This window comes from Leptospira sp. B5-022, assembly GCF_000347035.1.
GTDB classification, from domain to species: Bacteria; Spirochaetota; Leptospiria; order Leptospirales; family Leptospiraceae; genus Leptospira_B; species Leptospira_B cinconiae.
In genome coordinates this window covers 113869-171539 of sequence record NZ_ANIJ01000010.1, presented here as the reverse complement: position 1 = coordinate 171539, position 57671 = coordinate 113869, and the positions used below count along the sequence as shown (strand labels likewise).

Annotated in this window: 51 protein-coding genes and 1 pseudogene (1 of these 52 running past the window's edge); 23 read left to right on the top strand and 29 right to left on the bottom strand. The window is 41.9% G+C overall.

The annotated features are described in order from the left end of the window. Window positions 1-250: 250 nt before the first annotated feature. Window positions 251-1414 carry a YheT family hydrolase gene (locus tag LEP1GSC192_RS04190; RefSeq protein ID WP_020768540.1) on the top strand — a complete coding sequence of 388 codons (1164 nt, stop codon included), beginning with the start codon at window positions 251-253 and terminating at the stop codon, window positions 1412-1414. A gap of 31 nt (window positions 1415-1445) precedes the next feature. On the opposite strand, the gene LEP1GSC192_RS04185 is transcribed toward LEP1GSC192_RS04190, so the two are convergent. Next, window positions 1446-2219 carry a LamG domain-containing protein gene (locus LEP1GSC192_RS04185; RefSeq protein WP_020768661.1) on the bottom strand — a complete coding sequence of 258 codons (774 nt, stop codon included), beginning with the start codon at window positions 2217-2219 and terminating at the stop codon, window positions 1446-1448. 204 nt (window positions 2220-2423) lie between these two features. Between LEP1GSC192_RS04185 and LEP1GSC192_RS04180 the strand changes: the two genes are divergently transcribed. The 3 genes from LEP1GSC192_RS04180 to LEP1GSC192_RS04170 are packed head-to-tail and all read left to right on the top strand — an operon-like array spanning window position 2424 to window position 4771. Beyond that, window positions 2424-3122 (top strand): alpha/beta hydrolase, encoded by a 699-nt coding sequence (locus LEP1GSC192_RS04180; RefSeq protein ID WP_020768534.1) that lies wholly within the window; start codon window positions 2424-2426, stop codon window positions 3120-3122. Continuing rightward, the gene (locus LEP1GSC192_RS04175; protein WP_020768655.1) at window positions 3119-3829 is read left to right on the top strand and encodes a hypothetical protein; all 711 of its coding nucleotides are present in this window, start codon (window positions 3119-3121) and stop codon (window positions 3827-3829) included. The genes LEP1GSC192_RS04180 and LEP1GSC192_RS04175 overlap by 4 nt, the downstream gene beginning before the upstream one ends. 6 nt (window positions 3830-3835) lie before the next feature. After that, window positions 3836-4771: a DUF1554 domain-containing protein gene (locus tag LEP1GSC192_RS04170; protein ID WP_020768612.1), complete on the top strand. Its 936-nt coding sequence runs from the start codon at window positions 3836-3838 to the stop codon at window positions 4769-4771. A gap of 20 nt (window positions 4772-4791) precedes the next feature. Here the strand turns inward: LEP1GSC192_RS04170 and LEP1GSC192_RS04165 are convergent, their stop codons facing one another. From LEP1GSC192_RS04165 to LEP1GSC192_RS04130, 6 genes and pseudogenes are all read right to left on the bottom strand, one after another. Continuing rightward, window positions 4792-5511, bottom strand: a complete 720-nt coding sequence (locus LEP1GSC192_RS04165) for a PhoU domain-containing protein (protein ID WP_020768570.1) — start codon at window positions 5509-5511, stop codon at window positions 4792-4794. A 197-nt stretch (window positions 5512-5708) separates the two neighbouring features. Continuing rightward, window positions 5709-6125: an MAPEG family protein gene (locus tag LEP1GSC192_RS04155; protein WP_020768589.1), complete on the bottom strand. Its 417-nt coding sequence runs from the start codon at window positions 6123-6125 to the stop codon at window positions 5709-5711. Window positions 6126-6251: 126 nt separating this feature from the next. Further along, entirely contained in the window at window positions 6252-7508 is a 1257-nt protein-coding gene (locus tag LEP1GSC192_RS04150; protein WP_052005201.1) for an imelysin family protein, read from the bottom strand. A gap of 11 nt (window positions 7509-7519) precedes the next feature. Continuing rightward, window positions 7520-8911, bottom strand: a pseudogene (locus LEP1GSC192_RS04145) (di-heme oxidoredictase family protein). Between the two features lie 249 nt (window positions 8912-9160). Next, window positions 9161-10474, bottom strand: coding sequence for an imelysin family protein (locus LEP1GSC192_RS04140; protein ID WP_020768541.1), 1314 nt, complete (start codon window positions 10472-10474; stop codon window positions 9161-9163). A 337-nt stretch (window positions 10475-10811) separates the two neighbouring features. Beyond that, window positions 10812-11813 (bottom strand): hypothetical protein, encoded by a 1002-nt coding sequence (locus tag LEP1GSC192_RS04130; protein WP_020768591.1) that lies wholly within the window; start codon window positions 11811-11813, stop codon window positions 10812-10814. A gap of 142 nt (window positions 11814-11955) precedes the next feature. On the opposite strand from LEP1GSC192_RS04130, the gene LEP1GSC192_RS04125 reads away from it, so the two are divergent. After that, window positions 11956-12603 (top strand): hypothetical protein, encoded by a 648-nt coding sequence (locus tag LEP1GSC192_RS04125; protein WP_020768666.1) that lies wholly within the window; start codon window positions 11956-11958, stop codon window positions 12601-12603. 1 nt (window position 12604) lies between these two features. Here the strand turns inward: LEP1GSC192_RS04125 and LEP1GSC192_RS04120 are convergent, their stop codons facing one another. Next, complete coding sequence (locus LEP1GSC192_RS04120; protein ID WP_020768596.1) at window positions 12605-13846, bottom strand: tetracycline resistance MFS efflux pump; 1242 nt, start codon at window positions 13844-13846, stop codon at window positions 12605-12607. Between the two features lie 127 nt (window positions 13847-13973). Between LEP1GSC192_RS04120 and LEP1GSC192_RS04115 the strand changes: the two genes are divergently transcribed. Next, the gene (locus LEP1GSC192_RS04115) at window positions 13974-14435 is read left to right on the top strand and encodes a GNAT family N-acetyltransferase (RefSeq protein ID WP_020768693.1); all 462 of its coding nucleotides are present in this window, start codon (window positions 13974-13976) and stop codon (window positions 14433-14435) included. Here LEP1GSC192_RS04115 and LEP1GSC192_RS04110 read toward each other — a convergent pair whose 3' ends face one another. From LEP1GSC192_RS04110 to LEP1GSC192_RS04090, 5 genes are all read right to left on the bottom strand, one after another. After that, the gene (locus tag LEP1GSC192_RS04110; RefSeq protein ID WP_020768635.1) at window positions 14436-16475 is read right to left on the bottom strand and encodes a PP2C family protein-serine/threonine phosphatase; all 2040 of its coding nucleotides are present in this window, start codon (window positions 16473-16475) and stop codon (window positions 14436-14438) included. A gap of 33 nt (window positions 16476-16508) precedes the next feature. Further along, the gene (locus LEP1GSC192_RS04105) at window positions 16509-17465 is read right to left on the bottom strand and encodes a glycerophosphodiester phosphodiesterase (RefSeq protein WP_020768544.1); all 957 of its coding nucleotides are present in this window, start codon (window positions 17463-17465) and stop codon (window positions 16509-16511) included. A gap of 101 nt (window positions 17466-17566) precedes the next feature. Further along, on the bottom strand, window positions 17567-18286 hold the full coding sequence (locus LEP1GSC192_RS04100) for an MIP/aquaporin family protein (RefSeq protein WP_020768605.1): 720 nt from the start codon (window positions 18284-18286) through the stop codon (window positions 17567-17569). Between the two features lie 8 nt (window positions 18287-18294). Beyond that, window positions 18295-19035, bottom strand: a complete 741-nt coding sequence (locus LEP1GSC192_RS04095) for an SDR family oxidoreductase (RefSeq protein ID WP_020768531.1) — start codon at window positions 19033-19035, stop codon at window positions 18295-18297. 174 nt (window positions 19036-19209) lie between these two features. After that, on the bottom strand, window positions 19210-19653 hold the full coding sequence (locus tag LEP1GSC192_RS04090; RefSeq protein ID WP_232420951.1) for a MarR family winged helix-turn-helix transcriptional regulator: 444 nt from the start codon (window positions 19651-19653) through the stop codon (window positions 19210-19212). A gap of 210 nt (window positions 19654-19863) precedes the next feature. On the opposite strand from LEP1GSC192_RS04090, the gene LEP1GSC192_RS04085 reads away from it, so the two are divergent. After that, window positions 19864-21069 carry an NAD(P)/FAD-dependent oxidoreductase gene (locus LEP1GSC192_RS04085; protein WP_020768557.1) on the top strand — a complete coding sequence of 402 codons (1206 nt, stop codon included), beginning with the start codon at window positions 19864-19866 and terminating at the stop codon, window positions 21067-21069. An 18-nt stretch (window positions 21070-21087) separates the two neighbouring features. On the opposite strand, the gene LEP1GSC192_RS04080 is transcribed toward LEP1GSC192_RS04085, so the two are convergent. Continuing rightward, on the bottom strand, window positions 21088-23019 hold the full coding sequence (locus LEP1GSC192_RS04080) for a ricin-type beta-trefoil lectin domain protein (protein WP_020768699.1): 1932 nt from the start codon (window positions 23017-23019) through the stop codon (window positions 21088-21090). A gap of 357 nt (window positions 23020-23376) precedes the next feature. On the opposite strand from LEP1GSC192_RS04080, the gene LEP1GSC192_RS04075 reads away from it, so the two are divergent. After that, window positions 23377-23916: a DUF4442 domain-containing protein gene (locus LEP1GSC192_RS04075; protein ID WP_020768538.1), complete on the top strand. Its 540-nt coding sequence runs from the start codon at window positions 23377-23379 to the stop codon at window positions 23914-23916. Between the two features lies 1 nt (window position 23917). Here the strand turns inward: LEP1GSC192_RS04075 and LEP1GSC192_RS04070 are convergent, their stop codons facing one another. Beyond that, entirely contained in the window at window positions 23918-24763 is an 846-nt protein-coding gene (locus LEP1GSC192_RS04070) for a GGDEF domain-containing protein (protein ID WP_020768640.1), read from the bottom strand. Window positions 24764-24851: 88 nt separating this feature from the next. Beyond that, window positions 24852-25802, bottom strand: coding sequence for a YafY family protein (locus tag LEP1GSC192_RS04065; protein ID WP_020768598.1), 951 nt, complete (start codon window positions 25800-25802; stop codon window positions 24852-24854). 64 nt (window positions 25803-25866) lie between these two features. Between LEP1GSC192_RS04065 and LEP1GSC192_RS04060 the strand changes: the two genes are divergently transcribed. Beyond that, the gene (locus LEP1GSC192_RS04060) at window positions 25867-26688 is read left to right on the top strand and encodes an alpha/beta fold hydrolase (RefSeq protein WP_020768562.1); all 822 of its coding nucleotides are present in this window, start codon (window positions 25867-25869) and stop codon (window positions 26686-26688) included. Window positions 26689-26930: 242 nt separating this feature from the next. Beyond that, window positions 26931-28838, top strand: coding sequence for an adenylate/guanylate cyclase domain-containing protein (locus tag LEP1GSC192_RS04055; RefSeq protein ID WP_020768556.1), 1908 nt, complete (start codon window positions 26931-26933; stop codon window positions 28836-28838). 2 nt (window positions 28839-28840) lie between these two features. Here LEP1GSC192_RS04055 and LEP1GSC192_RS04050 read toward each other — a convergent pair whose 3' ends face one another. Further along, a complete protein-coding gene (locus LEP1GSC192_RS04050; protein WP_036089002.1) occupies window positions 28841-29377 on the bottom strand; it encodes an inorganic diphosphatase in 537 nt (178 codons plus the stop codon). Between the two features lie 336 nt (window positions 29378-29713). Here LEP1GSC192_RS04050 and LEP1GSC192_RS04045 point away from each other — a divergent pair, with 336 nt between their 5' ends. The 3 genes from LEP1GSC192_RS04045 (at window position 29714) to LEP1GSC192_RS04035 (ending at window position 32869) form a co-directional block, all read left to right on the top strand. Further along, window positions 29714-31303, top strand: a complete 1590-nt coding sequence (locus LEP1GSC192_RS04045) for a hypothetical protein (RefSeq protein ID WP_020768583.1) — start codon at window positions 29714-29716, stop codon at window positions 31301-31303. A 178-nt stretch (window positions 31304-31481) separates the two neighbouring features. Continuing rightward, window positions 31482-32012: a TetR/AcrR family transcriptional regulator gene (locus LEP1GSC192_RS04040; protein ID WP_232420950.1), complete on the top strand. Its 531-nt coding sequence runs from the start codon at window positions 31482-31484 to the stop codon at window positions 32010-32012. 2 nt (window positions 32013-32014) lie between these two features. Further along, on the top strand, window positions 32015-32869 hold the full coding sequence (locus LEP1GSC192_RS04035; RefSeq protein WP_020768653.1) for an MBL fold metallo-hydrolase: 855 nt from the start codon (window positions 32015-32017) through the stop codon (window positions 32867-32869). 114 nt (window positions 32870-32983) lie between these two features. On the opposite strand, the gene LEP1GSC192_RS04030 is transcribed toward LEP1GSC192_RS04035, so the two are convergent. Both LEP1GSC192_RS04030 and LEP1GSC192_RS04025 read right to left on the bottom strand, forming a co-directional pair. Then, a complete protein-coding gene (locus LEP1GSC192_RS04030; RefSeq protein ID WP_020768545.1) occupies window positions 32984-33793 on the bottom strand; it encodes an SDR family oxidoreductase in 810 nt (269 codons plus the stop codon). An 8-nt stretch (window positions 33794-33801) separates the two neighbouring features. Continuing rightward, window positions 33802-34617 (bottom strand): carbon-nitrogen hydrolase family protein, encoded by an 816-nt coding sequence (locus LEP1GSC192_RS04025; RefSeq protein ID WP_020768621.1) that lies wholly within the window; start codon window positions 34615-34617, stop codon window positions 33802-33804. A gap of 94 nt (window positions 34618-34711) precedes the next feature. Here LEP1GSC192_RS04025 and LEP1GSC192_RS04020 point away from each other — a divergent pair, with 94 nt between their 5' ends. Continuing rightward, window positions 34712-35311 carry a hypothetical protein gene (locus LEP1GSC192_RS04020; RefSeq protein WP_020768613.1) on the top strand — a complete coding sequence of 200 codons (600 nt, stop codon included), beginning with the start codon at window positions 34712-34714 and terminating at the stop codon, window positions 35309-35311. A 481-nt stretch (window positions 35312-35792) separates the two neighbouring features. After that, window positions 35793-36422 carry a hypothetical protein gene (locus LEP1GSC192_RS04015; RefSeq protein WP_157186886.1) on the top strand — a complete coding sequence of 210 codons (630 nt, stop codon included), beginning with the start codon at window positions 35793-35795 and terminating at the stop codon, window positions 36420-36422. Window positions 36423-36575: 153 nt separating this feature from the next. Here LEP1GSC192_RS04015 and LEP1GSC192_RS04010 read toward each other — a convergent pair whose 3' ends face one another. Beyond that, a complete protein-coding gene (locus LEP1GSC192_RS04010) occupies window positions 36576-37772 on the bottom strand; it encodes a DegT/DnrJ/EryC1/StrS aminotransferase family protein (protein ID WP_020768566.1) in 1197 nt (398 codons plus the stop codon). Between the two features lie 119 nt (window positions 37773-37891). Here LEP1GSC192_RS04010 and add point away from each other — a divergent pair, with 119 nt between their 5' ends. From add to LEP1GSC192_RS03990, 4 genes are all read left to right on the top strand, one after another. Continuing rightward, window positions 37892-39226: an adenosine deaminase gene (gene add / locus LEP1GSC192_RS04005; RefSeq protein ID WP_036088954.1), complete on the top strand. Its 1335-nt coding sequence runs from the start codon at window positions 37892-37894 to the stop codon at window positions 39224-39226. A gap of 105 nt (window positions 39227-39331) precedes the next feature. Further along, complete coding sequence (locus LEP1GSC192_RS04000) at window positions 39332-39883, top strand: GyrI-like domain-containing protein (protein WP_020768668.1); 552 nt, start codon at window positions 39332-39334, stop codon at window positions 39881-39883. A 19-nt stretch (window positions 39884-39902) separates the two neighbouring features. After that, entirely contained in the window at window positions 39903-41279 is a 1377-nt protein-coding gene (locus tag LEP1GSC192_RS03995) for a membrane protein (protein WP_020768582.1), read from the top strand. Window positions 41280-41367: 88 nt separating this feature from the next. Continuing rightward, window positions 41368-42726 carry an adenylate/guanylate cyclase domain-containing protein gene (locus tag LEP1GSC192_RS03990; protein WP_020768580.1) on the top strand — a complete coding sequence of 453 codons (1359 nt, stop codon included), beginning with the start codon at window positions 41368-41370 and terminating at the stop codon, window positions 42724-42726. 400 nt (window positions 42727-43126) lie between these two features. Here LEP1GSC192_RS03990 and LEP1GSC192_RS03985 read toward each other — a convergent pair whose 3' ends face one another. Continuing rightward, complete coding sequence (locus tag LEP1GSC192_RS03985) at window positions 43127-43498, bottom strand: DoxX family protein (RefSeq protein ID WP_020768630.1); 372 nt, start codon at window positions 43496-43498, stop codon at window positions 43127-43129. Window positions 43499-43754: 256 nt separating this feature from the next. On the opposite strand from LEP1GSC192_RS03985, the gene LEP1GSC192_RS03980 reads away from it, so the two are divergent. Genes LEP1GSC192_RS03980 through LEP1GSC192_RS03965 form a run of 4 tightly spaced genes read left to right on the top strand, consistent with a single transcriptional unit; the run spans window position 43755 to window position 47055 of the window. Then, the gene (locus LEP1GSC192_RS03980) at window positions 43755-44573 is read left to right on the top strand and encodes an efflux RND transporter periplasmic adaptor subunit (protein WP_020768530.1); all 819 of its coding nucleotides are present in this window, start codon (window positions 43755-43757) and stop codon (window positions 44571-44573) included. Then, a complete protein-coding gene (locus LEP1GSC192_RS03975; RefSeq protein ID WP_020768610.1) occupies window positions 44574-45821 on the top strand; it encodes an FtsX-like permease family protein in 1248 nt (415 codons plus the stop codon). Beyond that, on the top strand, window positions 45821-46495 hold the full coding sequence (locus LEP1GSC192_RS03970; protein ID WP_020768549.1) for an ABC transporter ATP-binding protein: 675 nt from the start codon (window positions 45821-45823) through the stop codon (window positions 46493-46495). Before LEP1GSC192_RS03975 ends, LEP1GSC192_RS03970 begins: the two co-directional genes overlap by 1 nt. Further along, window positions 46492-47055: a TetR/AcrR family transcriptional regulator gene (locus tag LEP1GSC192_RS03965; protein WP_020768647.1), complete on the top strand. Its 564-nt coding sequence runs from the start codon at window positions 46492-46494 to the stop codon at window positions 47053-47055. Before LEP1GSC192_RS03970 ends, LEP1GSC192_RS03965 begins: the two co-directional genes overlap by 4 nt. On the opposite strand, the gene prfB is transcribed toward LEP1GSC192_RS03965, so the two are convergent. The 8 genes from prfB to LEP1GSC192_RS03925 all read right to left on the bottom strand — a co-directional run. Further along, window positions 47052-48155 (bottom strand): peptide chain release factor 2, encoded by a 1104-nt coding sequence (gene prfB / locus LEP1GSC192_RS03960; RefSeq protein WP_020768639.1) that lies wholly within the window; start codon window positions 48153-48155, stop codon window positions 47052-47054. The genes LEP1GSC192_RS03965 and prfB overlap by 4 nt on opposite strands. 82 nt (window positions 48156-48237) lie before the next feature. Further along, a complete protein-coding gene (locus LEP1GSC192_RS03955; RefSeq protein ID WP_020768587.1) occupies window positions 48238-49083 on the bottom strand; it encodes a hypothetical protein in 846 nt (281 codons plus the stop codon). 2 nt (window positions 49084-49085) lie between these two features. Then, a complete protein-coding gene (gene purD, locus LEP1GSC192_RS03950) occupies window positions 49086-50357 on the bottom strand; it encodes a phosphoribosylamine--glycine ligase (protein ID WP_020768638.1) in 1272 nt (423 codons plus the stop codon). A gap of 31 nt (window positions 50358-50388) precedes the next feature. Continuing rightward, the gene (locus tag LEP1GSC192_RS03945; protein ID WP_020768576.1) at window positions 50389-53037 is read right to left on the bottom strand and encodes a valine--tRNA ligase; all 2649 of its coding nucleotides are present in this window, start codon (window positions 53035-53037) and stop codon (window positions 50389-50391) included. Window positions 53038-53345: 308 nt separating this feature from the next. Beyond that, window positions 53346-53726, bottom strand: a complete 381-nt coding sequence (locus tag LEP1GSC192_RS03940; RefSeq protein ID WP_020768674.1) for an iron chaperone — start codon at window positions 53724-53726, stop codon at window positions 53346-53348. A 31-nt stretch (window positions 53727-53757) separates the two neighbouring features. Then, a complete protein-coding gene (locus LEP1GSC192_RS03935; protein ID WP_020768625.1) occupies window positions 53758-54495 on the bottom strand; it encodes a TetR/AcrR family transcriptional regulator in 738 nt (245 codons plus the stop codon). 512 nt (window positions 54496-55007) lie between these two features. Then, window positions 55008-56585 (bottom strand): cytidylyltransferase domain-containing protein, encoded by a 1578-nt coding sequence (locus LEP1GSC192_RS03930; protein WP_020768659.1) that lies wholly within the window; start codon window positions 56583-56585, stop codon window positions 55008-55010. Further along, window positions 56560-57671, bottom strand: partial view of a spiro-SPASM protein gene (locus LEP1GSC192_RS03925; RefSeq protein WP_020768636.1) — the 3' portion only. 448 nt of this gene lie beyond the right edge of the window; 1112 of the gene's 1560 nt are visible here — the last part of the coding sequence; the start codon falls outside the window, past its right edge — the gene reads right to left on this strand; it ends in the stop codon at window positions 56560-56562. The genes LEP1GSC192_RS03930 and LEP1GSC192_RS03925 overlap by 26 nt, the downstream gene beginning before the upstream one ends.

Below are 57671 nucleotides of genomic sequence, written 5' to 3'. Positions count from 1 at the left end.
TCCGGGGTTCCAAAGCAGTGAACTCCCGGAGATATTGGAGTTGATACCATTGCAACTTATTTGATTATTTAGTTGACTTCATTTCGTTCAGTAGCTCGGTTTCACAACCCATAGCAATTGGAATTACATACCAAATAGTCCTTGGGAATTTTGCTCTCTATTGATCACTCGATTGGGTAAATAATAAAGTAATAGACTCAAATCTTTCTCCATTCAATCTTTCCCAAAGTATTTTCATTTGGATAATTGAATGCTACCGCCCCTCGTCTTTGTTTATCTTGTTTTATTTCTTATTCTCGCATTTCTATTTTATTATTTTCTGGAAGTAGTGGAAAAACCTGTTCTGCAGTTCAGTGAAGGAGAGTTTGTAAAGAGTGTACTTGCAAATTGCCCCCGTTTAACTCGGAAATATTTCCCTACATTCTGGTGTTTTAATAATCATCTAATGTTGGCTCTCTTACTTTTTAGAGAACATCGTTCCAAATTTTTTCATTACGATAAGCTGGAACATCTTAAAATGAAAGATGGTGGTGTCACTGGACTTGCTTGGTCCAATATTAAGGAAAAGAAAAAGACCGATTCCGATCCGATCGCGATTGTCTTCCATACAATCAGCGGGGATGAGCAAGATGTTAAATCTATCGTGAAAGCGATCGGGTCTCAATTGAAATGGGCTTCCGTGGTTTGTATTAGGAGAGGACATGGGAATCTTCCTCTTCCGAAACCGCAAATAAACACGATGGGGTCTAGTTCGGATTTAAAAGAACAACTCCTCTACATTAAGAAAAAATTTCCGAATAGTCCTTTGTTTGGAGTGGGGATTTCCGCGGGTTCCGGATTGCTTGCTCGTTACCTGGGTGAATCGGGAGCGAAAAGTTTATTGGATGCTGCGGTTGCAATTTCACCCGCCTATGATATCGAAAAAGCGTTTCATAGGGTTCATCCGGTTTATAGTAAGATCATGGGCCAAAGACTCATAAATTACTTTTTGAAACGCCATTATGAAACCTTATCTTCCCTTGGAGGATTTCAGGAAGTCATGGAATCCAAAACCTTGGGTGAATTCCAGGATCGTTTGCACACGCTCTCCGGTTTTGACGACAAGGAAGAATATTACCGGTATTCGAACCCAGCTTTGGTAATGAAAAATATCCGAACTCCAATTATGATTTTGAATGCAAAGGACGATCCCATCTGCGTAAACCAGAATGTTTTAGAAAATTTGCATTGGTTGGAAAATCTTTCTAATTCGATCCATGTTTATACAAAAAGAGGAAGCCATATCGCTTATTTTGAAGGATGGAAAGCGATATCCTGGTCGGATCATCTTGTCTGCGAATATTTTAAAGCTGTCCAAGACCGATTACCTAAAAAGAAAAAGAAACCAAAAACAAAACCGGCGAAAAAGCGTTAGTCGCTTTTGTGTGTTTTATGAGGCGGGGCTTCTACAAACTCGAAACCGGAAAGATCACCCGATTATATATCCTCACATCATCCACACTGCCTTCGAAAAGTTGAGAAGATATATCGGAGCGGCCCAATTGGAAAAAACTATTTGTAGCCCAAGGGCGATTGGTTCCAAAAGTTCCGGAAGAAACCAAAACGTTATTCACATATAAGGATCCGGTCAGCGATTGGATATCCCAAGTAAAGACCATATGATACCAGATGTCTTCCGGATACTGTCCACAGGCAGTTCCTACGTCCACATCTCCCGAGCCTCCATTGTTCGTGAATGCCCTGAGCCTTCCGCTACAAGAAATTGCCGAGAGCGCATATAATTGGAGGCCTATCCCGGGGCCCTGACTTACATAGATAAATTCGCTTCCGTTGCTCCCGGGAGGAAAATTTCCTTTTACCCAGGCGCTGATCGTAAATGAGGAAATATTTCCGTTTAAAAAAGAGGGACCGTTAGTCGAAGATTGGTGATAAGCTCCCCCGCCGCTATAATAGTAAGCTCTCCCTGGAAACCCGAATCGATCCGCAGTCAATATAGGGGCTCCACCTGTTGCCGTTAGATCCAAGCCGCCAACTATATCCTTTGTGTCTCCGTCCAAGGGCCAATAATGCACCAACCCTATGGCGGAATCCAATAGTGTGAGTTGAACAAAATTTAAGAACGCAGGATTGTCGTTTTGTTCTTGGTTTTTTAAAAGAAGATAAGTCCCACAATTGATAAAATAGAAGGGAAGAAGAATGGCAAAAATTAGAATTCGCATCGAGATTTCGTATTATATATAACCGGCCAATCCCGGGTCTTTTTCATTTAACTCAATGGACCAGATTGGAGTTGTAGGGAAAACGTTTTTTATTCTCACTACATTATAAATTAGAGATCGATCTTCGAGGAAAACGGCTTTAAAGTTGGATCACGTTTAAATTATAACATTGCCAATTCACTTCGATTTCCTTACAAGGAAATCATGTATGATATCCCTCTCGTCCAACTAGGTCCTGTCAAAGCTGCTTGTATCCAAGGTGATCCGGAAGGACCCTATGTGATTTTACTGCACGGTTATGGTGCAAATGCTTTCGACCTTCTTCCCTTATATTCCTATATGGACGTTCCGGAAGGAACAAACTTCATTTTTCCGGAAGGGATTTTGGATATTCCGATTATGCCTGGTTATAACGGCAAGGCTTGGTTCCCGATCGATATGGAGGCTTTGCAAAGAGCGATGGTCGCAGGAGGTTCTCGGGAACTTTTCGAACGTTATCCCGCGGGTCTAGCCGAGGCCAAACAAAAGATAGAAGAAATGATCCAAACCTTAAATGTTCCTATGGACCGGATTATCTTGGGAGGTTTCTCTCAAGGGTCCATGCTTGCAACGGAGATCACTCTTAAAGCGGAAAAAAAGCCCAAAGGTCTTGTCATTCTGTCGGGGACTTTGCTGGACGAAACGAATTGGTCCAGGTATGCGAAACAAACTCCGGGCTATAAATTTTTTCAAAGTCATGGTAGAATGGACCCTGTGCTCGGTTATCCTGCCGCGAAAAGATTAGAAACGGTCTTAAAAGACGCAGGCTGGGTAGGTGAGTTACTGGCATTTCCGGGTGGACATGAAATCCCGGAGATAGTATTAAACGGTATGAACCGCTATTTGCGAGAACTTTTCGAATGACCTACTTGATTGAAAAATACGTAGCCCTAAAAAACAAATACCGTAACTACGATACGAAAGAAGCTTTAAGAAGAATGCAAGCATGTCGTATTGCTTTAAAGGAATTGGAGGATAAAGGTTTTCGCACAGGGGTAGAAATTTTAGGTTCGATCAATTTCGGGATCGTTGAACCTTCCTCCGATATCGATTGTATTCTATTGCATTATTGTGATTTGCATAAGGACCAAGAATGTCCCGAGTATTGTCCAAATTTTTTATACGAATCCGAAGAGATCAAGGCAAGTCTACGCAGAAGATTGAAAAATGAAAATCTGAAGATCGAATTCTTGGATTGTATCAATCTTAGAATGGTGGAAAGAGCCCTTGAGACCGGAAATTGGAAGGATCACGAGGTCCTCCGAAGACTTTTATTTTATAGAACTATAGGTCGTCCTGTGAATCGACCTCTCTTCATCCCATACGCGGAGAAGTTGGAAGAGAACGAAGAATATATTCGTGACATTTTAGAATGGGGGTCCGAAGCTTTGAGTGTGTATCTGGGAACTTCTAGACACAGATTTTCTTTCAGTAAATACAACGAAAGGATAGAAAGTTCGGGACTTCAACTTCCTCACGGTTTAAAAGAAGAATTGGAAAGTTATCTAGATCAAGGAGAAGGTCTCGAAACGAACGGTGCGGAAACCTCTCATTACAAGGACCCGGTCTAAGTTTTTATGAGTTTTTCATGGATTTCTTTATTCTTACTCTTCTACTTTTCGCTCTTACTCCAATCTTGTGCGATCAAATCCGAGAATTCGGGAGATCCGAATACGAAAGAATATTATGAAAATGCGATCATCAATTGTTTGATCAGCGGATGTGATAAGGAAATCATCATCACTGGAGGTAATAATTTACCGGAAGGAGGTTCTTTGCTGCTATCTATTTCCTTAGTGCATGAGCCGGATTCTTCTTCCGTGACATATAATTTTTCCAGCAGCAATCCAACGATCGCTTCCGTTTCTCCGTCAGCTTTAATTTTTACTCCTTCCGATTATAATGTTCCACAGACCTTAACCGTAACTGGTCTGTCCGACGATTCCGATTCCACGGATAATTCCGTCGTGATCTCTATTCTTACTCCGGATTCGGAAACGATCCCTTATTCTATATTACAGAAAGATAATGATAAGTTCTTATTTGCTACAAGCGCCTCCTTTGCCGGGAACTTCGGATCGGGTGGTTTTGCGGATTTTGTTTGTCAGAATGCAGCGGACTCTTTGGTCGGGCTTCCGTCCGGAACTTACAAAACGTTTGCAGTAGCCGGAACTTGGCGAAGAGCAATGCCTTCTAAGATCGACTGGGTATTAAAACCTAACAAAGAATATATAGACTTTAACAGCGGCGCTTTTACGAAAGCATTCGATACGGATGCGAACGCTTTATTTGTTTTTGGAACGGGAAGCGGGATTGTTGCTACTGGTGCCGGGTATTGGACCGGTTTACAAACGGATTGGACTACAGGAAATGTATGCCAAGGATGGGCTTCCAACTCCGGTTTAGAGCAAGGTAATTTTGCAAGCTCCGGAGATCCGAACGTCGGCGGCATATCCGCCGGTACTCCGGACTTCTGTAATGTGGCGAAGTCGGTCGTATGCGTTCAGCAATAATTCAAATATTCTAATATAATTCAGGAGATTTTAGTTTTTTCGGTGACTTGTACCGGATCCGAAAGATGACGAATGTCCATGCCTGTGTTCAATCGCACTAATTCTTCTGCGATATTTACCGCATAGTCTCCCGCTCTTTCTATTCCCAATATAATTCTGTATAAGTCGGCGAACTGGTTTTTATCCAATCGCGGGTCCATTACGAATTTCAAAAATGCCGCATGACATAGATTGTTGAGTTCTTCTTCCACCGTATGGACCGAGCCGTAAAATCTGTTTTTTTCTTCCACCAAGGATTCAACTGCCATTCCTACAAGGGTTACGACCCTAGAGAGCATCTTGTCCAAAATTTCTTCCTGTCTGAAAAATCCTTTAGGAAGAAGCCCTCTTCTATAGCAGGTAGCGCAGTTTACGATCTGGTCTCCCATTCTTTCCAAACTTCTGTTGATACGAATGGAAGACAGTGCGAATCGTAACGGATCTTTTTTGAGTACAACTTCTCCATCGATTTGATCCATGCCGAGTAAGTTTCGGTTTGCGATCGCTTCTAAGATTGCGTTTTGGGATAAGTTATCGTTTTGTTTTTCCAAACTGTCGATCAGATCGTCTCTTTCGATAACTTGTTTGGCAAGGTCCGGGTTTTCCTGTTCGATTGCGTCGTCCAGGATCAGGATTTGTTCTAAACATAGCTCCGCCATCGCGTACAGATTTTTGCGGAGATAATCGAACTTGGATGCCATGTATCTCCGAAGGTTAACCTTGAATATACACAACGGTCAAGAGGTTTTTAAAATTGGTTATGGCGACTTCCCGCTTCGCGGGAACCGCGCTGCTCCGACTTCGCGCATTCGCGCTCATCCGGGCAAGGCCCGGACTAAAGGTCTGCACATCGCTGTCGCGTTCAGACCGGGAAGAAGGCTTCCCGGTTGTTTGTAGATTAAAGAATAGTACGTACTAATATCACTAACATCGCAGTGAAACAAATATATTGGATTATAAACCCGGTAAATCGGATGTTCACGTTCCAAACTCCTCCGCCACTTAGATGTGCTCCGGTTTGCAGGATCCTGGCTCCGAATACGATCCAAGCGAGCAGATCAAAAGTGTCGTTTTGGTATCCTGAAAGAATGAACGTCAAAACTAAAACTCCGAAAACAGGAAGACCTTCCACACAGTTTAAATGAGCACGATGGATCCTCCAATACAGATCGGAGCCATGTTGTATCCAAGCAGGGAACTCGTTGGATTTTTTGGCTCCGGATAATACCTGAACTGTTCGAAAGGATACCACTATAAGTACTAGTAGAATGGTCCAGGCAGTAAAAGCGATCAATGGGAATAGGGAATTAAACATAGTCCGATAGAGAAAAGTCTATCGGCGATGTTTGGCAAGACAAATTTAACGGATTGTAAAAAGAACGGAACGCTAATACATATCGTTTTTATCTCAAACAATATATATTAGCATTTTATAAAAGAATTAATCCCCGTCGTTGGAAGAAGGAAGATTCGGGACCCCTAAAACGGAGAAGGCGTCGATTGTCATCAGGTTCTTTAAGATCTTTGCCTGATCCCAGATCGGTTTTACATTCGTCATAACGCTTGTCCCGTTCATAGTGGTCCCATCCGCGTCTATCTCAGCATATAGATCCGCGCCACCGCCGATCTTAACATCGATCATATTTTTGAAGTTTGTGATCTCGGCTTGGATTTCGTCATCCAAGGAAGAATTTTGGGCCCTGACTAATTTGGACATGGAGCTGATTTTCGTATCTGCAGGATCACCTAAGTAAGCGAATTCGATCCCTAATAGATTATCTCTTAGATCTTTATACGCAACTCTGGAATAGATCGCTTCCAAAAAGACCGGATCCGGCTCTTGTCTTTTCCCTGCCCCGGAACAAGAAACACTTAAACATGCAGCGTTCCCTAATTTAATATCTTGGATTTGATTCACTAAATTTCCTAGGGATTGGATATAGGTATCGAAAGCTTCTCCTTGAGAACGGAAATGGATCCCGGTTCCGTTAGTGTATTCATTCAGGAAATTTCCTCCCGTAGGAAGCCATTTATTATATAAATCTAATGCATCTTGGTTGATCACCTGGGCAAGAGCTAAGATATAATCCGTTCTTCTCGTATTTCCCAAGTTTGCGGTATTGATGCTGGAGTTCGAATCTATCGTGGTCCTGCTCAGATCGGAATCGAAAAGTAGGATCTCCAAAGACTCGATTCCTTTGTATTTAGGAGGGCAAGCGGATAAGTTGGTCTTATTGAGAATGGTATTCGTCGCTGTACAAACGGTAACCGAGCTTGTTAGGATCTGATTTACTAAGTTACTGCTTGGCCTTGCGCCTGATTTGATAAAACCGTCCATTTTTGTATAATACTCGTTCGGATTCGTGGCCGGTCCGAAATAATACGGCTCCGTTTTTTTTAAGGAAACACGCACTTGGTCCCAAGCTACTTGCAGAGCTGCAAGATTTGTCACATTCGTGCTTCCCGAAGTGGTATAAGTGACTGCAGCTGCTTCTAATGCCGCTGTATCCGTAGTCAATTGTTCCAAACTCGGAATGATCACGAATTTACCGGTATGTTCTAAAAAAGCGGAACTTCCAGGCCCGGCAGTTAAAAAAAGCAATGGATCTTTGCCGCCGCCGCCACAGTAAACAAAGGACGATGCCAGAATAAAGTATAAAGTTTTTTTAATTAAAGAATAAGGTGATATGGATCTCATCGTAGATCCTCCTATAAAGATTCCAAAAATTTGATCAGCTTTTGTCTGTCTGTGAGAGATAGATTTTGGAAACCTGTACGCGCTGCGTCGGCTTCTCCTCCATGCCATAGGATTGCTTCTTCTATCCCATTGGCTCTTCCATCATGCATAAGTTTTAAATGTCCGTTTACTTGTTGGATCAAGCCTAGTCCCCAAAGAGGAGGAGTTCTCCATTCTTGTCCGTCCGCATCGAAGTCTGGTCTTCCGTCCGCAAGTTCAGGACCCATATCGTGTAGTAGTAGGTCCGTATAAGGTTTGATGTATTGGTAAGAAAGTTCCGGAAGCCCCGGAACATTCCCGGTAAGAACGAGAGGTTTATGACATGCGTCACATTTGATGGACAAAAATATTGATTTTCCGTCGATCACATCCTGATCCGATAAATTCCTTCTGGCAGGAACTGCGACTAATTTGGTGTAAAAATTCACCGACTCTGCAATGGACGCAGTGATTTCCGGATCTACAGTTCCGGAAGCAGCAGCCGAACATTGTGTTTGATTCGTTGGACAATTATCCGTAGGGAATAACGGACTTGTGATCCCTATATCCCCTAAAAAAGCTCCTTGGTTTTGTTGGAACAAATTAGGCTCGTTTGCCTTCCAGCCGAAACGTCCAAGAACCTTCTTCTGATTTTTTGCGTCCCAAACCATATTCACTTTTCCTGATATTCCATCCGCATTCGAATCGGTCGGATCGGCCCAGCCCAGGATAGTTGATTCGGGAATTGCTTCTAATAGACCCTAACCGGGGATTATAGGAGCGGTTCGGGGGGAAAAATGAAAGGAAGAAGGGGCTCCTCCGAAGTTCACATTCCAGTTAAAAGAATATATAGGAGTGTTTAAAGTTACTGTTCCGCCTGATGTATAATTTCGGACGACAGTTGTGCCTGTATAAGAAACGGAAACGTTCCCCTCCGGTGGAGTAAAATTCGGTCCTGTCGAACCGATACAATTAAAATTGGAATCGTAAGATAAAGGAGAAGTGCATCCGATCCCTTTATGATTCAGCTGTAGGCCGAAAGAATCCAAACCGACAGGCCCGCCTGTAGTCGGATCGGAAACCCCTACTTTTGAAAGTCGTATCAGAATCCCGACGGAGCCGAATAATGACCCGCTATCGGGCGGAGCTCCTCTTCCGTCTCCTGCATGACAGTTCTGGCAGGAACTCGTATTAAAAGTCGGTCCTAAACCGGCGGAAGCACTGTTACCTTCCGCCACCCAAGCCCTATTAAAAAAGTTATTTCCCGTATTGAATTGGATCCCGTCCGAACTCAAGTTTACGACAGGAGTATCGAAAGAGGTCGGGTTGGAAATAAATCGGGTACCGTATCCTCCGGAGAAGGCTTCGCCTGGATCGGGCGCGATACTTGTTTGGCTCGCGATGACCGCTGCGATTCCAAGAGGATCCGTTCCTTCTTTTCCGCCGCAGAATTGAACGTTAAGTAAAATATAGGTTAAGATCGGGATCGTTTTGGTCCAACGTCCCCGAGAGAGATTCGATTCCGGATTTGCGGATCCGGAATCGAAGTTTAAATTTTTATCACAGTTCATATTTTTATATTTTTCGGAAGTTTTCACAGGGACCGAACCTGTAGTTTAACTAAAGACCTTTCATCATTCTGGAACTACTGAGAACCCGATGGCTGCGGCAGCCGCCACAAAATCCCTGTTCAATGTAGAACCGATTAATCTCTGAACATTTACCAAAATTCCGTGTTGGCTATCCGCAGAAGAGATCGCTTGGTCGAATCTATGAGTTAAACTTCCGGAAGGACAGCTTGTTCTAAAGTTAGGATCTTCGGATTCCGTATCGGAAAGATTGATACAGAAAATATTTCTGGAACTTTCGATCTCGGATTGGATTGCACCTTGTTGCCTAAAACTTAATATATTGGAAAGTCCCGGTCCAGTGCTGATGTTTACGCCTTTTTGGATGGTATAATTTCCGGTCCAGATATTCAATACACCTTGTGCGTCATAATAGAAGTCCGCTTTAGTAGTGTCGCTGAAACAAGAGTGTTCTTCTTCTTGGGTCTCTCCGATGACTCCAGTAAGGCGTTCGCCTCCCCATTCTCCTGCCATAAAAGAACCTAATCCTTGGAAAATATTCCCAACGGAAGTATTCACATTCGCTGAGTCTAAAAAAGTCTCCCTATAATTTCCGGTATTCGCAGGATCCCACTGGTCCTTGATCAAGCCAAGATGAACTACTAATCTGTCGGTGATCGTTTTAAGATAATGTCTGCGTCTAGCGCCGTCAGTGGTAGCATCGGCAAAATCGCTCGCAGCTCTGTTCCCTGCGCCGGTACTACTTGTATCTTTTCCCCAAAGTAAATATTCGATCGGATGATATCCTGTTAATACGATCTTATCTTCTTGAGGCTCCGGTTCTCCACCCAAGTTAGTATCGCCGATCTCCCCGTAGATAGAGGCAAAACTTGTGACGCTGTTTCCACCATCGTTAATATACGAATCAACCGCGTCCTCATCCAAAGGCCATGCATTCAACAGACCTTCACAGTCATGAGGCTGAGATACGGAACCTGTAGGCTCGCAATCGAGCACTGTATCGGTGTCAATAGGGCCTTGGCTAAAACGAAAAGCTTCGGTGACCAAATAGCTTGCACGAGCTTTTACCCAGAGATTTCTAAGGTTGGTCAGATCGGAGGCGCTTGGATTTGTGTTAGAATCGAAAGTAGTGACCGCAGCCGCTAAAGTCGATGCATCCAATTCTGCTTGGGTGTAGGACTCGAAGGCAAGATCCGCATATCGATTTAGAAATTGGGATTTGGTTGCGCTAGCCGGGATATCTAAACCTAAAAGTGCCGCGGCGGAATTATCGCTACCCGGACCCTCGCAAGAAATCAGGGAACCGAATAGAAGAATACTAAACAGAACTGATAATATTTTTGTATGGATGTTTCGCATCGAAATCTCCTTTAAATTTGGGAAAAATCCCCGGTCCGGAAAAAAATCCGGCCGGGGCCAGAGATGAACTGTGGGGATGACTCCCTCCGGCTCCTGGGATAGGCACCGGCTTGATTTTGCAAGTGAGAATAAGTCTCAAGAAAAGTCAAGAAGGAATTTTTCCTAGTTCATCATTCCATCTCAGGCCACCTTGGAATTTTTTTGCATAAAATCCCGTTTTGACTTCGTTCATCCAGAGAAACTAATCCTTTGGGACTACACGAAACTGAGGTTGAATCTCAAAATTTTTGAGAAAGGGAACCCGGTCAATCGGAAAAAGGTCGGGAGAGAAAGATTCTTAAACTTCAGGGAGTAAACCATGAGAAGGATCTTCAGTAAGTATTTCGAATGCTGCACTTCTGGCAGATCTTAAACGAAGGGGAGAAGTTTCTCCTTTTCTCTGGACTAAAACTTCGGCTCTCGCTATTTTACTATTCAAACAAAACTTCCAGCCACCGGGAGGATTCGCATAACGTAGGCAGGCGAAGTCCTTTTTATCCGCGTGAATTCTGCCCTCAATTTTTATCTCAGCGGAAGAAGCATGAAACTTCCAATCGAAATACCGATAGCTTGCCCTTCCGAAAGAGGAGAATAGCCCGTTCAGTGCGTATTCTTGTCCATGAAAACGTAAAACGATTGGAGTGATTGCAGGGGTCCATATAGGGCCTATTTTTATCTTTGCAGTAGCCAACTCCAAAAAGGATCCTTCTTCTCCGTCAAAACCCGATACTTGTCCCCAAGCATATTGGTCCGTATGTTTGGAGCCCCAGTTGTGATTTTGGCTCCCTTTCCAGTCTCTTAATTCTATTTTAATATTTTCTAATTTTATAAATCCATTAAGTAATAAGGAAGGTTTTCCGACTAAAACTTTCGCTTTGGGAAAGCCCCCGGAATAAAGATCTTTTGGAAAAAGGAAAAGAGGTTTATCCCCGCCGGAAAAGCTAAGCTCCCATTCTATATTCGTAGAACCGTGTTTGTTTCCTGATTTTCCTTGGAGTCCTTTATGATCCTGGACAGAAGAACCGATCCTGACTTGGAACGGCTCTCCTGAAAATTTGCATTCTGAGATAGGATATTCCGACTTGGAAACATAATGTTTTCCGTTCTCGCCGTCAAAATAGATCGCCCATAATTCTCCTATGGAATTTTGGGGAGAATGTTTCGGAGAAAAAATAGTATAGCGGATCCAAATTGCAAGCGGACGGAGCGGGTGATTTCCTCTTACGAACCAGCTTTCATAATGACCTAGATTCGAATCGGAACTGAATCTCGGAAAATCATAATCTTCATCAATGCTCATAAGGAAATATTCGATCCTTTTTAAGAAGGGGCAACTAGAATCTAAGAGTAAAGTAAAGACCCTACCGAAATTTCTTCTTAAAAAATAGAACGAAAAGATTTATAGTGTCGACGAGTTTGGAGTAAAACTAGAGTATTTGAATATGGAGATCCCTTCCTATTCCCTTTCCGATTGGAGAACCTCGGTCGCAAGATATGCGGAGGAAATTCTTCGCATAGGACACCAAAAGTCCCCGTTCTGGATCGCTGTCCGCACATTCGTTTCCGCATCATGTGAGACTGATGATCCCGAACCTTTTTACGATGATCTAGACTCCGGGTTCAAAAGGGAATTAACGGAAGAAGATGAGGCACGTTTGGACGAAGCTTTGTCTTATTTTTGGGACCAAGCCACTGCGGTGCTTATCGCAATTTCGGAGGCTTACAGCGACGAAGACGAGGAAAGAAGCGAGGAGATTACTGACGAGGCGATTTCTGGGCTTCTTTCCGGATTAAATGACGCAGGCGTAAAAACGATGTCCGACGCGGAACTTCTGGAGATAGCTGTTCTTGTCATAAACAGTCGTTTAAATTTTCATAATGTTCCTGTTGAGAAGGAATTTTCCGTCAAAAGTTTGAATTCTATTCCGGATCTTGAGGAGAGAAGGATCCTAGAACCTTTTGTTACCTTCCTGATCGAGGACTTCAAGAACGTAGAAGACAGGGAGGAAAGATTTGCGTTGTTAATGCAGATCCTTTTTGATACCCTTTGGGCGTTATTTTATTTGGGTCTCGAGGAAGACGAAGAATAGATCATTCTCCCACTTTTTCTCCTACTCTGATTTTTTCCTTTTTAAAAGAAATAATTGCGATCATTAAGCTGAGGATCGCAAGAAAAGAACTCACGATAAAGGGTGCTCCCGGAAAATAAGGCTGCATACCTTCTCTAGTAAAATAAGAAAAAACGAAACTCATAAGCAAAGGGCCTAAGATGGAACTAAGGCTCATCATGCTGCTCATAATTCCCTGAAATTCTCCTTGTTGTGTGGGAGAAACATGATTGGAAATATAACCTTGGATCGCAGGAGTCGCGATAAAACAAAAGGAAAAGGGTACGAGTAACGCATACAGCATCCATTCTTCCCAAGCAAATGCGAATAACGCACTCATTACAACTCTTGCAAAAATCCCCAGATAGGCCGAATTTTTTTGTCCAAGTTTAGGGATGATAATCCTGAGTAGTCCGCCTTGCACAACCGCAAGCGAGGCTCCGACTACGGCGAGAGAGAATCCGATCTTTGCGGCGGTCCATTTAAATTTGTTCATAGTGAAATAGGACCAACTGGTCTCCATACAATGGTTCGCTACGAATATTAGAAATAAAGAAAGTACTAAACCGCTTAAGGGTCCAGGATAACGGACAAGTCCTACCACTGAACCGAACGGGTTCGCCATAACCCAATTGAATTTTCTTCTGTTCTCTTCTGCGAGAGTTTCAGGCAAAACAAAAAATCCATACACCCAGTTCAAAAGAGAAAGAGAAGAGGCAACCCAGAATGGAGCTCTCGGGCCGAACTCGGAAAACAAACCTCCGATGATGGGACCGATAATGAATCCCATACCGAATGCCATTCCTACTAACCCTAAATTTTGGGATCTTTTTTCAGGCGGGCTTATATCCGCGATGATTGCGCCAGCGACTCCGTAACTAGCTCCCGTGATCCCCGCAATAATCCTACCTACGAATAGCCAAAATACATTGGGAGCCAAAGCTAAGAATGCGTAGTCTATACCTAATCCGAAGAGAGATGCTAATAGAACAGGTCTTCTTCCGAATTTATCGCTTAAACCGCCTATGATAGGAGCGCAAAAAAATTGAGTGATCGCGTAAGTGAAGGATAGAAGACCTCCATAAACCGCCGCTTTACTCAGGTCCCCTTGCAACATGTCTTTTAAAAGATTGGGTACTACCGGGATAATGATCCCGAAGCCGATAAAATCGATGAGTAATGTAAAAAGTAAAAATTGAAGTGCGGACTTTTTGGGGACTGTCATATTTTTTATTTTCAGGTTTTGTATTCGAGAAATAATTCTTTCGGAATTCGAAACGACGACTATAAGTTCACGGTAAAAATATTTCGTAAATCAGAATCCGAAACGGTACTAAGGAATTGGAAATAAAATGGATCCTAAAATAAAGATCAGACTACAAGACCCTGAAACAAACTCCGCAATCTTAATGATGGATGCATTATGGAAAGAAATACAGTCCAGATACGGTTTTCAAGCGCCGAACCCGATGAAGGGTGAATATTTTAAAGGTCCTAGATATGGATTTTGGATCGCCGAACTGGACAATCGGCCGATCGGAAGTATTGCGATCACACCTTGGAATGATTCGATTGCGGAATTGGATGTGATGTACGTGAATTCCGAATTTAGGGGAACAGGACTCGCTTCCAAACTGATCAACGAATCGGAGTTATTTGCAAAACAAAACGGATTTAAATCCATTCGATTGAGAGCGGGCGCGCCTCAGCCGGAAGCATTACGTTTTTATGAAAAACACGGATATACTCGTATCGATTCTTTCGGAAAATGGGCTTCCGACGAAACCGCTTGGTGTTACGAAAAATCGATATAGTTAGACCCTTTCTATCGCTATCAGACTGATATCGTCCTGCGGTTGAGAATATCCTAACCATAGGTCCAAATCCTTCATGACCATGTCCGGGATATTTTCGATCGGTTCTTTTGAAAGTTCAGAGATCCGATTCCTAAGCCTGAATTCCCCCCAGGCTTCTTTTTTGGAATTGAATTGTTCAAATACTCCATCCGAAAAAAGGAACATCCTGTCCCCGTTAAAAAAATCCATCTCTTGGTTTTCATAACTTTTATTGTTTTTAAGACCTATAATAGCGCCTGTCCTTCTCAAGTTCGTAAGATTAGAAGAATGTACCAAAATCTGATCGGGATGTCCTGCGGATGCGTAAACAAGTCTATTTTCTCTTGCATAAATATCCACGATGATGGAAGAGAATATGGTCCCTAAAGACGAGAACTTTCTTTGGAACTTGTCGTCCAAAAGATCCAAGCAGAATCCCGGATCTTTTGCTCCGAACTTGATCCCTTCGTACTCGGCTTTGATAGCCATGGTGACTAACGCTGCCTGTACTCCGTGGCCTGTCGCATCCGCAAGAAAGATCCGATAAACTCCGGGAGAAACCTCGAAAATATCATAAAAGTCTCCTCCTACTTCGTCTCTTGGAAGATACTTTACTGCGTATTTTAATTCTTTATAAGACTCTACATTTTCAGGGAAAAGTTTTTTCTGTATTCTTTGGGCTACGAGTAGATCTTTTCGGATTCTTTCCAGGGAATGATTCAATTCGGACGTTTTTTCCCGAACTAGAACTTCCAAATTATCCTTTAGGATATTTAACGCACTGTTTGTGATCCTTAGATTTTCGCTGAGTATTTCGGATTTTCGGAATGCTCTTGCGATCTTTCTGGAAAGCACCAATGATTGGGAAAGAGTAAAAACTAGAAGTCCATAAGGAGAAAGATTGATCCCTCTAAGATTCAATTTGTCCCAAAGTAGATCTATTCCTACCGTGATCCCGAATGCAAAAAATCCCATGAGGAATAAGAGTGAATCTTCTCTTTTTCTCCAAACACCCAAACAAACGGTAAAAAGAACATATAACAGGCCTATGCCGGTTACGATCTGAAAAGGACCTACGATACTTGTAAAAAATCCGATCGGAAATAATAGGGTGACATTGTAAGCGATCGCTAATACCCAAGCGGCTGCGGGCACCCATGAGAACGTATCCTCCGGGAATAAGGAGCGATGGAACATCAAGAAGATCGGAACCGCAGTATAGAAGGAGAAGAACTCCAATCTAAAAACGGACTCCCAAGGAAAGTCGGGAAAAATTTCCAGTACTAGTCTGTTTCCGATCAACGCTACTCTTAAAGTTAATAAAAACGTAAATAATGCAAAATAGAAAGCCGATCTTTCTTTCCTTCTAAAAAGAAAAAGACCGGTATGGTAAAGTCCGATAAGAAGAAGTCCTCCGAACAAAAAGGATTCTCGGGATTGCGTAATCAGTTTTTCCCTATAAATCGCCCCTAAGGTTCCCAATTTTGGAACCTGCCAGAAACCTCCGAAATTATTGATCCAGTTGGAACCTTGGATTAAAATTTCCGTATTCTCCTTCTCTATCCTTAAAGGTAAATATACGGATTTGATCCTAGGGATTTCGGAAGAATGTTCCAGACTCGGAGTGCCGGACGAATATATTAGCTTTCCGTTATAGTATAATCTGTAAGCGGATGCGAAGTCCGGCATAAAGAGGCCGATCTCTTTTTTCAGATCTTCTTCCGGGAAAATAATGGATAAACGAAAACTGGCCGCACCTTCTCTCGGAAGTATTCGGTCTCCTTTTTTAGTATCCTGCCAAGAATTTGGAATGGATAAAAAGTCCCAATTTGTTTGGGAACTTTTTTCCGGAGGAACAAACTCGCCGTAAATGAATTGCCAGTTTCCGTTTAACGGAATGAGCTCGGAATGTTCCGTAATATCCTGAGAGGAAATTTGTAATACTCCGTCCCGGATCGGCGCAGCTTCTAAAGAGAAACAAAAGCAAAAAGTGGAAAGAAGTAAAAGAAACCGCTTCACTTCCCGTTAGGATAAGCAGAACCAGAAGTGTGTCTAATGTTTTTTAAGAACAGAGTTCAATCTATCGGGATAATCCGTAATAATTCCGTCCACACCTGCTTTAATTAATCTTTCCATTTCTTCTGCATCGTTAACGGTCCAAGGGATCACTTTAATTCCCGAAGAATGAGCCTGGAAAACGAATTCGTCCGTCACGTATAAGAAATAAGGAGAAATAATATCCGCTTTTACCTCTTTGGTTTGATTTAAAACAAGTTCCCTTCTGGAATTACCGAGCCCGAATTTCATAGCGGCTCCTTGGGGATAGGTGAGGGAGAATAACGCGGAAGTTTTGATCTTAGGATTTTTCTTTTTCACTAAAGAGAGCGCAGGAAGATAAAAAGATTGGATCGTGGTGCGGTCAGTAACTTTAGCTGTTTCGATCGCTTTGATCAGCAGATTTACATGCGCTTCTAATATTTCATTCGAGACCTGAGACTCAGCATCATTGGGAAATTTGGTTTCTATATTAAATTTAGGGATTTGCCTTCTTTTTCCAGTCCTTTCCCAGGTTTGTATTTTTTCAAAAAATTCTTGGATGGTCAGAAGTTCCGTGCCTGGAACGGAGATCTGCTCCGGGAACTTAGGATTTTTTTTGGTCCCACAATCCAGTTCTTTTAATTCCGCAAGAGTCAATTCGTAGATGGATCTGGGAACTATCTCTGATCCGTCTTTCTTAATACAAATGGCAGGGTTCAGTTCGGAATCATGATGTATTACGATTTTTTGATCTTTGGTCAGAACGGTATCGAATTCGAGTGTGGTCATTCCTTGGGAAAGCGCCTCTTCGAATGCCGGCCAAGTATTTTCCGGTTTCAGACCTCTTGCTCCCCTATGGCCTTGTAGGTCCAGATCACCTTCTAACGGTTTGTTACGGATCTGTTCTCCAGAGCAAGATAGATAGACCAAAGAGAATATTAAGAATGTTTGTTTTATATTAAATAATTTCATACCGTCGATTAGATACTACCAAGTCGTTAAGGAAAGACAATTTTGTAATTTTGAATAATACAAAATCGTATCTTCCCTTTTTTAAAAAATGGTTATAAAGATCATAATATAATTCTCAAGAAGATGCCTGCAATTATCCCCCCAGTTAAAGGAGCAAGAATGGGAAGCCATGCATATCTCCATCCGGATCTTCCCTTGTTCGGGATAGGGAGAATATAATGCGCCAATCGAGGCCCTAGATCTCTCGCGGGATTGATCGCGTATCCTGTGGTCCCTCCCATAGAAAGTCCGATTACCCACACCAAAACGCCTACATATCCCACTCCGATCGGCGTAGTTACATCCGCGATCTGAGCGGAGAAGATGGAATGAATTCCGATAATTAATAAGAATGTTCCTAAAAATTCGCTGATAAAGTTGGAAGGCGGATTGGATATGGCCGGATCCGTGGAGAATACGGCTAAAATTTTTCCCGGATCTTTGGTTTCTTTCCAATGAGGAAGATAATGTAGATATACTGCTACCGCTCCTAAGAATGCCCCGATAAGTTGAGCAGGAATGTATATTGGGATTTTTGAATATTCTCCCGACTGTACCGCAAAAGCTAACGTAACTGCAGGATTCAAATGGGCATCAACACTCCCGAATGCTTTGGCTATAAAAACCCCTAAAATTACGGCGAATGCCCATGCAGCCGTGATCACAATCCATCCGGAATCCTTTGCTTTAGATTTTTCTAATAAAACCCCGGCTACTACTCCATCTCCCAGAAGTATGAGCACGAACGTGCCTAAAAATTCTCCAAAAAAAGGGGATGTCATCTTATATTTTACCTCATTTTTCCCATCAGTCTAACTGTGGCCTTTCTTCCGATCAGCTTAGAGACTTTTACTAAAACCTTATTAGGAAGTCCGGAAACCACAGTGGGGGAACTTCTCTTTTTCAAAGCTGCTAAAGCGTATTCCACCAAAGTTTGCGCAGATTGAGCGATCGCTTTCGGAAAATCCTTCGGATCTCCTCCCGCTCTTTCGAAAAAGTTGGAAACCGTCACTCCAGGGCAAAGCCCCATAACATAGACACCTCTTTTTTTCTGTTCGTACCATAAGGACTCGCTGAAAGAAGTTACGAATGCTTTTGTCGCAGAATACACACCCGAGGAAGGCATAGGAACAAGTCCCAGAGTAGAAGAAATATTCATCAAAGAATCTCCTTCTTTAGAATTTTTTAAAAAAGAATACGATAAAGAGACAAGTGAATCGATATTAAGACGGGTCATCGCCTGTAATCTGGGCAAATCCGCCTTATGAAAAGGACCGTACACGCCGAATCCCGCGTTATTTATTAATAAATCGTAATGGTTTTCTTCTAATTCCTTTTGGATCTTTGCGGTCGATTTCGGGTCGGACAAGTCGGCAACGATAAATTTGTGACCTTTTCCAAGTTCATCCATCAGCTGTTTAAGTCTTGCTTCATTCCTTGCAACTGCGGTGATCATATAACCTTTTGCAGCAAGTTGTTTCGCGAATTCTCTTCCGATCCCTTCGCTTGCTCCTGTGACTAAAGCTTTCATCCTTTCCTCCCCTAAAATTTCCCGAAAAACTAGGAATTCGTTTCGTTCTAAAAGTTTTCGCAGAATTGTTCCGCAAGATCGGCTAGTTGAGCAAGCTTAAAAATATCGGCGCTTTAGTAGAATCTTTCTAAAAGGTTTCGTAAAAGGCCGTGTGGATTTCAAGACTCCGAGGGCTTATATATTCGGTCGGTTTTGTAAGAGTTTTTCTCTCTCTTCTTCCATGATCCGGATCGATTTGCGAGTATAATCCAAGATGATCTTTAATTCTTCAGCCGTATAGCCTGAGAGCTGTTCCCAAACGGATTTGGCTAAACCTTCGAATAGGCTTCCGATTTTTTGCATAGCCGCCATGTCCTGGGTTAGAAAAATTCTCACCTTTCTTCTGTCGTTCGGGTCATTCTTACGTTCCACAAGCCCCTTCTTTTCCAACCGATCAATGAGAGAAGTTACGGCACCGGTGCTAAGTCCCATTGTTTTAGAGATCTCTCCCGCAGTTTGGGGACCCAGTGTAAATAAAAAGTCCACACATTTGTGGTCCGTGATATGTAGCCCAAGCCGATCTGCGATCGTCTGGTGGAACAAAATAGATACAGTGCTCAGGTTTTTGGAATCGGTCATAATGGATTCCATCAATTCGGGCTTCGTTTTTGGGATTTTTTTGTCTTGCAATTATTTTGACCGTCAAATATCTCGATAATCAAGATAATTAATCGTCGAGTTAATTCGATCTAAGGAGAACAAACATGGCAGAAAATAGCAAGAACGAAATTCCGGCTTATTCCTTGGTCTCAGCTTTCACGGTGATCAAAACCGCATTCGGAGGATAATATGAAAGGGGAGAGACCCAATTTTATAATCGTAGGATCCGGAATTTCAGGACCTTCTCTTGCATTATTTCTAAAAAGGGCAGGGTATGGAGTCCGCCTAATGGAATCCTATTCTCGTCCGGCGGAAGATATAGGAGGTGCTCTTCAAATTGCACCTAATGGAATGAAGGTGATCAGAGAATTAGGTCTGACTTCTGAAATGTTGAGGATAGGAACGGTTTCCGACGAATTGATTTTCCGAAATCATGCCGGAAGGGTACTTGCAATGATCCCTAACGGTTCCGTTACACAATTTGGAGAACCGGCGATCGTGGTTTCCCGCGCAAGATTCCATCTTCTTTTATTGGAAGCGGCGGAGAAGGAAGGAATTCCGACCGAGTATGGAAAAAAATTCTCACATGCTGAGTTTCCTTTAGATGGAGGAGTGATCGCAAAATTCGAGGATGGCAGTATTGCTGAGGGTGATTTTTTGATCGGAGCAGACGGGAATCATTCCAAGGTCCGCAGTTTTCTTTTTCCTAATTTTCCAAAACCTGAATATACTGGAATTTTAAATGCGGGAGGATTTGTTCCCGCGAATGTGATCCCCGAAAAATATTCTAAAAGAGGACCCATACATTTTACTTTCGGACCGGAAGGTTTTTTCGGTTTCGCTGCTTGCGGAAATACGGAAGATACTTCCTGGATGTGGTGGAGTAATATTCCTCGAGATAAGGAACTATCCAGAGAAGAAATGAATTCCTTAGACGATCGGTCTTGGAAAGAGAAAATATTAGAAATACATAAAGGATGGCACGATCCTATAGAAAGAATAATCCAGGCTTCTTCCATTATCCTAAAAGGGAATGTTCACGACCTGAGAAGTCTTCCTAAATGGGGAAACGAAAAAATTTTGTTAATAGGCGATGCAGCTCATGTAATGAGTCCACATACCGGCCAAGGGGCTTCTATGGCTTTGGAAGATTCTCATACTTTATTTTTACTTTTAGAAAGTTCCGATTCGATTCAGAAAGCGTTTAGGGATTTCGAAACGATCAGAAGACCTAGAGTAGAAAGAATTATAGAGGAATCTAGAAGGAATGGGAACAGAAAGAAAAAGCTGAGTCCTGTGGGTTGTTGGATCAGAGATAGGATCCTAACCCTGGCCTTACCAAGTTTCGCTAAGAAAGGACAGGATTGGATGTACAATTACGAGGGAATCAAATAGATCCCCTCGTTCTTAGAATTAATATGATTTTTTCCAGCGTTGGTTGCTGCCGTTATGGAATTCCCATTGGTGAACCAAAGAGCCGTTGCTATTCGCTGAAGCGTCTACAGCATATAACGAATTGATACGATTTCGGATAGTATCTCCCACGAAATCGAATCTCATATTATTCATGTCCTTACAATCCCAGAGAGCGATCTTTCCTCCGTTACGAGTTTCTCCACCGTTATCCATACATTTATATGGATTCAGTTTGCTTCTGAGGAAACTGTTTCCTGCATCGTAATACCATTTTTGAGCATCCGTTCCGTTACAGTTATAAACTTGGATCCTTGCTCCGTTTGCAGTGCTGCTATTGCTTACATCCAAACAGAGATTAGAGGCTTGGTTAACCAAAGCGAAGTAAGGAGATTCGTAATTTTTCTCCCAACGTTGATTATTTCCGCCATGCCAGGTCCATTGACTGACCAAGGAACCGCTGGTAGAACCGTTCGCATCCACCGCGATGGATTGATTCTGCCTAACTCGCATAGAATCGTCGTAAAAATCGAATCTCATATTATTCATATCTTTACAATCCCAGAGGACGATTTTTCCTCCGTTCCAATTCTCCGCCCCATTATCCAAACACTTGTCAGTATTCAATTTACTTCTGAGATAACTTGTGGAATGTTCATAGAACCATTTTTGAGCGTTAGTTCCGTTACAATTCCAAACTTGAACACGAGCATTATTCTCAGTGCTGCTATTGCTTACATCTAAACATAGATTGGATTGTTTACTTTTTAAAGTAAAGTATCTCGGTTCCAAATCGTTCACATCCATACAAGCTTCGAAAGCATATTGTGAAAAACGAGGGCTTGCAAAGTCCACCATCGCGATATTCAAACGTTGTCCCGATTTTTTAGCTTCTCTATCCAAATCATAAACGAAACTTGCATGATCCAATTTATCATTGGTAAGATCCTGTATACTTCCCCAGTACGGAGGGAAAATGATCTGAGCCGCATTAGGAGTGAGGATCATCTGAGCTACGTAAAATTTTCCCTCTCTATTATCCTTGATGCGGGCCCTTAGTCCGTTGACTAGGTCGGATTCACTTCCGGTATTCTGCCAATCGCTCTTCATTGTTTGTCCTTGGTTCCAATACAGTTCGGACAAAGCGGAATAATTTCCACCGCCCCAGATCAGGATTACGTTCTTATCCAAGTCCCAAAGTTGGGAAAAGTTAACTGAATTTCCTAAATAACGTGGAGCCATTCTGGAACCTAAATAAGGAAGAACCAACTGGTCTTTCAGTTCATAATGTTCCGCATCGTTCATACTGTCCACGTTTTGGATATGTACGAACACGATCTCTTTCTTACGATTATTCACGAACGTGGAAAGATGTTGAAATACTTCCTGAGCCGGAACGGAAACGCTGGACCCGTGATGGATCCGAAATTGTCCGTTTATTTTTTTGATCCTAAGGTCGAAGTAACGATACCCGAGAGATAATTGTTCCCCTACCGTGTATTCTTGGGTTTGTGAAATATTCTCGTCAATTCCCTGGATCCCATAAGTTCCCGAGTCATGCGTTCCTGGAATACAAATGTTTCTTAGCTGAGTATTAGATTTGGACAAGTATCCGCTGCTCATCCAAGACTGCGGATCGATTTGCAGTTTTGGAGCATATACAGGAATTGGGCTTCTCCCGTTTTTGCCTTTAGTGCCCCCGCCCTCGAAAGGGATCCCGCTTGGTTGGTCCAAAGGAGCTGGGGTTAGGTATTCTGCCTTGTAATTTATGTCAGCCGAAAGAGAACCACCGGACTTACCGTTGGATTGGACTAAAAATAGCAAGGAATCGTAGTTTGAGGAGGAATCTTTACATCCCGCCCCGACTAGGGACACAGCGCAAATAAATGCGGCAGCAACGATTCGAGGGAGAAGAGTCGTGGATCTTTTCATTTTTTCACCATTCAAATGATCTTTTTTATGCATTACAAAAACTTAATGCTTTGCTCCGGTATCCGGAGTAGAAAAAGAAATACTCGAAAGTTTATCCCTGTCAACGTCCTTTCGAATATTTTTAAAAAGTTCACATAACGATCGTTTTCTAAAGAATGAAAAGGTTATAGATATATTATCTTAATATAATCGGAATATAAGAGTCTCCTTGGTTACTTCTTGGAACTTTTTACTCTCCGTTGATCGATAGTCTATGTTGTGAGGACGGACTATAAGGGGGATTTTTCGGAATGGACAGAAGGGAAATCGTTTTGACGAGAAGAATGTCGTTTTCATCCTGACAGCAAAGAATCCGTTATGAAATTATATCCGAGCGATAAAAATGAATCTCTATCTTCTTGGTGGTTACGTTTTCGTTTGAACCATTGGCCTTGTTTGTGGTGTACCGGGGGGAAAATACAATTCATCTCTTCCGATATGAGAGAGCTTCATGTTAGCCTAAAAAAAAATTTACGTACATTAAATCGAGTAGGAACAATTTACGGGGGAAGTATCTATAGCTCCGTTGATCCGTATTATATGTTGATGATGATGTGGATTCTCGGGCCGGATTATGTGGTATGGGACAAGGCTGCAAAAGTAAAATTTGTCCGTCCCATTCTTGACAAAGTGAAGATCCGATTTTTGATCACGGAAGAATTGATCCAAAAAACGAAACAAGATATATTAGAAAAAGGTGAAATTGTTTTCGATCTTCCTGCAAAGTACGAGGACGAAGAAGGAAACGTATACGCAACTTTCGAAAAGACGATCTACGCCGCTTCCAAGGAATTTTATGAGAAAAAGCTGGCCGCTAAAAACATAACATCCGCTTTTAAGCCCGGCAAAAGAAGTTAAATTAGAAGTTTCCTGTTTGGACTTTTTGCAGAAGAATATCGTATGTGGAACCGTCTTCCGGATACATTGCCACTCCCAAGGAGACGGTAATTTTCACTTTTCCCCAAGAACCGTTGGAGCTATACTCCGAAAATAATCTTTTGATTTTCTCCGCTCTTTCCAAAACAATATTCTTGTGCGCTCCGGGAAGAAGGAGTAAGAATTTTTCACCTCCGATCCGAGAAGCGATATCACTTCTTCTGGAATTTTCCAAAAGTATCCTACCCATTTCTTTCAGAAGGAGGTCTCCTCCGCTATTACCGAAAGTCTCGTTGATCTCTTTTACACCGTCTATATCAAAAAAAACCACTCCGATGGTGGTCCCACTTCTTTCCGCTCTATGCAGTTCCGCAAGGAAAGATTCGATCATATATTCTCGATTAAAAAGCCCTGTGAGTTTATCACGGATCTCTAATTCTTTAATTTTGTTTTCTCTTCGTCGAAAAAGGGCTTCGTATCTTTTTGCCTTGGCTTCTAAAAATGTCTTTTCTGTGATGTCCCTAAAATAGAACGCTTTTGCAGGTTCTTTTTCATCTATAAGGATTGGAATTGTCCTGCATATAAATCTTTTTTTACCCGAAGTAAGGTGTAAGGTAAGATGAGAATGTTCTTTGGAATCCGCTTGTGAGAGTTTCGGATACCAAGAAGATTGTTTCAGGTCATTTTTTTCGGGAACAAGCCCAAGTTCTTTCGCCTGAGAATTTGAATCCAAAAGTTTTCCCTTATTATCGGAGATTAGGATCGCATCTTCCTGGTTTTCCAGAAAGTTCGGATTTCGGATCCAGTAGTTTTTAGGAGAAAAAGACATGAAAAAATTCTATTCGAAAAATTATCCCCGATTTACAGGAAAATCAATCTTCTTATGAGTCGCCGAGGGTTCGATCCGGAGGAAGATTTTATTCGTAAATTTTTAGGATTTGTTTAGCCTTATGTCGAATTGCTTCCTGCAATTCCAAGGGTTCTAGGACAAAGACGGAATCACAATATTGCAGCATATTTCCTAACGCCCATTCCTTGGTTTCCATATCGATTATCATTTCTGTAAAACCTTTTTGTATAGGTTTTTGGTTCAGGCATTTCATGTAAGGAATACTTTTGATATGTTCCGCAACGGAATCAGTGACTTTAATTTTGATCAGATATTTAGGGACTCTGGATTTGAATTCCTTGATCCATTCTTCCCAATATTTTCCGAGATCGAATTTTTTAGGTCTTTCGAATCTTTCCGTTGTGATTGTCGCTTCTTTGATCCGAGAGATCCGATAAACCCTCATTTCTTTTCCTCGTTTGGCAACTACATACCAGATAGTGTCTTTTGCCACAAGTCCGTACGGGTCTATGATCCTCGGTTCGGGTTTTCCTCCGTCTTTTTCGTAGATGATCTTTACTTTTTTTTCCTCCCAAACTGCGTCTTGTAGTATAGGAAGAACCGGAAGTTCTCGGATCGCGCGCCCCCAACCTAGACCGTCTATATGAATTCTTTGTCTGGCTGTTTCCGCATCTTTTTTATATGCGGGAGGGAGAGAAGCCATCAGTTTGACGAATGCGGAATCGAAATCCTTCTTCTTTCCTAAATCTTCCAAGACCCGAGAAGAATGTACAAGAAGCAGAGAGATTACTTCTTCCTTCTTAAAGCCGGTAAGGTTCGTCCTATAACCTTCGCTTAAACTCCAACCTCCGCCGATCCCTCTTTCCGCATAGATCGGAATACCGGCGGAAGAAAGAGCTTCCATATCCCTATGCACTGTTCGTTCGGAAATTTCCAATTTTTTGGAAAGTTCCTTAGCGGTGGTCCTTCCTTTCGCCTGTAGATGTAGAAGGATATTTAGAAGCCTATCAGCTCTCATAAATTTAGTATAAATCTATAAATATGACAGAACTTGTCATGTATAATCTTCTATACTTGTTTTTATGATTACTTTAGCAACTTCCGTTTTTGGCATCGTTCTTTGTAAAGGTGAAATTATCAAAACCTCCGTTCACGGTCCTACGGGAAAAATTTCCTATAGAGACGAGGGATTCGGCGGTATACCTGTGGTATTTATCCATTCTTTTGGCGGAAATGTTTCTCATTGGGAAGAGATAAAAGAGGCGCTCGTCCCTAACAGAAGAGTAGTCCGAATAGAACTCAGAGGGCATGGAGATTCTGAATTTCCAAAGGACGGAGATTATAAGATCTCTTCTATGACGAAGGATCTTGCCACAGTGGTAAATCTTCTGGGATTACAAAGATTCGTACTCGTCGGTCATAGTATGGGAGGAAGTGTCGCATTACAATACGCAGGAGAAAATCCAAGTAGGGTGGCAGGATTGGTTCTTGTAGACTCCAATGGGGACCCTAAAAAATTGCCTGAGTCCGTTCGTGCTCAGATCAAAAACGCCTTACTTTCGGATGCTTATGTGCAAACTACGGAATCTTATTGGGAACAATTGTTAGCAAATTCTAAACCTGAAGTAAAAGAAAGACTGATGAAAGAATTAACTAGGACTCCAAAAGATATGGTGATCAAGATCACTTCCGAATTATTGGATTATAATCCGAACCATTCTTTAAAAAGATTTGTAGGCCCAAAACTTGCGATCGTTACTCCCGAAAACGACGACCAGTATGCATTGCATAGATTACATTTAGGATTTCCTCATAGGGTGATCTCAAATGCCGGGCATTGGTTGCAATTGGACCAACCGGAAGAATTTCGCAATATTTTGGAAACCTTCTTACAAAAATTCTAAGATACGAAAAAACTCCCGGATGTTCGTCCGGGAGCCCACTACAAGATTTTCATCGAACGAGAGTTATAGATTATCGTAGGAAAAAAATTTCGGAAATCCCGTGTGATTTTCGAATTTCTGATTTAATTGATTTCGGAATTTTATTAGTATTACTTCCGCTTTCCGTAAAAGGGCCGGGAAATTCAGCTTTCGACCCGAGGAAAACAAAGACGTTACATCGTCCAATTTCGAATCAAAATCCTATGAAAGCCTTAAAAGTTATTCCACTTCTACTATTTTTGATCCTTATATTATTCTCCTGCCGCAACAAAAACTCTTCTAAAATTTCTCCCCTTGCCGAAGACGGGGTTTTGGATCTGAGAGATTGGAATTTTGCGGACGATGGGATCGTAAAATTGGATGGAGAATGGAAATTTCAATGGATGAAACTTAGCGTTTCCAGACCGGATCTCGGCCCTAAAGACGTGCAAACTCATATTGTGAATGTTCCGGGAAATTGGAATCAAATCCCTAAATTAGAAGGGATGAATCCTTTAATGGCATTCGGTTATGGAACTTATACATTAAAAATTATTCCGGGCCAAAATCAGGGAAGGCTCATGATGCACTTCCAGGGTGCGGGAACTGCCGCTTCCATTTATGTGGATGGGAAGAAGATCATGGGAAATGGTGTGGTGGGTCCCGATAAGAATTCATCTCGTCCTCAGTATCTTCCTCTTTACGTTGCGATCGGCCAACCTACTAAAGAGATCTTAATCCAAGTGGAGATATCGAATTTTAATCATTATAAGGGAGGACTTTGGGAATCCCTTAGAATGGGAACGGAAGCGGATCTTCTGAACTTCCGTGATAATAGCTCTTTTAGCGAAATGTTCTTGTTCGGAAGTATTATCATCATGGCATTGTACCATTTCGGTCTGTATTCTTTAAGAAGAAGGGATATGACCGGATTGTTTTTCGGAGCATTCTGCGCTAGCATTTGTCTTAGGATATTCGTAACGGGAGAAAGATTCCTGATCCAGAAATTTCCGCATTTGCCTTGGGAATTCTTTAATAAATTGGAATATATTTCCTTTTATCTGGCGGTGCCATTCTTCATATATTATCTGGACGCATTGTATCCGCATTCATTCTCCGCTAAGTTAAGAAAGTTTTTTATCGGGTTTAACCTTGTCGTATCCGCGATGGTGATCGTGACTCCGGCGAGTATTTATACTCATACTTTGATCCCATTCCAAGTATGTTTGATTTTTGTAATATTATGGATCTTCTTCGTATTAGTCCGATTGGTAAGAAACGGGGCGGAAGGTTCCCTCATGGCGATCGGCGGAGTGATCGCTTTAACTGTGGCCGCTATCAACGATAGTTTGTATTCTCAGGCGGTGATCAATACGGGATATTATCTTCCTTTAGGACTATTCGTTTTTATCTTCGTACAATCTTATCTACTTTCTTTCCGGTTTTCTCAGGCGTTCCTATATATAGAACGTCTATCCGATAACTTATTGGAAGTGAACAAGGCCTACAGTAGATTCGTTCCATTGGCGTTTCTGAAGTTTTTGAACAAGAGCGATATTACGGAGATCGGTTTGGGAGATCAGGTCCAAAGAGAAATGACGATTCTTTTTTCGGATATCAGATCCTTTACACAACTTTCCGAAAAGATGACTCCCAAAGACAATTTCGATTTTTTGAATTCTTATATGAGAAGAATGGGACCAATTATCCGTAAACACGGCGGTTTTATAGATAAATATCTAGGGGACGGGATCATGGCGCTCTTTCCTAGTCTGCCCGACCAAGCTTTGGACGCCGCAATGGAAATGCTCCGAGAGCTGGAGGGTTTAAACCAATCCAGGGCAGATAGACATTATGAACCGATACAGATCGGTATCGGACTTCATACGGGGACATTGATGCTTGGAACGATCGGGGAAGAAGAAAGAATGGACGGGACGGTGATCTCGGACGCGGTGAATCTTGCTTCAAGGATCGAGGGACTAACTAAGGAGTTCCATGCGAATCTTCTACTTAGTGAAAGCACATATCGTAAGTTGAAGAATCGCAGGAAATATTCTTTCAAAAAATTGGGTAAGGTCAAAGTAAAGGGAAAATCCAAGTCCAGCGAAGTATACGAGGTCTTGGGTTGATCTCACTTTTTAGGGAACTTCTGTTTATAAAAATCTAATGCCCTTAGGATCAGCTCTTTCGCTACCTCGGGGCCTTCCGGTTCTTCTACCCTAACTTCTTTTTTTTCCAATTGTTTATAAACGGAGAAGAAGTGGGTCAACTCCGCCCTGAAGGAATTCGGAAGTTGGGACACGTGTTCTATACCGTCGAAACTTCTATCCCCCGAGGCGACCGCTAGGATTTTTTCGTCACCTTCCCCCCTATCTATCATTCTCATAACACCGACCACTCTGGCAGGCACTAAACAAAGCGGGGGAACCTCTTCCGAGCAAAGAACTAAGATATCCAAAGGATCCTTATCATCTCCCAAGGTTTGAGGAATAAAACCGTAATGAGCAGGATAATGTGCGGAAGCAAAAAGTACCCGATCCAATTTGATGAGTCCTGATTCCTTATCCACTTCGAACTTAGCCTTACTTCCGGAAGGGATTTCCACAAGTGCGTGGACTTCATGAGGAGGATTCGGACCGGGGCTGGCCTCGTGCCAAGGATGTTGTATCATGCGGAGATCTTGGAACCGGATGGATGTATAGCAAGCATATTCCCACTACAAATTTGTAGGAATTCCAACAAGCTGCTGTTCAAACGGATTAAGGCGAACTGCGCTTATATTGTCTATTTAAGTAAGTATGCAATATCTATTCGAAAAACGTAATAAGACATATTTTTTGTAAGAGTAATGCTTTGGAACTAATTTTGGAGCGGTTATGAAATTATACTTAACATAAATAAATATTTAATCTATTATATTATCTTAAAATTCCGAATAATCCCTGTATTATTTTCGTCTTCCTATTTTAGGAAGAAATTTATTGAATTCTTTTCGGATGTTCAAATGGAAACGATGACAACACTTGATCAACAAGACCAACCAAATAATGAGTTCGGAAAATTCGCCTCTTTCAGGCCTACCTATTTACAGATCAAATCCAAAGACTCTTATCCTAACGATGAAAGGCCTTATTTCAGCCCTGAAATGGAAAGGCTTTTATTGACTGCGGGTGAATCTACGAATAGTGAAGGATTAAATTCGGGTAAGATCCCTACTTACCCGGCAACCGCAGAACTGGATTACAAGTTTGTGGAGGAAATAAGCGAACTGATCTCCAAGGGTTTAGTATTGGTTGTTCCTAGGATCTTTGCCAAGAAGAACACGGGGGAATTAGAGATCGTACTCCATGTATTGGGAGCCAAATCCTCCAAAAAAGGAAATCCCGAAACTGTGAGGGATATATTCTTTCAGATCGTCCGAAAATCAGCAGGCACGATCAGAAATTTCGAGATCTCCTCCCAAAACGATCGGGAGATCGTTTTAAACGAAGTGTTATATTCTTTGGCGGATGGAAATATTCCGCATTTTAAGTACGCATATACAGATAAGGCCAAAGAATTATTAGGAAAAATATATCATAAAAACATAATGCAGAAGGAGTTGTTGGATGATTATTATAAACTCATCCATTCGTTCATCCAAGAAGAGGAGATCCTTACCAGGACTTCTACCTGCGGTTATATTCATGTTCCGGACCAGGATGCGGATATATTGTTTACGCAAGTTTCCGAATTGTACGAAAAAAAAGTAGTCCCTAAATTAGTTTCAGAAAATCCAAAATTAGCGGAACAATTGGTCTCGATACGAGAGGCAATACTTTCCGACGAATCCGGTATATTGAACAACGATCCATTGTTGATCCGAAAATCCATTTACTCGGAAGAATTTGCAAAGTTAACCCAACTTTCAGGGAATAAAGGCGCCTATTCTGACTTCTTTCGTTTAGCCAGAGTAATTTCTCAGAAATCTTTGGAAAGTGATATGTTCCTGAAAGGTGCCAGAGAGAAGAGCGTAGAGAACGGCCTTAAAAAAGTAGTGTTAAGCGGAAAAGGAGCTATGGCACGTTATATGTCTTTGTCCATCGGAAGGGATTTGCCATTCGATTCGGAAGTGATTAAATCCGTGCAACATGACTCCAGCTTATTAAGCTGCATTTACTATAGTCCGGAAGGTCCTGAATTGTTTATCTGTCCTTGGGACAAGGTTTTGATCAAAAATATGCTCCGCGAATTGTCCGAAAAATTCGCGTTTTACAATATGACCAGCCTTAGCTTTCTGTTGATGTTATTCAAAAACAAGGACAAACTTCTTCCTTTGCTATCGGACGAATCTGCCGCGGAGGATTTTCGGAATGTAGGTTATAATTGTCTTTCTCACACATTTCCTTGGTATAGGAGGTTGGCATTTTTTTTAGGGTTTAAAGGAAATATGTTAACCGATGTTTTTCGAGAGTTGGGAGATATCCAATACCGCCAAATGGGAGAAAAACTGAAGTTTGAAGAGAAGATCAGTGCGATCCGACAAAAACTTAGAGAAGAATTGATCATAGAAGTCCGGGAGAATATGGCCGGGATTCTAGAAGGTAAATCCTAAAATCTCCATTCGTTTGCTAGGCAGAATGGGTCTCGGTCAAACCGAGGATCCATTCTTCATCTATGATTCAGGTTTTCCGTTCGGATCTAAAAAATATGTTGACCGGTCTATTATTTACTGATTTAAAGGTCTGATGGGTCAGAAGGGAGAAATCGCGAAGGAAAAGATGGTCCGTGCCATGGCGGAACGTCTGGAAGTCGGGGGATATGCGGGAACCGGGTTAAACGATATCGTAGAAGACGCAAAAGCCCCGAAAGGATCGATCTATTTCCATTTTCCCGGTGGGAAGGAGGAATTGGCCTCTTTAGCTCTTCTGGTATCGGGCAATGAATTGGCCAAGGAACTGAAAGCGGTTTTGGATTCCGCCAAATCGGTTCCATCCGGGATCCAAACGATATTTTCCGCCTTGGAAAATAGGCTTGTATCCTCCGGTTTTTCCAAGGGTTGCCCGATTATGACCACTGCTTCCGAGACCGCTTCGGAACCTTCTTTAGTGAACTCAACTTGCGCTGCGGTTTTCCAAGATTGGATCTCCATATTGGATTCGTTTTTCCGGAAAAACGGATTCGAGGAGAACAAGTCCGGCGAACTCGCAGTAGGTATTCTTTCTTTATTGGAAGGAGCCATCCTGATTTCCAGGACCAGCCGAAATACGAATGCGATACGATCCGCTTCGAAAACGGTAAAACTTCTCGTTTCGGAGAAATAATTATGAAACTTAAAATCACATTTTTGGCGATTCTCGCCGTTTTACTATTGGTGTTTTGTACTGCATTAGGAATTCCTAAATTAGCAGTTTCGGAAATCCCTGAGTTGGAAAAATTATCCAGAGACCGCAGATTGGAAAATCCTTCCGGATTGACCAAACTCAAATTTACGATCTTTAAAACAGGGGAGAAGAAGGCGTCTTCCGCATTCATATTCGAAGGCGGGCCTCTATTTCACAGAAAGCAGATCTATCATAGTGTCGTTTTTGTGGAACATCCCAAAGGGACTTTTCTATTCGATTCGGGGCTCGGGACCCAAATCCAAGAACAATACAAGGACCATAGATTTTACGTAAAACCTATGGTTGCTTATCAGAATCCGAATCCTTTGGTCTCTCAATTACAAACGAACGGGATTGATCCGGCGAAGATTGGAGACATCGTTCTATCTCATTTGCATTGGGACCATGCAGGAGGAGTGGAAGACTTTCCCAAAGCTAGGATCTGGTCCACGGAGGCAGGCCGAAAACATTTGCAAAAGTTTGGGGTGCAGAAGGGCTATCTGCCGAAACAATTAGATTCTGAAAATATAATATGGAAGGATTTGGGTTTTTCTTCCAAACCTTATGAGAATTATTCCAAAAGCCTGGATTGGTTCGGAGACGGTTCTGTGGTATTCGTTCCGATGGAAGGTCACACTGCGGGAGATGTCGGAATGTTCCTAAATCTGCCTTCCGGGAAAAGGTTCTTTTTTACGGGAGATATTACCTGGGCAAAAGAAGGATTCGAGATCCCGTCTCATAGAACTAGATTATTGAGATCTATCGTAGACAGGGATCAGGAATTGGTCGGAAAATAAATTTACAGAGTACATTCTCTTTTAAAAGCCTATCCGAATTTGGAAGTTGTTCCGGCTCATGATGGAGAAGTGATCGATCGTTTGGGATTATACCCTCATTGGATAGAATAGTATTTAGACAAAATCGAATCTATTCTTTAGTTTAGTAAGAATCGTATGAGTCGTCTCCGGGAAATACCTGGAGGCGATATCGATCATTCGGATCGTAAATCCGATCTTTAGGATCTTCTTCTTTTTATCCATTCCTTCCAAAATACGTTTTGCAACGAACTCGGCCGAGATGGAATTTTTACGCACGAATTCGAATTCTAAGGTCCTTTTTTCCAGTTTCCAGAATTTTGCGTTTTTGATCAGTCCTGTGTCGATCGCAGGAGGATAGACGATCATCACATGCAGGTTTTTATCTCCTTCTTCCGTCCATAAACAATTCGTAAATCCTCTCATTGCCGCCTTGGAAGAAGAATATGCGATCTTATTCGGAAAACCGATCAATCCGAAATCGCTGCAAATGTTGATTACGGAGGGAGAATCCGATTTTTGTAATATAGGGAGCGCATACTTGGTAAAATAGACCGTTCCCATAAAATTCACATCCATCACTTTTTTGAAATCCGAAAGATCCAATTGAGAGAATGGAGCGGCGATATAGATCCCCGCATTATTGACTAATACGTCTATCCTGCCATGTTGTTTTTCCACACTTCGGACGGTTTTTTCCACTTGGGAAGGATAAGACACGTCCGCAATATGAGTGCTGATAAAGTTTTTGGGAGTCCTGACCTTCTCTCTGACTTTGGATAGTCCTCTAGAATTGATATCGACCAATGCGAGATCGTAATCTTTTGCGGCAAATTCGATCGCTAATACTTCTCCTAAACCTCCTCCGGCTCCTGTGATGATCGCTGTTTTTCTAGTGGTTCTCATATTAGAATTTAAGAATGTATTTTTCTATGTTTTAGAGCGGGTATTTTTTTGCGGACCTTCTGCACTTCTTCGAGATCTATTTCGGTTAAGAGTAATTTTTCTCCTTCGCCCGCATCCCCAAGTACGTTTCCCCAAGGATCTACGACTAAAGAATGTCCGTAAGTCTCCCTTCCTTTTAAATGAGTTCCGGTTTGTGCAGGTGCGAATATAAAACATTGGTTTTCGATCGCTCTTGCTCTCAATAAAATTTCCCAATGAGCTTGCCCCGTGATCTTAGTGAATGCGGAAGGAACAAAGATCATTTCCGCATCCTTCTTCATAATTTCTCTGAACAATTCAGGAAAACGAAGATCGTAACAGATTACCGAGGAAATATTCCCAAGCTCCGGACTTTTATACGTTTCCGGGACGATCTGACCGGATTTCACAGTTCTGGACTCTCTGTATTCTATCCCGTCGCCAGGATCCGTATCGAATAGATGGATCTTATGATATTCGAATTTTTCTTTTCCATCGGGTCCGAAAATAATAGAAGTATTAAAAACTTTTCCGTTCGAAGCCGGGCTTGGAAATCCGCCTGCAAGTACTGTTATATTCAGTTTTTTTGATATATTAGAGAGAAGATTTACGGTTTTAGAAGCGATCTCACCTGCTCTTTCTAATTTTTCCTTTTCGGATCCTAAAAAAGGAAAATTTTCAGGAAGACCTACGAGCTTTGCACCTTCGGAAGCGGCCTCCCGAATATAGTTCTCGCATTTTTGCAGATTCAAATCCACGTCGGATCCGCTGTTTAGTTGGATTAGTCCCAAAAGAAAACGGTGCATAGACTCAGTATTCCAGACCCTTCGACAAAATGCAAAATGATATTCTTTACATTCTGCTTGTCTAAGCTCCTTCCCGGAAAAATTTAGGAGAAGTATGGCATTCGCCCTGAAAGAATTCAAATCCATCCAAAACTTTTACGCTGAAAAAAAGCATAAGGAAAATGTTTGGGCCCTCGTATATTTACTCTTACGATATTTAAGCAGCGGAGAAGGGGCCATCCAAGCAGTCCAAACTTCCTGGCTACAGGGCCTTCCGGAGAATTTGTCGGAACAGGACAAAAAGGAAGCATCCGAGAAAGTTTTGGAACTTGCGGACCTTCTTCTGGAAGCATTACGTTCTTGGAGAGATTTAGCCGATGAAGAAGGTTCCGAATCCGTAATGGAAGATGTGTTGGAGCTCGGACAATCGGTTTTAATCGAGACCAAGGAGATGGGAGAATTTTCCGAACTGGTCCGAGAGGAATCCTTGGATATTATTTCTGATCTTTGTTTGGTTTGCGGAGTAGAGATACCGAAAGCAGGTTATAAAAAGATAGATCTTTCCGCTTTCGATGATTCGGAAATAGCCGAAGAAGTGGAAGAATGGATCATTGCGCTTTCTTCTTTCGAAAAAGCGGAAGAAGCGTCCGATCTAGAAGACGGGTTCTTGGTCCTTTTTGTGAAGGTGTTTTTATTTTATATTTTCTTTAAGTAGAAGGTTCTAGGGGAAGTTGAAATCTTCCCTCTAAAATTCCTTGGACGGTTAGATCTGAATCCATGCTTTCCCAACGGAGCGAAACGTTTCAAATTTTAATGTACCCTCTTGGAGTTGTGAATTTGAAGCCGGTCTTCATAGTTTAAATTGGTCTGTTAGGAAGCCTATGTCTGAAGTTTTGGCGCTCTTCTTTTTTTTGACCGATTGATCTGTGTCTGTGGGCCCGTGGATACAAACTTATATTTACATATTTTTCGAATTGTTTCCATCTGATTTCATTGTTTGTTAAGCGAATTTTGTTTCTAGGGATAAGGATAAAATTTCTATCCACATTGTAATATTTGCTTATTACTAAATGTAAAGAATTTATTGGAATGAATGTCCAATTATCCTTGACCTTTTTATTTCCACCGAGTTCGTTTATTGTACGTTTCTATTTCGGAGGTTAACATTGAAGTCGAAGTTGAAAATAGGTGGGTTTTTGAGCCGTTCGATAATGGCCCTTCTTTTGACAGCCCTTCTGTCGGGTTGTTTGAGTTGGTATACGGGGGAACCTGACGCTGGGGTATTCGCAAAACCAGCTAAAACATCGGAACTTTATTACTCCGTGCAAAGTCCTCTTGGCATTATAGGTGCGACCGGTGCGGCTCAAAGCTCTCATGAAAATCCGGAACATAAACGCGGAGTTCGTAATGCTCTCGAAAAAAGTCAGCTATTTTCCGGAATTAACGTTTATCCCTCTATCAATGCAATGAGATTGGAAAAGATTAATCCTACTTACTTTTTGTCGGTAAAGATCATTGAAGGCAATCCTTCTCCGGGTTCGATGGTTTGGGCCTACGTCTCTTGGATACTCTTAACACTTATCCCTGTGGGTTATTCTAGCGAATTAAGTATTGAATGCGAATTGCATAAATATGATGAGGCATTGAAAATATATAAAAAAGCGGACTCTTATGTGTATGATACTCGAAAAAGAACATTTATGTGGTTGCCAGTCGTCATTCTTACTCCTCTGAACTTCGCAACTGGGGATCCTGAAGACATCGTAGAAATTTCGGTATCCTCGTATTTAGAAAGAGTGATTAGATCGGGTAAACTATCCATCTAATTTGGAATTCCTCCAAGCTATTTAACTTAGCGAGGATATAAAATGCGACAGGGATGCGGAGGGCTTTAGTCCGGGCATTGCCCGGACGAGGGCGAATGCCCGAGCCCAGAGCAGCCCGGTCTGCCGAAGGCAGAGTCGCCCAGATCTTTATATTCAAAGAGTATCAAAAATATCCTTCACTGCAGTGACAACATCCTCGATATCACCATCTGTCATTCCTGCGAATAGAGGAAGAGAGAGAGTTCTTTTATACATTGCATCAGAGTTTGGATAATTTTTTCTTTCGAATCCGAATCTTTGGTAGAATGGATGTTCGTAGAGAGGAATAAAATGAAGGCTGGAACCTATATTTCGTTTTTGTAATTCAGAACATAGAATGTCTCGGTTGATCTTTCCGGGGACTGTGTCTACTTCTACTCTGAATAGATGCCAAGAATGTTCACCGTCAATCGCAGGTAGAGGTAGATGTAAAAAAGGAAGATCTGCAAATTCGGAGCGATATATCTCGGCTATTTGGATCCTTCTTCTCCAAAGATCCTCCGCTTCCGCAAGCTGCACAAGCCCTAAGGCGGCAGCAATATCGCTCATATTATATTTAAATCCTGGAGAAACTACTTCATAGTACCAGCCTGGACGTCCGTACGTTTCTCTGTTGATACCGTGAAGTCTCATCAGTTTTATTCTTTCGGCAAAGTGAGCATGACGAGTGGTGACCATTCCACCCTCTCCCGTAGTGATCCCTTTGGTGGCATAAAAACTGAATACGGTAAAATCCCCATGAGTCCCGATCCTTTCTCCCTTATGAACGGCAGGGAAGGCGTGTGCGGAATCCTCAATTACATAAAGATGATATTCTTTTGCGAGTGAATTGATGGAATCCATATCGCAGACTGCGCCCGCAAGATGTACAGGCATCACTGCACGGACGGTTTTTCCGGTTTTTTTATGGACCAGATTCCCTTTGGAAAACACACATTCTCGTTCGATGGTTTCTTTTAAGGTGGCCTCGGTCATCAGGTTGAAGATCGGATCTACGTCCGCGAGAATCGGCTCCGCGCCGAAATAACAAACTGTCTCTGCGGTTGCGGTAAATGTTACTGCAGGAACAAGTACCGCGTCTTCGGAACAAAGTCCTATGGACTCCAAAGCGAGATGAAGTCCGGCCGTTGCCGAATTCATTGCCAGGGCAAATTCCGCTCCGGTGTACTTGGCAAATTCTTCTTCGAATTCTTTTACTTTTGGTCCTGAAGTGATCCAGCCTGAGCGAAGAACCGCCGCTACTTCTTCGATCGCTTTTTCGGAAATCGAAGGGAGTGCGAAAGGTAAGAACGTTTTTCTGGCTGTGATCATGAGACAAAATCCTCCGGCGCTTCTTAAAGGATCGGAAGATTTTCAGAAAAGATAAGGGGAAAACCTTCGGAATCTTTTTCCGAATTGAAATCCGACGGGGTTTTACTTACCCTGCTCCCGTGGGCGTGACCTTCTCCGAAATTTTGGAAAGAATCCGGATCTTAGACCGAGATGTCTCCGAATTGAACCGTCTGAAAAGCAGACTCCCCGCAGACAGGCCTTACTCTTCTTCCCTTCAAATTTCTTTCGACAAACAGATCAATAATCTTCTGAACGAAAGGATCCGACTTTTGGATCTGGAGGTCTCAGAGCCGCCTCGCTGGCTTCTGGGAGATACTGATGCTTACGATTCCGGGCAGAGAACAGCTTCCGCATTTTTGGAACCTGCAGATCTTTCTTCCAAAAAATTACAAGACCAGGATGTTATCAACCTGATCAGAGAATTGCCTAAGACGGAGATCCATCTTCATTTGGAAGCCTGCGTCAATAAGGACACCATGAAAAAACTCATGGCCAAAAACGGAATTCAACTCAGTAACGAAGAGTTCGAAGCTAAGTTTAATTTTAAGGATCTAAACGGTTTTATCCAAGTATTTTTCTTTATCCAAAGTTTGGTGAAAGAACCTGCCGACCTTTATTATTTTGTGGGAAGCCTCGCGGAATATATGAGAGCAAACAGGATCTTATACACCGAAGTATTCTTCGCTCCTTCTAAATTTATCCAAAACGGTTTGGATTTCGACGAAATGGTAAGCCAACTCGTGGAAGGTATCAGGGAAGAGAAGGAGAAGGACGGCATTGAGATCCGACTTCTTGTGGATGTTTCCCGATCTTTCGGTCCTGAAAACGCGATGAACAACCTGAACAGAGTCCTGAAGCTCAAACACAAGGAAGTAATCGGTATCGGTTTAGGTGGAGCGGAACTCATGGGACCTGCTCGAGATTACGCGGAAGTATTCAAAAAAGCTAAAGAAGCCGGGCTCAGAACGGTCGCTCACTCCGGAGAAGACGACGGTCCTTGGGCGATCTGGGAGGCCGTGGAACTATGTAAGGCGGAACGAATCGGTCACGGAACTTCCGCCATCCAAGATCCTGAGCTGGTGAATTATTTGAGGGAAAACAAGATCCCGATAGAGATCTGTGTTACGTCTAACGTTTTCACCGGAAAATATGTGCGTAAGGAACAGAATCACCCTGTTCGTTATTATTATGACCAAGGTCTTCCGCTCTGTATCAATACCGACGACCCTGAGATATTTAACGTTAACTTGACATACGAATATTTTAAACTTTGGAGATTTTTGGATTTCTCCTTGGATGAGATCGTGGATCTGATCCGACAAGGTGTATATGCCACCTTCCATCCTCAAAAAGAAACACTTTGGAAGGATATGGAAGTACAGATCAAAAAAGTAAAAGAGAAATACGGTCTTTTAGAACCCAGCATCCAATAGATCCAATGTTAAATCGTTAAGTTTGGCGGGGCTGATATAAATCAGTCAAAATCCTTCTTGCAATTGTAATCACTCTTCGTTTAGAATTCCCTTCCGGAGTTTACGATGAAGTCAAAAATTTTTTTAGGCGTTATTCTTACCTTAATCGTTTCGGGGATCGGGTATTTTTATTATTTGGGTGCATTCGATACCGTTCAAGTAAAAGAAGAGACCTTAGGACCATTCTATGTTTTATCGCATGAAAGGATGGGGAATTATAGGAACGTAGGCGAAACTTTCGAGGTAATCCAGAAGGAATTTCCGGAGAAGGGATTCAAAAATTATAAACTTTTTGGGATCTATAAAGATAATCCGAATACAGTTCCGGAAGAAAAATTAAGATGTGAAGTAGGTGCATTGTTCTCTGAACCTATAGCAGACGTCCCAGCCGGATTTTCATTACCTTTAAAATACAGGATCATAGAAAAGAAAAAATACTTAACCGTAGATTTTCCACTGAAAAGTTTCGTTTCTATTTTTCTCGGGATTTTTAAAGTATATCCCGTACTAACGGAAGCCTGTATTGAAAGAGGTTGTAATATGAATGAAAAAGGTTCGATCGAGATTTATGAACCGCTCGTGGAAAAGAAAACGAAGTATTTATTCCCATTAGAATAATACAGGAGAGACTCAAATAATGGGATTCTACTCTCAAATCAAAGAGATCCTTAAAGTATCTGTTCCGATAGATCGAAAGAGATTCTTTATATCCGGAGTGATCCTGTTCTTCGTTAAATACGGAGTGGATAGGTCCTTATCCTATTTCGTATTTAACAGAGAATGGTGGGCCCTGGATTATATAAAAAATCCGACAGCCTTGTTCACTTTGGATCCTTCTTCCGAGGATTTCACTTTTTATATCACCTTGATCGGATTTTCGCTCCCGTTCTTATACTTGGGAACGGTTCTCTGTTTAAAAAGATTGAGAAGCATCGGTTTGAGTCCTTTTTGGGTATTTTTATTTTTCGTACCTGCATTGAACTTTCTCATGTTCTTTCTTTTGTGCTTACTTCCGGAAGGTCTGTATGGTCCGTCCAAAATTATTGGCAACGAATCTTCCGACGGGTTTATTCCGAAATCTAAATTAATCGTTTCTATTTGGTCGATCCTGATCACTGCAAGTATCACTCTTCTTTTCAGTCTTTTTTCAACGGATATATTAAAAACATACGGAGCTAGTTTGTTTATAGGAGGTCCCTTTATTATCGGGTTTACTTCCGTAGCTTTATATTCGAGGACTGAATTCGTCGGTTTTAAACAGGCATTATTGATCTCGGCAAGCGCCATTTCTCTCGCCGGGTTTTTGACTTTTATAATCGCAATGGAAGGTGTTATCTGTTTGATGATGGCTGCTCCATTGGCTTATTTTTTGGGATTTTTAGGCGGAGGTATCGCGTATCTCCTACAAGCAAAGTCTAAGTTTGTATCTTCCTTTTTACCCTTTCTCTTTTTGATCTTACCATCACTCGCTTATCTGGAAGCAAATATGGACCGGGAATCCGATTGGTATATGGTGGAAACCAGTCTGAAAATTTCCGCATCGAAAGAAAAAGTATGGAAAGGTTTATTCGAATTTTCTGATATACCTGAGCCGAAAGAACTAATCTTTAACGCAGGAGTCTCTTATCCGGTTCGTGCCAGAGTGGAAGGAAAAGGAATCGGCGCCATTCGTTACTGTGAATTTAATAACGGAGTATTCGTAGAAGAGATCACCGAGTGGGATGAAAATACTTCATTAGGATTTAATGTGGTTCGACAGCCTGATGCGATGAAAGAGCTGAGTCCTTATAAAAATATCAGACCGACACATTTGGACGGTTACTTCGCTTCTAAAAAGGGGAGCTTCCAACTCGTCTCTTTAGGAAAGAATGAGACACTTCTAATTGGAAGGACTTGGTTTCAGAATAAATTCGGACCCACTGCGTACTGGAATGTTTGGATCCATTGGATATTGCATAAAATCCATTATAGGGTTTTGGATCATATCCGAAATACTGTCGAAGCTCCTTCATAAATCGTCGAGTATTCGAAGTTCTGGATTTTTGGGAGAGAGTATAAATAAGTATTTCCAACATCCGAAAATTCCGGCGAAATAGTCGCCTATGAATGTTTTCAAGACCTGGTTCGAATATTGTCGGATCCCGGAAAGGATCTGGAAAAAACTATTATCGATCGGAGTAGAAGACGCTCCCGGAGCCAGATATATAGTCGCTACCAATGCAGTGGTATTGATCACGGCGCTATTTACATTAGTGTATTACATTATTTTCACTAGCTTCGGATTGATATTTCCAATCTGGTTGTATCTACTTTGGACGGTAAATATATTCGGATACGCATTCGTTCTATTCCTAAATTTCGTTCGTTCCCATAAGGCTGCGAGATTATTACTTGCATTCGTGGGAACAATGCAATTATTGATGATCTCAAGGATCTTACCTCAAGAAGCGGGATTAGATCTTTACATTCTCGCGAGTTTTGCATTTCCGTTTTATATCTTTCCTCCGGAAGAAAAGAAATACATCTACATGATGGAAATCGCTCTTGCACTTCTATTCGTTTCCGTACATATCATACCTTATTTTTTCGACCCTATACTCAGTTTGGATCCTAAATACCGAAGTTACTTTTATTTTACCAGTTTGATCTTGGTAGTCGCATGGTTTTCTTTCATCGGAAAAGAATTGGCGCAGGCAGCCTGGGAAGCGGATCGTTCCTTGAAAGAAGAAAAAGCAAAAACAGAATTACTTTTACTGAATATACTTCCAAGAGAAACCGCAGAAGAACTTAAAAAAACGGGAAGCTCGGAGCCCAGGTTGATCACTCAAGCTACGGTTTTATTCACGGATTTTTACGGATTCACTTCTATTGCGGAAAAACTTACGCCCAATGATCTTGTAAAAGAATTGGATTTTTGTTTTAGACATTTCGACTCGGTAACCGAAACGCATAGATTAGAAAAATTGAAAACGATCGGAGACGCATATATGTGCGTAGCGGGAGTTCCTTCTTATAGATCTTCTCACGCGGTCGATAGCCTGCTTGCAGCATTAGAAATGTTGGAACGATTGGAAGAATTATCCAAGTTAAAAAAAGGCCCCAATTGGAAGGCAAGGATAGGAGTCCACTCCGGCCCCCTGGTTGCAGGAGTCATCGGCGCACGAAAATTTTCCTATGACGTATGGGGAGACACAGTCAATCTTGCGAGCCGAATGGAATCCAATAGCGAACCTGGCAAAGTGAACGTTACCCAATCCATCGTGGACTTGACCGACGAATATTTCCAATTCAAGTCCCGCGGAAAACTTCCTGTGAAAAACAAAGAAAAAACTGCGATGTACTTTCTATTAGGATTAAAATCCGAATTCAGAGATCGCAAAAACCCACGAAACCCAAACGCAAAATTTTGGGAAGAATACGGCAAACAATTCGGAAGAAGAGAACCGATCATTTCTTATTAAAATGTTTTGGCGCGTCCTTCGGACCGGGCTCTCACCTCCGGTTAAAAAATCGCCTTCGCGATTTTTTAACCCCGGCTCGATCCCTCGCGCACGAACCCATAGACAATGAGCGAGTCCGAGATAGCCGGAGCTGCTATCCAGGATGATATCGAAGGTCATCCTGAGTCGCAGAGAGAAGATTGTCGATATACAAGTAAAATTCCGTTGTAGGAGTTCCAACAAGAGCCGTAAAATTCGATTGCCGGAATTGGAAATTTCTGATATACGAGTGCAGGTTCTCCCACGAGCCTCTCCCCCCAATCCCAAATTCAGGGTGGGGGCGATCTTTCAGGCATGTAGGAATTCCTACACGTGACTTTACATTTTTATTTTATTAATCGCAGCGGTGATACTGCAACCCTTAAGCCTTCTCAGCTTCTAATTTTCTCCAAGTGATATAAGAAACGGCAACCAAGGCCAAGAAAATGAAAGGAGTCGCAAAGTTCGGATCTTTTGTGAAAAGATGAGAGAGACCTGCGCCTAATACATTGAAGGTGATTCCTGCATAAGCCCATTCTTTTAGTCTTGGAAATTTAGGATAAAGAAGAGCGAGTGCACTCAAACCCTTCGCAGGCCCTAAAATTAAAGCTACGTATGCGGGATATCCGAGAAGAGCTAGTCCTTCTAAAACTTGTGGACTTTGGCTCGTATATGCGTAAGCGCCGAAAAGATTTCCAAGAGCTATCAGGCCTGTGGTCGCCCAATATAAAACTTTGATAACAGTTTTGTTCATACAGATCCTCTGATTTCGAGATTCGATATATTTGTTAATCTAATCCGAGCTGTAAATATAAATCGAAGTAGAATTGTCGATTGGTCATGCGATTGTAGAAATTCCTACACTGCGGTCTAATCATGGGTTCTATATCTTGTCAGATTTTATGATATTGGCTATATGCCATAAAGGCATATTAATGTGTAAACTATAATGCAATAAAATAGTTTACTTTTTTGAAAAAGCTTCGTCCTACTGGTAATAGGACAAAGTTATGAAAATTTCTCTTCCATTTGATCGTTGGATCCTTCCGTTCAAGGAAAGACCTAAACTTTTAGTTTTGGGCTTTCTTCTTATAATCTTACTTTTCATTCTTCTTATTTGGCGCACTAGGAATTCCTACAAGGACACTTCGGAGATCATCCAAGGCTCCATTATAGAATCCGTATATGGTCTTGCAACCGTCAGCTCTTCGGAGGTGTATCATCTTAGGATCGCGATACCTTCTGCCATTCGAAAAATTTTTGTGGAAGAAGGAGATCAGGTCCAAGAAGGAACTCCTCTTGTCGAGTTCGACAGTTTTGGGACGATGAGATCACCTTTTGCAGGAGTGGTGACTAATGTTGCTTACGAGACGAAGGAAACCGTGGTCCCTCAAACGCCGGTCGTCACAGTGATGGATCTAAAAAAAAGATATCTGGCCGTCTCTTTGGAAGAGAAGGGGGCCGTGAAGGTCAAAAAAGGTCAGCGCGTCCGTATCCGTTTCGAAGCATTAGGTGATAAACAATTCGAGGGAGAAGTAAAATCGGTCTATCCTGCAGATGGACAGTTCCAAGTGCATATCATTCCGAGCGGGATCCCGCCTGAGATCCTTCCCGGTATGACTGCGGATATTGCGATAGAAACTTCGAGTAAGCAAAACGTAATATTGCTTCCGATCAAAGGGATCAAATCCGGTAAAATTAAAATATTAGAAAACGGTAAAGTTCGTGTTGAAGAGGTCGTAACGGGCCTCATGAACGGGGAATACGCTGAACTTGTTTCCGGAGATGTAAGTTTAGGAGATAAGGTGCTTGTCCAGGAGGATAAATGAATGTTGTTTATCGCTCTTAGGCAGATGTCTGCTCGGAAAAAACAAACCATTCTTACCTTACTTGGGATAATCTTAGGAGCGACCGCTTATATAGTTATCTCAGGGATCATGTTAGGCCTAAGAGAATATCTGATAGATCAACTTGTGAATAACGACGCTCATATTAGGATCTCTTCACAGGTAAAAATTATCGGAGAGAAGGATCTGGATCAGGTACTTTTCCGTTCTACGGAAATACCTTTTTGGTCCGTTCCACCTTCCGGGAGAAGGGACACGGAACAGATCGAGAACCAAGCTGGATGGCAGAAAAAAGTCGCCTCCGACCCGGATGTGGAAGCGAGTTCTCCTCAACTTCAGATAAAAGTAATATATAGAAGAGGTAAGATTGCAGAAGCAGGAAGGATCATCGGTGTAAAACCCGAAGCCCAGGCTAAAGTCGCTAGGATCAAAGAGAATATTATCCAAGGTGATTTTTTGGAGATTAAAGAAAGCGGTAACAAATTAGTGATAGGTGAAGGATTGAGATTGTTACTCGGAGCCAGAATCTCGGATACTGTTTATATCAGCACTGGAAAATCGGAACCAATCCCTTTTAAAATTGCCGCTTCTTTCCAAATGGGAAATAAGGCGGTCGATGATAGTACCGCATTCGCAAATTTGGGAGATGTCCAAAGTTTAAACCAAACTCCCAACCGTATTAGCGATATAACGGTTCGTCTTAAGGAAGTTTCCAAGGCGACTCCAAAGGCTAGAGCATGGGCAGAGTCCGGAGACGTAAAAGTGCAGAGCTGGGAAGATGTAAACGCCACATTTATTTCCCTTTTTAAAATGCAGGATGCGATTCGCTATGCTTTGGTTGGGACCATTCTTCTTGTGGCAGGATTCGGAATTTATAATATTCTGAACATAGTGATCGGTCAAAAAAGAAGAGAGATTGCAATCCTTAGATCTATTGGGTACGAGGCCGGGGATATCTTAAAAATATTCCTGATCCAGGGTTTGATCCTGGGAGTGGCCGGTGGAGTTTTAGGAATGGTTTTAGGAAATCTGATCTGCAGAAGGTTGGAGCATGTGTCTTTTTCCAATCCTCTCATGCAAACCAAATCCGGTATGATGATGGTATCCTTTGCGCCTTCTATTTATTTCCAAGCCTTCTTGCTCGCCTTCATTGCAACTTTGATCGCGAGCATTTTTCCGGCTCGGTCTGCGAGTAAACTTTCTCCTATAGAGATCATTCGGGGCGAATAATGGGGATCATATTAGAAAACGTTAAAAAGAGTTTTGGAAAACCTCCTATTGATGTGATTAAAGGGATCAGCTTTGGGATCCAAGAAGGTGAGTTTGTTTCTTTAACAGGAAAATCCGGCTCTGGCAAAAGTACACTTTTGTATTTGATTAGCAGTTTGGACGACCCTTCTCAAGGTATTATCAGTATAGATGGAAGGAAGATCAGTTCCTTGTCCCAAACGGATCTACATTCTTTTCGAAATCTTCACATGGGATTCGTATTCCAATTTCATTATCTTCTTCCCGAGTTTACCGCTTTGGAGAATGTCTTGATGCCTGCTTTAAAAGCGGGTAAACTTAATGAAAAAAAAGAAGATGCGATCCGACTTTTAAAACGATTCGATCTGGGAGACAAGTTGGATCATATCCCTTCCAAACTTTCCGGCGGGCAGATGCAAAGGGTTTCAATTGCCAGAGCTTTGGTAATGAAGCCTCGATATCTTTTTGCAGACGAACCTACCGGGGCCTTGGATTCCGCGAACGCGAAAATCGTTATGGATATCTTTAAGGATATTAACAAAACGGAGGGAACCACGGTGATTATGGTCACTCATGATGTTGATTTTGCAAAATCTGCAAAAAGGCAGATCAAACTTGTGGACGGTCTGATCTCCAACGGAAAGGGGGAGAAATGATAGAAAGAATTCTGGAAAGGACCTTTCTTCTTTTTTTATCCTCCGGTTTTGCAAAGACGAATACGGACCAGATCGCAAAACATATCGGTATCAGTAAAAGAACATTATATAAATATTATGATACCAAGGACAAACTCATCGATTCCGTTTTTGAACTGATGAGATCTAAGGTCCAATCAAAGTTTGATAAGGTCTTGCAGGACAAAACTAAGGACCCGATCGATCGTCTAAAAGAGATCTTATTTTTCATTTCGGATCTTGGATCTAAAATGTCCAAAACATTTGCCAAGGACATCGAGATGGTGCGTCCGGACCTATTCGTTACTATGAGAGAGTTTAGGAAACAAAGGATTTTGAGTTTATCAGACCTTCTCCGGGAAGGACAAAACGCGGGTCAGATCCGAAAAGATGTCACACCGGAACTGACGATCGATATTCTGTTAGCTGCCGTCGATGGAATATTAAATCCGACGTACTTATTCCAAAGTCCTTATTCGAATACGATGGCATTCGATGCGATCGTTACCATCTTCTTGGAAGGAGTGCAAGAAAAACATTAGAGAGTTTTTAAATAAGCCATGATAAACGGTTCTATATCCCCGTCCATAACCGCTTGTACGTTCCCAGTTTCGTGATCCGTACGATGGTCTTTCACCATATTATAAGGATGGAATACATAAGAACGGATCTGGCTTCCCCAAGCAATGTCCTTTTTTTCTCCCGACTTTTTTTCCAGATCGTCTTTTAACCTTTCTTGTTCCAGTTCGTAAAGTCTTGCTTTTAACATTTTAAAAGCAGTGTCCCTGTTTTTGATCTGGGACCTTTCGTTCTGGCAGGCGACCACTATACCGCTTGGAATATGTGTGATACGGACCGCGGAATCTGTAGTGTTAACGTGTTGCCCGCCTGCTCCGGAAGAACGATACACATCCACTCGGATATCTTTGTCTTCTATCTTGATATCTATATCATCGTCCAATTCGGGACTCACGTGAACCGATACGAAGGAAGTATGTCTACGTTTGTTCGCATCAAAAGGAGAGATCCTCACCAAACGATGCACTCCATTCTCACATTTCATAAATCCGTAAGCAAAATCGCCTATCACGTGTATGGTGGCGTTCTTGATCCCAGCGCCGTCTCCTTCTTGGAAGTCCACAACGCTGTATTGGTATCCTTTTTTATCGAAGTATTTCAGATACATTCTGAAAAGCATCTCTGCCCAGTCCTGGCTTTCCGTTCCGCCGGCGCCGGGATGGATATTTAAGAATGCAGGTTTCATATCTTCCGGTTCGTTTAGCGCACCTAGAAGTTCCAACCGTTCGAATTCAGTCTTTAACCTTTGGTATTCGGAACTGAGTTCGTCTACCCCTTCCTCTCCCTTTTCATCGAATGTGAGTTCTACTAAATCAGGAAAATCTAATATATCTCTGCGGATATTGACCCAAGGATCTAATTTTCTTTCTAATTCCGTTTTTCTTTGACTGATCGATTTTGCCTGATCAGGATTGTCCCAAAAACTAGGCTCCGCGATACGATCGTTAAAAGATTTAAGTTGGTCCTGGTCTTTGTCCAGGTTCAGGAGTTTCCAGCGATTTAAAAAATTCTCTTGAAGTTCTTTAGAGAGGCGCTTCAATTCCTTGGCGTTCTTAACTTCCATTTCGGTCCAATAAAATATATAATATTAATCTAATTTGCAACACCGGATGCGGCCCAAGATCGTCCTCTAAAGGAGAGAACACTTATCGGAAGAGGAAATCTTCTTTTTCTTCTCTGGCTTCTTCCCAGCTAAATACCGTGTCTCTAAGTTGGGGAGTGTTTCCTTCCACAGTGGAGACTAATTGGTATTCTTCCTTTCTGCCAAATTCTTCCGGAAGTCGTTTTAGGACAAGTTTTCCGGAACGGATCAGGTCTAAAACATGGAGGAGGAATGGATCTCTTTCGGAACGTTGGAGTTCCTTCATGGAGGAATAAAAGGGCATGATCCCCTTATAGAACCAATCCACGGTCTCGTTTTTACCCGGAGCCCAGAGTTGGTCCAATCGGATGGATTCCTCTTGGACTAAACTTTTGCCTTGGAAAGGTTTCTGTAGATGTCTGCATTGAAAATATAGTTCGTGATTGATCTCTCTAGGAAAGGTCCTGCCGTAACCTGCACCGATCCATTCTAACCATGCTTTCTTTTCTTTGCTGGGAAGCGCAGGTATTAAAGCGAAAAGATAGTTTTGATTTCGGAACACTCTGGATTGTGCCAGAAAATCCAAAACCTCGTACGGGATCATATAATGACCGGTCTGCCATTCTATCACTATCGGGACATTCTCTACGTCCAGATATTCGTCGGGAGTTTCCTTTTGGACCACATCCCCGAATTGAGTGAGTATATAAATAAAAGATAATAGTTCTCGGCGGGTCATAGAACGGATCAATGTATCCGAATCCAATTTTTGTTTTAGAGAAGCTCGAATTAGATTGTACTGCTCTAACGGATATTGGTGAGGGGATAAAATGATCCCTAAATGTTTTTCTAATTTGCGAAGGTTGGACCTTTCGACTAAATCGATATTTCCGGAAACTAGAAAGGGCATAATTAAAGAGCTTTACTCGCGATGTCCTTACGGAAAAAGGTTTTGGAAATTTTGAAACCGTTGAGATAAGAATAAACCTTATCCACCGATTCTTTTAAATCCTTACCGTAGGAAGAGATTCCTAGAATTCTTCCACCTGTCGATATTAAGTTTCCATCCTTTTTTGAAGTGCCCGCATGAAAAACGACTAGATCTTTACTATTCGTTTCCGGCAAATTTAAAGGAATATTCTTTTCATAAGAATCGGGGTAACCTTCCGCGGCTAAAACGACTACGGTGGACGCTCCGGGTCTCAAACCGATTTTTACTTCTCCGAGTGCCCCTTTGGCAGATGCTTGGAATATTTCCAACAAGTCGCCTTCCAACATGGGTAATACACATTGTGTCTCCGGGTCACCGAATCTACAATTGAACTCTACTACCCTAGGATTACCATTGGTGTCGATCATTAATCCGGCGTATAAAAGTCCTTTATACGGATTCCCTTTCTTGCGAAAGATCTCGAATACGGGCTGGAAGATTAGTGTATTTACTTTTTCTAATGTTTCTTTAGTTACTATAGGGGCAGGGCAATAGGCACCCATTCCGCCCGTGTTCGGTCCAAGATCTCCGTCATACGCTCTTTTGTGATCTTGGGCCGCAGGAAGAGTGAAGTAAGTATTGCCGTCGCTGATCGCAAAAATAGAAGCTTCTTGTCCTTCCATGAACTCTTCTATAACAACTTTGGATCCGCTTCTTCCGAATTTATTATCTAAAAAGATCTCTTTTAACGCTTGTATTGCTTGTGAAAGTTCGCTACAAACAGTCACACCTTTGCCTGCGGCAAGGCCGTCCGCCTTGATTACGATAGGCGCTCCTTCTTTTTCTACATAAGAAAGAGCGGATTCATAATTTTCGAAAGAGGCGTACTTTGCAGTCGGCACTCCGGCTTCTATCATTAAGGATTTTGCAAATTCTTTGGAGCCTTCAATTTGCGCGCAATAAGCGGAAGGACCGAAAACAGGAACGCCTATCTCCGCCAACCAGTCTCCGATCCCGTCCACTAACGGATCTTCAGGTCCCACTACCACTAAATCATATTCATTTTTTTGAATGAAGCTTTGGACCGAAGTTTTGTTCTTCAGGTCGAAAGAATTCGGAGCTAAAACCTCGGAATCAGGAAATCCTCCGTTTCCCGGGAAAACATACAATTGACTGAGTTTAGGGGACTGGCGAAGCTTATAAGCGATGGCGCTTTCACGACCTCCAGAGCCGATTAAAAGGATCTTAGACATAATATTTTACCGCGAATTAAAGTTCGAAAGTTTAACCTAGTTTTTCCAAACCTTTTTGGAGAACTTCTTTTTTATCACGGACGTTTTTTAGTTTTTCTTTTTCTTTTTCGATCACATCCGGATTCGCTTTTGCAATGAAGTTCTCATTCCCTAATTTGGAAGCGAGTTTTTCCTCTTCTTGGATCAACTTTTGCAATTCTTTATCGATACGTGCTCTTTCTTTTTCGAAGTCTATCATTCCTGCCAAAGGAAGAATAACTTCTCCGAAGCGGAAAGCCCCTATGGAGTCCGTCTTTTCTCCTGCATAGTTTGCGTTAACTTCTATACTTTCCAACCGAGCAAGTTGTAGGATAGAAAACTCAAAGTCTTTTACTGCAGAAGCGACCAATGACTGCGAAGATTTCAAGATCACCTTACATTTTTTATCTAATGGAACTCCATTCTCCGCTCTTTGGACACGGATCTGAGTTACTACATCTTGTAAAATAATCGTTTTCAGAACACCTTCGTCTTCTTTGGAAACATTATAAGAAGTCGGGAAAGGAGTTTGGATCAAAAAATCTCCTTCGCTGAAAACTTCGTATATTTCCTCTGTTAAGAAAGGCATAAAAGGATGGAGAAGTCCTAACGCCTTAATTAAAATACTTGCAAGTACTTGTTTTGCGATCTCTTTGGATTCTTCGCCCAGCTTTCCGTAAATTCTAGGCTTTACCAACTCGATGTACCAATCGCAGAAATCTCCCCAAACGAAATCATAGATCTGAGAAGCCATTTCGAAAAACAGGAATTTGGAATATGCTTTTTCGTAATTCGCAAGAGTTTCGTTAAATTTGTGAAGGATCCATTTATCCATCGGTTCCAATTTGGAGCCGTACTTGGATTCTAGATCTTCTAGTTTCCAGTCCGCATCCAAATTCATTAGGATAAAACGACTGGAGTTCCAGATCTTATTACAGAATGAACGATAACCGTCCAACCTGCTTTCGTCGAATAGGACGTCTTTAGCTTCCGGTAAAGTAGCGGCCAAGAAGAAGCGGAAAGAATCCGTTCCGTATTTATTCATCATATCCAAAGGATCGATAACGTTCCCTATGGATTTGGAAAACTTCTTACCTTCTTTATCTCTTACTAATCCGTGAATGATCACTTTCGCAAAAGGGGTCTTGCCGGTAAATTTTTTACCCATCATGATCATTCTGGCAACCCAGAAGAATATGATATCGAATCCGGTTACGAGGACCGAAGTGGGATAGAATTTTTTGAGATCTTCCGTATTTTCAGGCCAACCTAAAGTAGAGAATGGCCAAAGCTGAGAAGAGAACCAAGTGTCTAAAACATCCGTGTCTTGTTCCACTTCCGTGGAATTACATTTAGGACAGTTGTTTACTTTTGTTTCGGAAACTTCTATATGTTTGCAATTTTTGCAATGGTAAGCTGGGATACGATGTCCCCACCATAATTGGCGAGAAATGCACCAATCTCTAATATTGTTCATCCATTCGAAGAATGTTTTTTCCCAGAGTTTCGGAACAAATTCGGTTTCTCCGGATTGAACCGCTTGGATAGCGAGTTCGGCAAGAGGTTTCATTTTACAGAACCATTGCGTGGATAAGTAAGGTTCTATAATTTCCCCGCCTCTGGAGTTATGACCGATCGAATGAGTATGTTCTTCTATCTTTTCTACGAGACCCAAAGCTTGCAAATCATCTATGACTTTTTTACGAGCGACAAATCTTTCTAATCCTGCGTATTTTCCTGCGTTCTCGTTCAGGGTCGCATTCGGATTCATCACTAGTAATGGTTTAAGCCCTAATCTTTGTCCTGCTTCAAAGTCGTTCGGATCGTGAGCGGGAGTGATCTTAACCAATCCTGATCCGAATTCTTTATCTACGAAAGAATCGAATAAGAGCGGGATTTTTCTATCCGTAAGTGGGAGTTCCAACTCCGCACCTTTTAAGGATTTATATCTTTCATCATCGGGATGAGCAGCAACTGCAACGTCTCCGAACATTGTTTCCGGTCTTGTAGTGGCAACGATCAGGAATTTGCCCGGTTGACCAACGATAGGATAACGTAGATGATAAAGTTTGCCCTTTACTTCTCTATATTCCACTTCCAGATCGGAAATAGCGGTCAGAGTTTTAGGACACCAGTTGATGATCCTTTCTCCCCTGTATATTAAACCTTCGTCATATAATGTCTTGAAAACCTTGAAAACGGCTTTGGACAATCCTTCGTCCATGGTAAATCTGGCGCGGGACCAATCTACCGATTCTCCCAAAAGTCTTTGCTGGTTTTGGATCATTCCACCTGAGTGTTCCTTCCAATCCCAAACTTTTTTTTCGAATTCTTCTCTGGTGAAGTCGGTTCTTTTTTTGCCTTCTTTTGCGAGTTCTCTCTCTACAACTACTTGGGTAGCGATCCCGGCGTGGTCGGTGCCTGGTACCCAAAGAGCGGATTTTCCTTTTTTACGCTCAATTCGGATCAGAATATCTTGGATCGTATGATTGAGTGCATGACCGATATGAAGGCTTCCGGTCACATTAGGGGGAGGAAGAACGATGGTAAAAGATTGGTCTGCTTTGAGGTTCGGCTCAAAACTTTTTTCCTTCTCCCAGAGAGAGATCCATTTCGGTTCTACACTGGTAGGTTCGTAACGATCGCTGATTTGTTTCTTCATAGCCTTCGTTCGGATAGAATTTTCCGTAGAAGGATGAGGTCAAGTCGTACTGGTCCTGTAATAAAGCAGGAATACTCAATAAAACGCCAAGATGGATTCCTGGGCCTTACATCTGACGAGCGTCTAGCTCAAGATCTGTACAAAACAATTTCTTGGAATGTATTCTCTACCTTCCCTTTCGCCTGCACATCCTGTGCAGAACTTCGGGTCGCTTTGCCATCCTGGCTTCGCTCTCAGGCTAAGAATACATTCCATGCTATTTAACAGTATTTTTGAGATAGACTCTATAATACATCGTCGGTCTTTCCTTATTGTAAGGTCTTTTTTAGCAAGGTTTTCAAATAAGAAGAAGGGAACTTCTCCTTATCCTTGATCAATACACAATTCTTACCGTTTTCCGACTTGGGAAACTTGGCACGAAATGCCCTGACAAAAGATTCTTCGCAGAAATAGACGGAAAGATGGTTTTTATGGTTCGAGAATGCGACCCATCGCCCATTCCTCTCGAAAGTAGGCATACCATATTTCAGACTTTCTCTTAGATCCGAAAATTCTTCGCGGATCGAATCCACCAAATCCTTTAATTTTTCACTCCTCATGGAAGGAGTTTTTTCTAAATAGTCCTCCACGTCCGGATTTGAATTAGAATCCAATCTGGGGAGTGTGGGAACTAAAGCATAAAGTAACATATTTTGTCCTAGGGGCAGGACCCTATTTCACTTAACCTGCGTTCGCAACTAATGGTAACGGTTCCAAGCTTGGGGTAGAAACGGCACCACCTTTGAAAAGTCGAGCGAGTTCGCTCCAATCTTCTCTGCTAAAATAATCCAATCCGCCTTCCGGACAGCCGAGCAGATCTTCTATCGTCTTGTGATAAGAAAGCATCAGATCGTAGATATCCTCTTCCGAATCTTTACTTTTTCCTAAAAGGTAGAAGGCTACTTTTTCTCCCAAAGCATCGCTTAGGTCGAAAACGATGGACGTCAGGTGGTCTGCTCTCAATTGGCTTTTGAGAGAACCGTCCTGTTGGCCTTCTACGATCAAAGAAGCGAATAACGGAAAACTTAAGTCTACGGATTTGCGTCTTATCTTATCCCTTAATTGAAGATTGCTGGCGGAGAAAAGAGATTCTAGAAGAAAACGGATCTCTTCTGATTTTCCTTTTTTCCAGTTTCTTGCAACTATGAGCGCTTGGCGGAGTTTTTCCAAACCGGTGCCTTCAGATCCCAAATCTCCAATCTCTGCTTGCATCACGGCGTGGCCTTCTTTTGCGAATTGCACTGCGATCTCTTCTAAAAGTTCTTCTTTAGATTGGAAGTGGTGGTAAAAGGTTCCTTTAGCTATATCTAAAGCGGATAGAATATCCTGGATGGATGTGGTTTCGTACCCTTTTTCAAAGAATAGCCGTCTGGATTCGTTGAGAATTCTTTCTTTTGTGGAGATTTTTGCTGGGATCATTGTGGTTCCTCCTGCTAAACCGACGGTCGGTATAGACCGTTAGTCGGTTTTGACAATACATCCGACTATGCGTCGGTCAAACATATTTCTAAACAAAGGCCAAAAAAATCAACAAAGGAAACAAATAAAATGAAAAATGTTTCCTGACTTTCTGGCGGAAAAACCGGCGGTCGGTCTATAGGCTTGCCGGGAATGGAGATCCAGCGGAATCTAAATTCCGCGCAGCTTCCGAATCATACATTGCCCTAACCTGGGCACGTTAGTTACTCTTGGCCGCGTCCCTCGCGAGCTCGGGTCGGGCTCTCGCCTTCGGTCAAAAAATCGTATTCACGATTTTTATGACCCCGGCTCGATCCCTCGCGGTTACTAAATTCAATATTTTCTTTTCTTTGTGTCTCTGCATGATAATATTATAATTCTTTAATTTCACACATAGACACAAAGACGCGGAGGTTTTAAGGTCGCGTACGTTTTTTGGAGTAATCGTTTTAAACTTACCATATATTCTTTTGTCAAAGCGAGTCTATCTTTTCGAGTAGGAGTTTGTATCCATTCTCTCCGACTGTTTTTGTTCCAAGGGAAAAATCCGTTTTACGGCTCAAATCAGTGAATGGTATATTATATTTCTCTAAAACGTAAGAAAGTTCTGTATGAATTGGAGATATGGAGAAGGTCGCGGAAGGTATTTTTAAGAACAGGGCCTCGAAAAGACTTTGGCCGAAATATCCTAAAAACTTTTCAGAAGATCTCAATGTTTGTAAATACTGGACTCTTGAAAGTCTTGGGAAATATTCTATCTCATTTGTTTTGGGAGGAGTTCCTCCGATCCGAATTCTTTTTTGGGAAGAATTTTGGATCAGGAATCGATCCAGATTTTCGGATTCTTCTTTTCCTAGGTTTCCTGCGTAACAAAAGATTTCGTATTCTTTAAGGGGATTTTTTTCTTCGATCGTTGCGGAGGAGATCAAGTTGGGTGGAATTAAGATTTGTTCCCAGTTAAAAATCCGATCGTTTTGGGGATGCGGAAGAAGGTCCCACAAATCGTATTTTTTCTTCTCTTCTCCGAAATGATCTAAAAGTAGAACTTTTGTTCTTTGGTAAGGGACTTGGATTTTTACATCTCTATAGTCTATTAGAAGAATATCATATTCTCCGTCTTTGGGAAATGTGGAGAGCCATTCCGGTTCCCAGCCTCTATAAGGTAAAAAAGAATACAAAAGAGAAGTCCGGGAAAAATGCCCGGACCCGAATTCTTTTGCAGGTGCAACTAATACCCCTATCTTTCCTTTGATCTTTTCGTTCGGAGAAGGTAGGTTAAATCTTACCTGGGGAACATCCAAATTTTTTCGGAAGAGAGAAGGTGATTCATTTTCCCATTCTAAAAATTCTTTTGTATTAAAATTGCATATTGATTCGAACGATCTTTGAGTAAGTAGATCGGATATCGTTTCAAAATCTTCAGGGGTGTCCACGGTCAGTCTGAAATTTGACAACCTGGAACCTTCTTCTTTTGTCAATATGCTCGGGATTGCAGTGATCTTGTATAGATTTGGATTTTCTTTTATATGAATACTTACATGTTCTTTATGTCTTTCTTCTTGTTGTGAGCCGGAAAGATTTAAAAGGGCGGAAGTTCTGAATACTTCTCCTCCTGTTCCAAGAGGAAGTCCCTGGAAATAAGCCAGATCCGAATCCGATTCGATAAACGTTTGGATAAGTAGATCCAGATGAGTCGTATCGTAAAATGGATTGTCGCCTGTTAGCCTTAGGATCGCATCCGCTTCGAATTTTGCGGAAGCAAGAATATACCTTTGTCGAACATCTTCCAATGGTCCGGAGAAGTGTAACATTCCATTCTTTACCAAAAAGCTTTCGAGTTCCGAATCTCCTTCCGGAATGAGGTAAACGATCCTTGAATTCGGTAAAATTTTTAAGACCCTAGAATGGATATGGTCCAAAATCGTTTTATCCGAACCTGGAGGGATCGGACGGATTACTTTTTTGGGGAATCTGGTGGATCCGGTCCTCGCCTGTATAAAAGCGAATAAAGACCGGACCTTCGGTTTAAGCGTTGAATGTATACCACTCATCGCAGGAAATACAAGGGGCAGGAATTGATTCGTGTTCTCCTTTTGCGGAAGAAGTGAAGAACGGATTTCCCTTCGCCCAGATTTGTTCCAGGGAATCCTTGTTTAGATTTCCGATGGAATGTTTTTTAGAACCGGGAGTTTGTTTGCAGATGGAAACGTCTCCGTCCGCATTTAAATACAGGTCTCTGGAGATATGCCAGCAGAAATCCCTGCCCAAAGGTGTCAGGTCGGAGGCTCTACGTTGAGGGAGAATGTCCGAATAAGAATTATATTTTTGTAAAATGATTTCGAAACCTTCCTTTTGAGCTTGCTCATACCAGGAATCCAATTCGGAGTCTACTTCTTGGATTTTTAGGAATTGGAGATAAATGGAGGACTTGGGTAGGACCTGAGAAACCGCGTCTAAATTTTGTAAAACCTTATCCAGGTTGTCTTTCCCATAAAGCCCTGAATATACCTTTTTATCTCTGGTGGTGAGATTTACGATCAAGTTGATCTTCTTCTTTTCTTTTTCATTTAGAGAGGAAAGTAAATTAATAAAACCGGAAAGGTCCGAATATAATGCGGACTCGATGAACAGTTCTTTTAGATTCGGAGAAGCTAAAGTTTTTTGGACCAATTCCGCAAAATTTGGATGAAGTGTAGGTTCTCCCAATCCGCCAAAACATACACTATACGGGAGTCCTAGATTTTCTGCCTGGGATAAAAGTTTATCCAAGACCTGAGGATTTAAAACTATATGATCATCTTCCGGTTTTAGATTTTGTCTAGGACAAAAATTACATTCGTACTCACAGCCTCTATACAATTCCACTTCGTAATAACTTGGGGCGGACCGGAATATTTCAGGATGGGAGATCAGGAAGGGTTGGAGTTCATCATACTTCCAGTTTTCCTTCTCCTTTAAAAGGGACGATAAGAGCCTGAAAGATCTAGGGTTATTTGCGGAGAGGTCCAATCTCCATTGTCGAAGATCGGGAGAGGTATAAAAGATCTCGGTATCGAATTGGTTGATATTTTTGGCCAAAAAGTCTTGCGTCCCGCCCGAATATTCAGCGGGAAGACTTCTTACAAATTCTCTGGAAA

Coding starts and splice junctions, on each gene's coding strand:
- LEP1GSC192_RS04190 (WP_020768540.1), top strand. CDS start 251: ATGCTACCGCCCCTCGTCTTTGTTTATCTTGTTTTATTTCTTATTCTC.
- LEP1GSC192_RS04185 (WP_020768661.1), bottom strand. CDS start 2,219: ATGCGAATTCTAATTTTTGCCATTCTTCTTCCCTTCTATTTTATCAAT.
- LEP1GSC192_RS04180 (WP_020768534.1), top strand. CDS start 2,424: ATGTATGATATCCCTCTCGTCCAACTAGGTCCTGTCAAAGCTGCTTGT.
- LEP1GSC192_RS04175 (WP_020768655.1), top strand. CDS start 3,119: ATGACCTACTTGATTGAAAAATACGTAGCCCTAAAAAACAAATACCGT.
- LEP1GSC192_RS04170 (WP_020768612.1), top strand. CDS start 3,836: ATGAGTTTTTCATGGATTTCTTTATTCTTACTCTTCTACTTTTCGCTC.
- LEP1GSC192_RS04165 (WP_020768570.1), bottom strand. CDS start 5,511: ATGGCATCCAAGTTCGATTATCTCCGCAAAAATCTGTACGCGATGGCG.
- LEP1GSC192_RS04155 (WP_020768589.1), bottom strand. CDS start 6,125: ATGTTTAATTCCCTATTCCCATTGATCGCTTTTACTGCCTGGACCATT.
- LEP1GSC192_RS04150 (WP_052005201.1), bottom strand. CDS start 7,508: ATGAGATCCATATCACCTTATTCTTTAATTAAAAAAACTTTATACTTT.
- LEP1GSC192_RS04140 (WP_020768541.1), bottom strand. CDS start 10,474: ATGCGAAACATCCATACAAAAATATTATCAGTTCTGTTTAGTATTCTT.
- LEP1GSC192_RS04130 (WP_020768591.1), bottom strand. CDS start 11,813: ATGAGCATTGATGAAGATTATGATTTTCCGAGATTCAGTTCCGATTCG.
- LEP1GSC192_RS04125 (WP_020768666.1), top strand. CDS start 11,956: ATGGAGATCCCTTCCTATTCCCTTTCCGATTGGAGAACCTCGGTCGCA.
- LEP1GSC192_RS04120 (WP_020768596.1), bottom strand. CDS start 13,846: ATGACAGTCCCCAAAAAGTCCGCACTTCAATTTTTACTTTTTACATTA.
- LEP1GSC192_RS04115 (WP_020768693.1), top strand. CDS start 13,974: ATGGATCCTAAAATAAAGATCAGACTACAAGACCCTGAAACAAACTCC.
- LEP1GSC192_RS04105 (WP_020768544.1), bottom strand. CDS start 17,465: ATGAAATTATTTAATATAAAACAAACATTCTTAATATTCTCTTTGGTC.
- LEP1GSC192_RS04100 (WP_020768605.1), bottom strand. CDS start 18,286: ATGACATCCCCTTTTTTTGGAGAATTTTTAGGCACGTTCGTGCTCATA.
- LEP1GSC192_RS04095 (WP_020768531.1), bottom strand. CDS start 19,035: ATGAAAGCTTTAGTCACAGGAGCAAGCGAAGGGATCGGAAGAGAATTC.
- LEP1GSC192_RS04090 (WP_232420951.1), bottom strand. CDS start 19,653: ATGACCGATTCCAAAAACCTGAGCACTGTATCTATTTTGTTCCACCAG.
- LEP1GSC192_RS04085 (WP_020768557.1), top strand. CDS start 19,864: ATGAAAGGGGAGAGACCCAATTTTATAATCGTAGGATCCGGAATTTCA.
- LEP1GSC192_RS04080 (WP_020768699.1), bottom strand. CDS start 23,019: ATGAAAAGATCCACGACTCTTCTCCCTCGAATCGTTGCTGCCGCATTT.
- LEP1GSC192_RS04075 (WP_020768538.1), top strand. CDS start 23,377: ATGAAATTATATCCGAGCGATAAAAATGAATCTCTATCTTCTTGGTGG.
- LEP1GSC192_RS04070 (WP_020768640.1), bottom strand. CDS start 24,763: ATGTCTTTTTCTCCTAAAAACTACTGGATCCGAAATCCGAACTTTCTG.
- LEP1GSC192_RS04065 (WP_020768598.1), bottom strand. CDS start 25,802: ATGAGAGCTGATAGGCTTCTAAATATCCTTCTACATCTACAGGCGAAA.
- LEP1GSC192_RS04060 (WP_020768562.1), top strand. CDS start 25,867: ATGATTACTTTAGCAACTTCCGTTTTTGGCATCGTTCTTTGTAAAGGT.
- LEP1GSC192_RS04055 (WP_020768556.1), top strand. CDS start 26,931: ATGAAAGCCTTAAAAGTTATTCCACTTCTACTATTTTTGATCCTTATA.
- LEP1GSC192_RS04045 (WP_020768583.1), top strand. CDS start 29,714: ATGGAAACGATGACAACACTTGATCAACAAGACCAACCAAATAATGAG.
- LEP1GSC192_RS04040 (WP_232420950.1), top strand. CDS start 31,482: ATGGCGGAACGTCTGGAAGTCGGGGGATATGCGGGAACCGGGTTAAAC.
- LEP1GSC192_RS04035 (WP_020768653.1), top strand. CDS start 32,015: ATGAAACTTAAAATCACATTTTTGGCGATTCTCGCCGTTTTACTATTG.
- LEP1GSC192_RS04030 (WP_020768545.1), bottom strand. CDS start 33,793: ATGAGAACCACTAGAAAAACAGCGATCATCACAGGAGCCGGAGGAGGT.
- LEP1GSC192_RS04025 (WP_020768621.1), bottom strand. CDS start 34,617: ATGCACCGTTTTCTTTTGGGACTAATCCAACTAAACAGCGGATCCGAC.
- LEP1GSC192_RS04020 (WP_020768613.1), top strand. CDS start 34,712: ATGGCATTCGCCCTGAAAGAATTCAAATCCATCCAAAACTTTTACGCT.
- LEP1GSC192_RS04010 (WP_020768566.1), bottom strand. CDS start 37,772: ATGATCACAGCCAGAAAAACGTTCTTACCTTTCGCACTCCCTTCGATT.
- LEP1GSC192_RS04000 (WP_020768668.1), top strand. CDS start 39,332: ATGAAGTCAAAAATTTTTTTAGGCGTTATTCTTACCTTAATCGTTTCG.
- LEP1GSC192_RS03995 (WP_020768582.1), top strand. CDS start 39,903: ATGGGATTCTACTCTCAAATCAAAGAGATCCTTAAAGTATCTGTTCCG.
- LEP1GSC192_RS03990 (WP_020768580.1), top strand. CDS start 41,368: ATGAATGTTTTCAAGACCTGGTTCGAATATTGTCGGATCCCGGAAAGG.
- LEP1GSC192_RS03985 (WP_020768630.1), bottom strand. CDS start 43,498: ATGAACAAAACTGTTATCAAAGTTTTATATTGGGCGACCACAGGCCTG.
- LEP1GSC192_RS03980 (WP_020768530.1), top strand. CDS start 43,755: ATGAAAATTTCTCTTCCATTTGATCGTTGGATCCTTCCGTTCAAGGAA.
- LEP1GSC192_RS03975 (WP_020768610.1), top strand. CDS start 44,574: ATGTTGTTTATCGCTCTTAGGCAGATGTCTGCTCGGAAAAAACAAACC.
- LEP1GSC192_RS03970 (WP_020768549.1), top strand. CDS start 45,821: ATGGGGATCATATTAGAAAACGTTAAAAAGAGTTTTGGAAAACCTCCT.
- LEP1GSC192_RS03965 (WP_020768647.1), top strand. CDS start 46,492: ATGATAGAAAGAATTCTGGAAAGGACCTTTCTTCTTTTTTTATCCTCC.
- prfB (WP_020768639.1), bottom strand. CDS start 48,155: ATGGAAGTTAAGAACGCCAAGGAATTGAAGCGCCTCTCTAAAGAACTT.
- LEP1GSC192_RS03955 (WP_020768587.1), bottom strand. CDS start 49,083: ATGCCCTTTCTAGTTTCCGGAAATATCGATTTAGTCGAAAGGTCCAAC.
- purD (WP_020768638.1), bottom strand. CDS start 50,357: ATGTCTAAGATCCTTTTAATCGGCTCTGGAGGTCGTGAAAGCGCCATC.
- LEP1GSC192_RS03945 (WP_020768576.1), bottom strand. CDS start 53,037: ATGAAGAAACAAATCAGCGATCGTTACGAACCTACCAGTGTAGAACCG.
- LEP1GSC192_RS03940 (WP_020768674.1), bottom strand. CDS start 53,726: ATGTTACTTTATGCTTTAGTTCCCACACTCCCCAGATTGGATTCTAAT.
- LEP1GSC192_RS03935 (WP_020768625.1), bottom strand. CDS start 54,495: ATGATCCCAGCAAAAATCTCCACAAAAGAAAGAATTCTCAACGAATCC.
- LEP1GSC192_RS03930 (WP_020768659.1), bottom strand. CDS start 56,585: ATGAGTGGTATACATTCAACGCTTAAACCGAAGGTCCGGTCTTTATTC.